Source organism: Dietzia maris (genome assembly GCF_036287335.1).
GTDB lineage: Bacteria > Actinomycetota > Actinomycetes > Mycobacteriales > Mycobacteriaceae > Dietzia > Dietzia cinnamea.
Genome location: NZ_CP143053.1, coordinates 3,541,094 through 3,596,531, shown reverse-complemented (window position 1 = coordinate 3,596,531; position 55,438 = coordinate 3,541,094). Strand labels below are relative to the sequence as shown.

Genomic DNA, 55,438 nt, shown 5'->3' with positions numbered 1-55,438 from the left:
ACCGCCCACACCCCCGCCAACGCGGAAACCACGGACGGCACGAGGGTCCACGAGACCGCGGAGTCGCCCGCGCCCAGGACGGCGAGCACCGCGAACGCCGCGACCGCGCCCACCGCGGTGATGACCGAACCGACCGTCACCAGCACCGAGTTGGTGGCGGCGAGGAGCCGGTCCGGCACCACCTTCGGCATCGCCGCGGTCATCCCGGTGTTGATGAGCCGGCCCAGACCGATCGCCACGAGGGACAGCGCGAACAACACCGCCAGACCCACGCCCGAGTGGACGGCACCGGCGGCGATGAGCGCGATGGTCGCCACGATCGCCAGGGTCCGCGCCAGGGCGGCGACGGCCACCACGACCCGGCGGTCCCACCGGTCCAGCGCGGCCGCGGCGAAGGGCCCGACGATCGAATAGGGCAGCAGCATCACCGCGAACCCGCCCACGATCGCCGCTGGAGTGGTACCGGACTCCGGGCTGAACAGCACGATCCCGCCGAGGGCGGCCTGATGGATCCCCTCGCTGAGCAACGCCGCCAACCGCGCCGTCGACAGCCGACCCAGACCATCGGACTCGCCCAGGGCGGCGGCCAGGCGGCCCCGTGTGGGTACGGCCGGATCGGTGGGCGGTGAGGTCACGAGAGTCACGGTAGTGCTCGCGGCCGGGCCACCGGCCACCGCGGCGGAACCCGATCGAGGGGACGCGCGTGTGGCCCGGCGACGGCGGGGGCATCATGGATACATGGACACGGGACCGGATGATCTGAGCGGCGGTGGACTGTTCGGCGACCGCCTCTACGACGCCATGGACAAGCGCGATCCCGTCGCCGGTTCACTGCTCATCGCCGCGCCCGACATGCCCGACCCGAACTTCCGGCGCGCGATCATCTACATGATCGAACACGACCATTCCGGATCGCTGGGCGTGGTGATCACCCGACGCAGCGAGACCGACGTCGAGGAGATCCTGCCCGCCTGGTCCGAGATGTGTGCTCCCCCGTCCGTGTTCCACATCGGAGGACCCGTCAAGCCCGACACCGGCATCGCCCTGGTCGTGTTGAGCGCCGGCGTCGACGGCCACCGGTTCAGCGGGCTCCAGCAGATCGAGGGCCGCGTGCACGTCGTGGACCTGGACAGCGACCCCGACCTCCTGCGGGAGCACATCGACGGCGTGCGGGTGTTCGTCGGGTACACCGGCTGGGCGCCGGGTCAGTTGCAGGACGAGCTCGACCGCGGCGACTGGTACGTCGCGCCCAGCCTGCCCAGCGACCTGCTCGCGCCCGCCCGCGTCGACGTGTGGGGTGCGGTGCTGCGCCGCCAGGAGATGCCCCTGCCCCTGTACGCCACATACCTGCAGGACGGCGACCTCAACTGACATAGAAGCCGTGCGCGATCTCACGATTCGGGACAGTGTTTCCGTATTGTGGGCAGTGGCATAAGCTCCTGCAGGTGGAGACGGTGGACGGTGAGTCGACGACGGTGACGGCCCGGCACTGGTTGGTGCTGGCCGTGGCCACGTTCGTCGCCGCGTCCGGATCGGCGTTCGTGATCGGCGTCGGCTTCCTGCTCCCCCACCTCACGAGCGTTATGGGACTGTCCCTCTCGCAGGGCGGGATCCTGGTCGCGATGCCGCTGGTCGGCATGGCCGCGGCGCTGATCGCGTGGGGCTGGCTCGTCGATCGTGCCGGGGAGAAGGTCGTCCTGGTCGCCGGGTCGGTCGGTGCCGCCGTCACCCTCGCCGCGGCTCTGTTCGTTGACTCGTTCGCATTTCTGGCGGCGCTGCTGCTGATCACGGGTGCCTTTACCGCCTCAGGTAACTCGGCGAGCGGGCGACTGGTCGTGAGCTGGTTCCCCGCGAACCGCCGCGGGCTCGCCATGGGCGTCCGCCAGATGTCGCAGCCGGCCGGATCCGCGGTCGCGGCCATGACCATGCCGCTGCTCGCGCAGTCGTACGGTCTGGGCGCGGCGTTCGCGCTCCCCCTGGCGATGGCAGCCGTTTCGGCGGTGGCGGCCCTCGTCGTCGTCACCGATCCGCCTCCACCCGAGGCCACGCGCGACGCGGGCGCCGAGGCGGTGAGTGGCGCGGCGACTGCCGCTGACGGTGAGGCGGTGAGTGGCGCGGCGACCGAAGGGTCGCCCTACCGCGGCTCCGGCTACCTGTACCGCGTCCACGGCGTGTCGGTACTGCTCGTGGTGCCACAGGGCATGCTGCAGGCGTTCCTGCTGACGTGGCTCGTGCTGGGGCACGGTTGGTCGGCGATGTCCGCGGGCGTCGTGGTGACGGTGAGTCAGGTGCTCGGTGCGGTCGCGCGGATCGTGGTGGGCGCGGTGTCGGACCGAGTGGGGTCCCGCACGACACCCATCCGCGGCGTGGCGATCTCGGTGACCGCCGGCCTGGCCGCGCTGGCGGCGGCGGAAGCACTGGGCGCGCCCGGGGTCATCGCGGTGACGCTCGGCGTGATCGCCACCGTGCTGTCGGTATCCGACAACGGCCTGGCGTTCACCGCTGTCGCCGAGTTCGCCGGGCCCCGCTGGAGCGGCCGAGCGCTCGGGGTGCAGAACACCACCCAGTTCGTGGCGATCTCGGCGTCCACACCCCTGGTCGCCGCCGTGATCGACGCCGTCGGCTACTGGCCGGTGTTCGCCGGCGCGGCCGTGATCGCGGCGCTGGCGATCCCGCTCGTGCCCGTCGCCGACCAGCGGCGGGCCTGACCGCCCCGCATCGCGTCATCGTCAGGGCGCAGGCGCGCCCCGGTACTGCCCCACCGACCACACGTTGCCCTCCGGGTCCCGCACGGAGAAGGTGCGATCCCCGTAGTCCGTGTCCTGCAGCGCCAGCACCACCTCCGCCCCGGCGCCCACGGCCCTGCGGTACACCTTCTCCGAGTCGGCGGTCACGACGTAGGCCAGACCGGTGCCGGGTGGCGAGGCGTGCGGATCGTCCGCGCCACGTCCCGCGTCACCCAGCATCACGCCTCCGCCCTCGGGCCACAGGAGCTCCGCGTGGGTCACCACGCCGTCCTCGGAGTAGCGCGCCGTCTCCACGAACCCCAGAGCCGCGACCAGCCAGGCGATCACCGTCCGGGAATCCGAGCACCGGAAACAGTGCCACACCGTCGGCGCGGGCGCGTCGCCCGACTGTTCGTCCATGGGTCGAGTCTGCGCCCGCCGGCCGGGCAGCGGAAGGCCTCTGTCGGGGGTGATGCGAAATCGTGGCTGGCTAGACTGCCCGGCGTGTCGACCAGCCTCTCCACCAGCGCAGGGATCCGCGGCGAGATCCGCAAGGGTCTGGCCGACTGCTCGACCGTCGGGCTCGGACTCGTGCCGCTCGGGCTGGCGTTCGGGGTGTTGATGACCCAGGCGGGGTTCGATTGGTGGTGGGCGCCCGTGTTCTCCCTGGTGATCTACGCCGGGTCGATGGAGTTCCTGGCGATCGGTCTGCTCACCGCCGTCACTCCCCTGTACTCGCTGGCCGCCGCCGCGTTCCTGGTGAATTTCCGGCACGTCTTCTACGGCCTGAGCTTCCCGCTCGAGGCCATCCGTTCACGGCTGGGTCGGCTGTACGCCGTGTACGCGCTCACCGACGAGGTCTACGCGATCACGTCGACCAAGCGGCGCGCGGAGATGAGCGGTCCGCGGACGCTGACCATCGCGATCACCTGCCAGTCCCTGTGGGTGATCCCGGGCGTGATCGGAGCGCTCGTCGGCACCGCCCTGCCCGAGGGGTTGGACGGGTTGCAGTTCGCGCTGACCGGGTTGTTCGCCGTGCTGGCCGTGGACGCGTGGCGGTCGTCCGGCGACCTGCCTGCACCGGTGATCGGCCTGGTGTGCGGTCTGGTCGCCGCCGTGGTGGCGCCCGACCAGATGCTCATCGTGGGCCTGTGCGCGTTCGTGGGCGTGCTGCTGGTGCGGTACGCGTGGCTGCAGCGGACCGGGCAGGCGGAGAACGCCGAACAGACGCAGCACACCGGGCGGACCGAGCGGCCCGGGAGTGATGTCGCGTGACCGCCGTCCCCGGGACCGCCTACCTCCTCGCCGGGTTGGGCGTTATGTTCCTCGTCACCGTGGCGCTGCGGGCCGCTCCGTTCGTCGCGCTCACCCGCCTCCGCGACTCGGGCGTCGTCCGCTATCTCGGCCGCACCATGCCGGCCGGCGTGATGGTGGTGCTGGTGGTCTACACCCTGCGCGACACCACCACGGCGCTCGGCTCGTGGGTGCCGGCGACCGTCGCGCTCGCGCTCACGTTGGGCGTGCACCTGGCGTTCCGGCGCGCCGCCGCGAGCATCGTGCTGGGCACGGCGACGTACATGGTGCTGCAGGCGTGGCTGGCCTGAGCGGGCTGGTCAGCTCGCCACGGGGCACACGCCCAGGTCGACCTTCCACTCGGTGAGGCCGTTGAGCCACCCGGAGCGCAGGCGCTTGGGATCGCCGAGCGCGGTGAGGTCCGGCAGGTGGTCGGCGACGGCGTTGAAGATCAGTTCGAGCTGCATCTTCGCGAGATTCGCGCCCAGGCAGTAGTGCGGGCCCTGGCCGCCGAAGGTCACGTGCGGGTTCGGGTCGCGGAGGATGGTGAACGTGAACGGGTCGTCGAAGACCTCCTCGTCGAAGTTCGCCGACCCGTAGCAGATCAGCACACGGTCGCCCTTGGCGATGGGCAACCCGCCGATCTCGGTGTCCTCCATGGCGGTGCGCTGGAACTGGGTGATCGGCGAGGCCCAGCGGAGGATCTCGTCGTAGGCGGTCTCGGGCCGCTCACGCTTGAACAGTTCCCACTGCTCGGGGTGTTCGAGCATCGCGACCATGCCGTGTGTGGTGGCGTTGCGGGTGGTCTCGTTCCCGGCCACGGCCAAGAGGGTGACGAACCAGCCGAACTCCTCGGCGGAGAGGTGTTCGCCGTCGACGTCGGCCTGGACGAGCTTGGTGACGATGTCGTCGCGCGGGTTGGCGGCACGGTCCTCGGCCATGGCGTTGGCGTACCCGATGAGCTCCATGGACGCGATGGCGGGTGCGTCGGGGTCACCGCCGGCGTCGTAGCTGGTCATGATGTTGGACCACTCGAAGATCTTGTGGCGGTCCTCCTGCGGCACACCCAGCAGGTCGGCGATCGCCTGGAGTGGCAGCTCGGAGGCGATGGAGGTGACGAAGTCGTCGGCGTTGCTCTCGGCGGCGGCGGTGACGATCTTGCGCGCCCGGTCGGCGAGTTCGTCGCGCATGCCGGCGACGCCGCGGGGGGTGAAGCCGCGGGAGATGATCCGGCGGTGCTTCTTGTGGATCTCGCCGTCCTCGTTGACGAGCATCGCGCGCTGGGCCTCGATGATCTCGCGCGGGGTGCCCTCGGCGAACCGCGGGATCATCGTGTTCTCCCCCGCGGAGAAGATCTCGCCGGTCAGCCGGGAGATCTCCTTGACGTCGGCGTGCCTGGTGACGAGCCAGTAGTGGTCGTCGTCGAACCCGTCGGAGCCGGGGCGCTTGTCCACGCGGTGGATGGGTTGTGTCCGCCGGAGCTGGCGCCACTCGTCGTGCGGGAGTCGCTTCTCGAACAGGTCCGGGTCGGTGAAGTCGAAGCCCGCCGGGATGGTCACGTCCATGGTGTCTCCTGGGACTGGTCGCCCACCGGCCCCCGGCGGGGATGAAACCGTGAATAGTGGTAACTATATACACGTGGCACTATCGTCGAGGGAAGTTCTCGATCGCGCGTTGATGCTCTCCGAGCAGATGGCCGGGCACATCGCGCGCGCGGCGGCGAACTACGGGTTGACGGTGCCGCGGCTGGAGTTGCTGTTCGTGCTGGGCCTGCAGGGTGAGTGCAAGCAGGTGGAGCTGGCGACGTACCTCGATTGCTCACCGCGCCAGGTGACGGCGCTGGTGGACGGCCTGGTGGCGAGTGGTCACGTGGAGCGAACGATGCCGCCGGATGACCGGCGGGTGCGGTTGGTGAGCCTGACGGAGAAGTCGCGACGGATCGTTGATGAGGTGGTGACGGCGCGCGTCGGCCTCGCCGACTGGTTGTTCGAGGGATTCGACGACGACGAGCTGCAGGCGTTCGGGGCGGTCGCGGAGAAGTTGATCTCGCGGATGAGTGGGCGGGCGCTGAGTCGGCTTCCGGAGCAGTGAGCCGGGCCCGCTCGTTGGATCACGCAGTGCAGGCGTAGCAGCCAGTGCCAGCTCGGGCGTATTCGACGAACCCGCGGGCGAGGTAGTTGGGGATGGCGGCGGGGGAGTCGTCGTCGCAGGTGTGAAGCCACACTCGACGGCAGCCCGGGACGTTCCAGGCGATGCGGCAGACCTCGGAGAGGAACCAGCCGCCCAGGCCGCCGCCGGCGAAAGCGGGCAGGATGCCGAAGTAGACGATCTCCACGTCGACTCCGTCACCGGCGGGTCCGATCCCGGCTGCGGTGGCAGCGTCGGCTGCGCTGTCGCAGGGGCTCATGCGCAGTTCTGCGTAGCCGACGACCTCGTCGCCCAGTCTTGCTCGAAGGGTGCTGACGCACGGGTCGGAGCAGTAGGAGTCCCAGCGACCCTGCGACCAGTCGAGGCGGTCGCCCCACTTCCAGTCGCTGCCGATCTCGCGGTACATCCGCTCATTGAAGGTGGGCTCGGCGGGAAAGACGCGCGTGATGGTGAGGTCGACGGGATCGGCCGGCCGTAGCTGATCCGCGGTGGTCTGCTGAAGGTAGGTCACGCTGGTCACCGCCCAATTGAAACACTGTGGCCCCGCTGGATCCGATCTGAGTCGGGATCCGGCGGGGCCGAGCGCTGATCGGCGGGTCAGTTCACTTGAATGTGCACGCCGGGGATGTTGAGGCCGTTGACGGCACCCGCGACCGACCCGACCGCATCGTTGTACATCTGGGCGCCGGCGTTCTGGAGGCCGCCGGCCACATGGGGATTGGTGCCGGCGGCGCCGGCACCGACGCCGAGCGCGCCGAGGCTGCCGGCACCGCCCAGCGCCGCCGCGGCAACGCCGGCGACCGCGGGCGGGCCGGCGGCGATGGCCGGCCCGGCCACGGACGCGGCAGCGGGTCCGAGACCGACGAGGGCGGCCGTGATCGTGGTCCCGATCGCGGCGATGGCGGCGAGGATTCCAGCGGGGATCATTGTGTTTTCTCCTTGATGTTCGGATTTTTCTCTGGCGAGATTCAGCCGAGGGTGACGTGCCGCGGCTGGATGGGTGGCTGAGGATTGACGGGTAGTAGTGGAATGTTGATCGGAGGCAGCTCAGGCGCTGCTGGCACTATCGGTGCGGGCGCCGGCGCCCGCGCTGGTGCGGGTGGCGGCACAGGCTGCGGCGCGGGAGCCGGCGTGTACCGAGGCCGCACGGGTGGTTGTACGGGCGCCACTGGCACGCGGACGGCGGGCGCGGGTGCGGAAGCAGGCGCCGGCCCGGGCGAGGGCCCCTCGGATCTCGAAGACTCCGGCGATTTGGCATCTACGCGTGCTGTCGACGTCGCCGGAGTCGATGTGGCCGCTGTGGACGTCGGGTCGGTTGTCGTCGGAGAGACCAAACCCGCTTGCGCGACGGAAGGATCCGCGCGGTGGTTCGTGGATGCTGAGGCGGTAGCCCCAGTCATCCATGCGATTCCCGCCCCTGCCGAGAACCCCAGCAGTGCCAGACCGGTCAGGACGGTGAGTGGAGCAGTGCGATGGAGCAAGACGGGCTTTGTGGCCAACGAGAACTCCTTCAATGCACCGGGAGGGGCCCGGGTCACCCCTCGACTCGCGTGAGCCGCTCAGCTCATGCCGCGTGAACGCTAAGGGTCGCCCCACCGCTCTTCAACGTTTTGCTCCCTAAGCAGCCTTCCGGACCGCACCCGTCCTGACCTGCTGATATGTCGCCAATCGCTCGCGCGGCAGAAAGGTGCTGGTAGCGGGATCGCGAATGTCATCCTCTGTCACATGTGGTTCAGGTGAAGATGTATATATCTGTGGGCGAGGTCACGCGCGAGGTGACTCGGTGAGACCACTTGCGAGGCCGTCTCGGATCAGTAGGGTCGCGCTCATGGTGAACGTACTGATGATCCTGTCCGCAGCCGACCACTGGACTCTCAAGGACGGTTCCCAGCACCCGACGGGCTTCTGGGCCGAGGAGTTCGTGGCCCCCTACGAGGTGTTCTCCGACGCCGGATGGTCCATCACCGTGGCCACGCCGGGCGGCCGCACCCCCTCCGTCGACCAGGCGAGCCTCGACGAGGGCGCGGGCGACCCCGAGACCCTGCAGCACGTCCGTGCCTCCCTCGACCGCCTCGCTCAGGTCCTCGAGGCGCCGACCGACCTGGCGAGCGTCGACCACAACGAGTTCGACGTGGTGTTCTACCCGGGCGGCCACGGCCCGCTGGAGGACCTCGCCGTCGACAAGACCTCCGGGGCGATCCTCCGGGAGCGCGTCAGCGGGGGCAAGCACGTCGCGCTCCTGTGCCACGCGCCGGCCGCGGTGCTCGCCGCGTCCGATGACCCGGCCTCCTCTCCGTTCGCCGGCTACACGATGACCGGGTTCTCCAACGACGAGGAGGAGCAGGTGGGCCTGGCCGCCAACGCGCCCTGGCTGCTCGAGGACAAGCTCGTCGAGCTGGGAGCGAACTACTCCAAGGCCGCCGAGCCGTGGAGCTCGCACGTGGTCGTGGACCGAAACGTCTACACCGGCCAGAACCCGCAGTCTTCCGAGGAACTGGCCAAGCGCATCGTGTCCGACCTCGGCTGACCCGGTGCCGGTGCAGCACACCGTCGACCGCGACGCCGTCATCGGCGGCCACCGGATCGAGTTCGGCGTCCACAGCGAGGGCGAACCCGTCGTCCTCAACCACAAAACGCCCTCGTCGTCGGACATCTAGCGGTCGTGGTGCCCGGTCGCACCGAGGCCGGGTACCGCACCCACGTCTTCGGGCTGCTGGGCTACGGACTGTCCGAGCACCGCGAGCACTTCCGCGACTGGCTACTGTCCACGCACGGCGACCCGGAGAACTTCGAACCCGACGCACTCCACGCCCACCGCGACTTCATCAGCGGACCGATCGGCCGGACGAGCTTTGTCCGGCACCGGGTCGCCCACTGCGACCCCCGGCACGCGCGCGAGATCACGATCGTTTAGTGGAGTTCCTCGCCGCCGGGCGCAGCTGGTCTGTCAGTGCTCCAGATCCGCGAGCATGGTGCCCTTCGGGGTCAGGGCGAACACCACGAACGCGAACGTCAGCAGGATCGCCCCGCCGATCAGTCCCGTCACCCCCAGTCCGGAGGTGAAGGCCTCGCCCGCGCGGACCGCAAGGTCCGGTAGTCGAGCGGCCTCGGCCACGGCCACGGCCCCGCCCAGCGAGTCGCGGGCAGCCTCCGTCGCCTCCTGGCCCAGGACCAGTGCTTCGGCCGGGGTCCCGAGCTCCCGACGGTAGAGGAACGAGGCCAGAGAGCCCAGGAGGGCGATGCCCAGGACGGCGCCGAACTCATACGCCGTGTCCTCCATGGCGGCGGCGTTTCCGGCCTTCGACCGCGGGACACCGCCCATGATCATGGAGGAGGCCAGCGCGAGCGCTCCGATCCCGGCCCCGATCAGGGCGAGGGCGATGAACACCGAGGTCAGGTCCAGGTCCTCGCCGCGGAGGCCGAGGAAGACCATGCCGGCGCCGGTGACGAACAGGGCGAGGAAGATCGTGGAGCGCATGCCGATCCGCTCCGAGGCCACCGGCGCCAGCAGCGAGGTGACGGCGGCGGCCAGCGCCAGCGGCATGAGCTGCAGGCCGGACTCGAACGCACTCGCGCCGTTGACCAGCTGCAACCACTGGGCCAGCAGCAACAGGCCGGCGGACATGGAGAAACTCGCGACGAGGGCAGCCAGGACGCCGGCCGAGAAGATGCGGTGGCGGAACATCGTCACGTCCAGCAGTGGCGAGTCCGAGCGCAGGCAGCGCCGGACGAACCAGGACAGCGCCCCCAGGCCCACGGCGAGGGCGATCCACGCCGGGACGTAGGTCATCGACGCCTCCTCACTGAACTTCTTGACGGCCCAGATAGTGGTCGACATCCCGATGAGGGTCAGCGCCGCGGCGAACGGGTCCCAGGGTCCGGGCTCGGGGACGCGGGATTCCGGGACGGTGACGACTGCGCTGACAAAGGCGATGACCATCATCGGCACGCTCACCAGGAACGCCGCCTGCCAGTGGAACGTCTCCAACAGGAACCCGCCGAGCAGCGGGCCCACGGCGGCGCCGATGCCGGCGACGGCAGCCCACACGGCTAACGCGGTGGCGCGTTCACGGGTGTCGGTGAAGGTCACTCGCAGCAGCGACAGCGTGGACGGCATGACCATGGCCGCGCCGACGCCCAGGAGAACGCGCAGCGCGATGACGTACCCGGGGGACTCGGCGAGCAGTACCAGGGCAGAGGCGAGTGCGATGAGCACGTACCCGGTCATGAGCATCCGCTTGCGGCCCCAGCGGTCGCCGATGGAGGACATGGAGATGAGCAGACCCGCCATGACCAGCGAGTAGGCGTCGATGATCCACAGCTGTTCCGAGGCGGTGGGTTGCAGGTCGGCCGACATCGCGGGGATCGCCACGTTGAGGATGGTCATGTCCGTGGTGATGGCCAGCAGGGAGAAGGCCAGCGTGGCCAGGCCGAGCCAGCGACGCGACGGGTCGTAGGAACCCACGATATGCGGGTCGGCGTGCATCGCGTCGCGCGTAGGGGCGGTGGTGCCGCTCATGCGGAGGGGTCCTCGTCGGGTGCGTCGGTGATGTCGGGCATGGTGGTCAGGGCACGGATCGTCGCCTCGAGGCGGACGGCATCGGGCGGGGTGACGGTGAGTGCGGTGTTGATGTAGACCCCGTCCAGGCACATGGCCAGCATCTCGGAGCGGGCGCGCCCGAAATAGGGGGCGAGGAGCTCGGTCAGGCCGGTGTACCAGCGCAGGGCGAGATCACGGAAGTCCTCCTCGAACAGGCCCGCGTACTCGAGCGAGCACTCCGCCAGCACCGTCTGATGATCGGAGAGGTCAGCGTTGGCGGCGGCGGCGAGGTAGGCGATGGGGTCGTCGGTGACGGCCAGCCCCTCGGCGAGCTCGGCGAGGTCGCGGTCGACCCGGTCGGCGAGGTACTCCAGAGCGTGGCGGCGCAGGTCGTCGATGGCCGCGAAGTAGCGGGTGGTGGTGCCCACGGCCACGCCGGCCCGGGCCGCCACCGCGCGGTGCGTGAGCGCCTCCACGCCGTTCTCGGCGATGAGGTCGGCGGCCGCGCGCCCGATGTCGCGGATGCGTTTTTCGGGGTCGCGGGTGCGTCCGGAGGCTGTCACGAGATCTCCCATCGTTGCCGTACAAAAGTACGCGTACGAATGTACAGCAGTCTCCCGCTGGCGTGAAGCCGGCAGAAGGGCCTGACTGACTGAATGGGCAGCGCGGCTCAGGCGGGCGTCGCCTCGGTCGCTCGCCCGTAGCGACCGGCCAGCCACGCACACACGATCAACTGGATCTGGTGGAAGAGCATGAGCGGCAGCACCATGAGGCCGATCGGCTGCCCGACGAACAGCACGGCGGCCATCGGCAGTCCGGTGGCCAGCGACTTCTTGGAACCGCAGAACTGCACGACGCGCTTGTCGCGGTCCTCGAAGCCCAGGGCGCGGGAGGCGAGCTCGGTCAGGCCCAGCACCACCGCGAGCAGGACGCAGCACGCGACGAGCAGCCACGCGAGCTCGGCGGCGCCGATGGTCGACCAGATACCGTCGGCCACCCCGTCGGAGAACGCCGCGTAGACCACCAGCACGATGACGGTCTTGTCGAACAGGGCGATCCGCGTGATCCTGCGGATGACCGGCAGAACCCACCGCCGCAGCAGCTGACCCACCACGAACGGCAGGAGCAGCTGCAGCGCGATCGACCCCACCGAGTCCCACGTGATGACCACCGACCCGTCCGTGGTCATGAGGGCGAACACCAGCAGGGGAGTGACGAATACGCCCAAGAGGTTGGACACGGACGCCGACACCACGGCGGCGCTGACGTGCCCGCGCGCGATCGCCACGAACGTGATGGAGGACTGCACGGTCGACGGGACCAGCGTGAGGAACAGGAACCCCGCTGCGAGCGCCGGGCCGAGTACGGGCGTCAGGATCCACTGCCCGAGAAGGCCGAGCAGGGGGAACAGCAAGAACGTCGACACGAGAACCACCGAGTGCAGCCGCCAATGCGTGAGGCCGACCAGCAGTTCGCGGGGCTCGAGTCGCGCGCCGTAGAGGAAGAACAGCACGGCGATGCCGATGGTCGTCACCCAGTCGAGGGCGTCGGCCGCGCCGCCGGTGGCGGGCAGGAACGCGGCGACGACCACCGCGGCGAGGATCGCCAGGATGAACGGCTCGACCCGGAGACGACGCAGAAGGCCCATCCCCCTATTGCATCACTCGCGCCGCGCGAGGCGCCCGATAGGCTCGGGTCATGACGGAGCACGCCGGATGACGGAGCAGGGGTGGCGGCCCAGGGCGCTGCGGGACGGCGAGGAACCGGATCCTCGCTTCACGCTCGCCAACGAGCGCACGTTCCTGGCGTGGATCCGCACGAGCCTCGGGCTGACGGCAGGGGCGGTGGCGCTGGAGGCGTTCGCGGGTGACGAGATCCCGGAGATCATCCGCACCCCGCTCGCGTGCATCCTGTTGGTGCTGGCCGGGCTGCTGGCGATCGTGGCGTTCCGGCGCTGGATCCGGATCGAGTCGGCCATGCGACACCAGCGGCCGCTGCCCATGCCGCAGGCGTCGATCCTGCTGGTGCTCGGGATCGCGGCGGGCGCGGTGGTGTTGATCGTCGCGATTCTCAGCGGGACCTTCGGGTGACCTCTCCGCGCCCGCGCCGCATCGGCGTGGAGCCCGCGGCGGTCCCGCCCGACGCCGGGCTCCAGTCCGAGCGCACCAGCCTGTCGTGGGCCCGCACCTGGGCCGTGGTGGCGGTGAACATCATCCTCGTCGCCAAACTGGTGGGGGAACTGTCGTGGGCATGGGCGGCCGCGTTCTCGGCGCTCGTGGTGGTCCCGCTGCTGGCCCTTCTGCGGGTGCAGCGTCGGCACGAGCAGCGGGTGGACCGGTTCGTCCGCGCGGGCGAGGTCGAGCAGACGCAGGCCCGCCACAACATCGGGCTGGTGGCCCTGGTGATCGTCATCGCCGCCTGCGGGTTGGCCGCGATCGTGGTGACGTCCCTCCAGTGACCCGGCCGGGCGTCGACCGCCGATCACCCTCGCCGGCGCCGTAGGGACAGACCTCCGCGGACGTGGACGCAGCCAGGCAGGGAATGGACGTAACCATGTAGGCGAAACGGCCGCCAGGCCGACATGGTTGCGTCCAAAACGCCCCTCGCTGCCCCGCGCCGCCTGCCGCCCCGCGCCGCCCCTCGCTGCCCGCGCCGGCGGCGCGGGCGTCAGGTGTTCTTCATGCGTCCGCTCAGCGCGTCACGCAGCCGGTCGACCATCCCGACGCCCGCGCCGATCGTCTTGTGGAACAGCTCGGAGTGGGGGGCGCTGGGGTGCGGCCGCGTGGGGGCGATCTGCTTGGCGGCCTCGACCTTGCGTCCCAGGTCGAGCAGCGTGTCCCTCGAGAGGTGCTCGCGCAGCTTGGGGAACTGGTCGGACTCCTCGTCGTCGGCGTGGTGGTCGAGCAGGCCCTTGAGCTCGCGGACGAGGCCCATGAACTCGGCCTCCTGCGCGTCGACGTTCTCGAGCTTCTTCATCACCACGACGATCTCGTCGTGCTCTTCCTTGTCGTGCTCGACCTCGTCCTTGCCGCCGGGGATCTCGCGTTCCATGACGGGGTAGACGAACATCTCCTCGGCCACGGAGTGGCGCATGACCTCGGCGGTGACGGCGTCGGCGAGGGCGCGACGCTCGGCGGGGTCGGTGGTGGCCTCGATCTGGTCGAGGAGCTCGATCATCTCGCGGTGATCGGCGGTGAGGATCTCGGTGACGTCCCGGGTCGTGTCTGTGGCGGCCATGTCGGTCTCCTTCCACGGTGGCGACTGATGTGTCCCACACCGTAGGGGCGACCGTGGGGCCGGGCCACCGGTCCGCTCAGCGGGTGGCGCTCTCCGTCTCGCACATGCCCTGGAGGGCGCACGAGCCGCATCCGCCGGTGACGCCGCAGTCGGCGGCGGGGTCGCCGGGGGCGCTGGGCCCCGCGTCGGTGGGGGAGCAGGCGCCGGCGGGGGAGTCGGCGGAGCCGTCCGCGCAGCCGGTGTCGGCGGCGTCCGTGCCGGAGTGACCGCCGCAACCGTCGGGGCCGCAGCCACATCCGGCCTGGTCACCGTCCTCGGCGGCGGCCCAGATCGCCGCCGCGCGTGCCCCGGCGAGGCCGGCGACGCTGAGCAGGGCGAGGGAACCGACGACGGAGACGACGACGACGAGGCCGCCCACCCATCCGCCGATCAGTCCCAGGGCGAGCGCACCGAGCAGGAGCACGAGACCGGAGCCGAGGAACGCGGGACCGGCGGCCCGGTTGGCGAGTTCCCACGCCTCGGGGGAGCGGCGGGTCTCCGGCGTGCGGACGCCCAGGACCCCGTTGCCGGGGAGCCTGCCGACCAGGGCAGCGACGCCGGTCCCGGCGATGACGAGGGCGAGCCCCGCGAGGAGCACCATGACCACCACGGACACTGCGTTCACGCCCCTGAGGGTACGCCCGCGCCGGCGGATCGCCGAGTCGCCTCAGCCCCGTCGGCGCCCCGCACCTTGGCGAGCAGCCGGGCGAGCTCCCGCTTGTCGTCTTCGCCGAGGCGGTCGAGGAATTCCCGACGCACGGTGGCGACGTGGTCCGGGGCGGCCTGCTCGATGGCCCGCATCCCCTCGCCGGTAGCGGAGACGAACGCGCCCCGGCCGTCCTCGGGGCAGGTGGTCCGCTGCACGAGGCCGCGCTTGATCATCCGGCTCACCTGGTGGGAGAGGCGGCTGCGCTCCCACATGAGGACGTCGGCGAGGGCGGTCATGCGCTGCGGGCCGTCCGCCTCGCTCAGGTAGACGAGCACTTCGAACTCGGGTTCGGTCAGGTCGGACGAGGCCTTGAGGTCTCGCTGGATCTCCAGGTGGAGGCGGCCCTGGACGGCGAGGTAGTCCCGCCACAGGGCCTTCTCCTCGTTGTCCAGCCATCGCACCTGGTGATTCCGAGCCTGATCTGCCATAGCCCCACTATAGCGGCATAGTTGACACGACACGTAATGAGTCGGCGCCCCCGGGGCCACGGCCGCCACCGCCGTCGTCGGCGTGATCGAGCTCGTGGGAGGCATCCTGCTCGTCCTGGGACTGCTCACCCCCCCTGGTCGCCGTCCTCGTCGTCGTCATGATTGGCGCGTTCTTCACCGTCCACCTCGGCTCCGGCGTCCACGTCTCCGACAACGGCCGGGAGCTCATCGCCGTGGTCGGACTCGCCGCCGCCGTCTTCGGGCTGGTCGGCCCCGGCCGCTACAGCGTCGACGCGGTCCTCGCCCGTGGGCGCGCGGACCGCGCCTGACCTGATCCGGCGCGGCACCCGACCCGATCCGGGGCGGCCACCACCTGATCCACGCCACCCGGCACGCGGCCGGACGCCGCCACGCGTCCGGCCGCGCGGGTCCGACGCTGACGCGGCCCCGCCCCGGCCAGGGTTTAGGCTGGACACGGCCTGCGTGCGGGCACCGGCGAGACCAGGGAGAGCAGACGACGTGAGCAGCAGCGACCAGAGCGCCACCGGCGCGCAGCCCGAGACCGCGGCGGCGTCCGGGAGCGGGACCCAGCCCGAGGGAGGGCCCGCCCACCGCTACGGCGCGGCGCTCGCCGGCGAGATCGAGTCCCGCTGGCAGCGCGAATGGTCCGAGCGCGGCACGTTCGAGGCCCCCAACCCCGTTGGTCCGCTGGCCGCGCCCGACGGCGAGCTGCCCGCGGACAAGCTCTTCGTCCAGGACATGTTCCCCTACCCGTCCGGCGCCGGGCTGCACGTCGGCCACCCGCTGGGTTACATCGCGACCGACGTGTTCGCCCGCTACAACCGGATGCTCGGCACCAACGTGCTGCACACCCTCGGCTACGACGCGTTCGGCCTGCCCGCCGAGCAGTACGCCGTCCAGACCGGACAGCACCCGCGCGTGACCACCGAGTCCAACATCGCCAACATGGAGCGCCAGCTCGGCCGCCTCGGCCTGGGCCACGACCGCCGCCGCGTCTTCGCCACCACCGACACCGACTTCTACCGCTGGACCCAGTGGATCTTCCTGCAGATCCACGGCTCCTGGTACGACCCCGACGCCCCCGCCCGGACGACCGACGGCGGCGACCACCCCACCCGCACCGGCCGCGCTCGGCCCATCGCCGAGCTCGTCGAGCAGTTCGCCTCCGGTGCCCGTCCGCTGGCCGCCGGGCTGCCCGCCGACCTCGCCGCCGATCTCGCCGGCCGCACCTGGGGCGAGCTGACCCGCGCCGAGCAGGAGAAGGTCCTCGACGCCCACCGGCTCGTCTACCTCTCCGACTCCACCGTCAACTGGTGCCCCGGGCTCGGCACCGTCCTGGCCAACGAGGAGGTCACCGCCGAGGGACGGTCGGAGCGCGGCAACTTCCCCGTCTTCCGCAAGAACCTCAGCCAGTGGATGATGCGGATCACCGCCTACGCCGACCGCCTCGTCGACGACCTCGACCGGCTCGACTGGACCGACAAGGTCAAGTCCATGCAGCGCAACTGGATCGGCCGCTCGCAGGGCGCCCGCGTCCGGTTCGCCGTGGCCGAGGCGTCCATCGAGGTGTTCACCACCCGCCCCGACACCCTCTTCGGCGCCACCTACATGGTCCTGTCGCCCGAGCACCCGCTGGTCGACGAGCTCGCCGGCCCGTTCTGGCCCGAGGTCCCGGCCGGCGCACCCGGCTCGGCCCCCGGCGAGTCGACCCACGGCGCCCTCGACCAGCGCTGGACCGGCGGACACTCCTCGCCCGCCGAGGCCGTGTTCGCCTACCGGCGCGCCGCGTCCATGAAGTCCGAGCTCGAGCGCCAGGAGAACAAGGACAAGACCGGCGTCTTCACCGGCGCCTACGCCGTCAACCCGGTCAACGGCGAGCAGGTCCCGGTGTTCGTCGCCGACTACGTCCTCATGGGCTACGGCACCGGCGCCATCATGGCCGTGCCCGGCCACGACGCGCGCGACCACGAGTTCGCCGTGGCGTTCGGGCTGCCCATCCGGCAGGTCGTGGCGCCCGCCGACGGGCGCGAGCTCGACGTGCAGGCCGAGGCCTACGCCGGCGACGGCGTGGCCGTGAACTCCACCAACGACGAGGGGCTGTCCCTGAACGGCCTGGGCGTGGACGAGGCCAAGGCCGCCACGATCGCCTGGCTCGAGGGGGAGGGCACCGGCGAGGGCACCGTCCAGTACAAGCTGCGCGACTGGCTGTTCGCCCGCCAGCGCTACTGGGGCGAGCCGTTCCCCGTGGTCTACGACTCCGACGGCGTGCCCCACGCGCTGCCCGAGGAGATGCTGCCCGTCGAGCTGCCCGAGGTCGAGGACTACAAGCCCGTCTCGTTCGACTCCGACGACGCCGACTCGGTGCCGTCCCCGCCGCTGGCCAAGGCCACCGAGTGGATGACGGTCGAGCTGGACCTCGGTGACGGGCTCAAGACCTACACCCGCGACGCCAACGTCATGCCCAACTGGGCCGGTTCCAGCTGGTACCAGCTGCGCTACATCGACCCCACCAACTCCGAGCAGCTCTGCGCGATCGAGAACGAGCGCTACTGGACCGGCCCGCGCCCCGAGATCCACGGTGCCGGCGACCCGGGCGGCGTGGACCTCTACGTGGGCGGCGTCGAGCACGCCGTGCTGCACCTGCTGTACTCGCGGTTCTGGCACAAGGTCCTGTTCGACCTCGGCCACGTCACCAGCGAGGAGCCCTACCGGCGCCTGTTCAACCAGGGGTACATCCAGGCCTTCGCCTACACCGACTCCCGCGGCGTCTACGTACCCGCGGCCGAGGTGACCGAGCGGGACGGGAAGTTCTACTGGACTGACGCCTCCGCCGGCGCGGACGCCACCGAGATCGAGGTGTTCCAGGAGTACGGGAAGATGGGCAAGTCGCTCAAGAACTCCGTCTCCCCGGACGAGATCTGCGACTCCTACGGCGCCGACACGCTGCGCGTGTACGAGATGTCCATGGGCCCGCTCGACACCTCGCGTCCCTGGGCCACCAAGGACGTCGTGGGCGCGCACCGGTTCCTGCAGCGGCTGTGGCGCGTGGTGATCGACGAGTCCACCGGCGAGGTCCGTGTGACCGACACGGATTCGACCGACAGCGCACCCGGCGAGGACGTGCTCAAGGCGCTGCACCGCACCATCGCCGGTGTCCGCGACGACTACGCCGGCCTGCGGGACAACACCGCGATCGCCAAGCTCATCGAGTACGTCAACACCCTGACCAAGGCGTACCCCACCGAGGGCCCGGGCGCCCCGCGCTCGGTCGTCGAGCCGCTGGTCCTCATGGTCGCGCCGGTCGCCCCGCACCTCGCCGAGGAGCTGTGGGCCCGGCTCGGGCACACCGGCTCGCTGGCCCACGGCCCGTTCCCCGAGTACGACGAGTCGTACCTGGTCGAGGACTCGGTCGAGTACCCGGTTCAGATCAAGGGCAAGGTGCGCTCGCGCATCACCGTGCCCGCCGACGCCTCGCCGGTCGACGTCGAGGCCGCCGCCCTGGCCGATGCCAAGGTGCAGGAGAACCTGGGCGGGGCCGCGCCCAAGAAGGTCATCGTGGTGCCGGGCAAGATGGTCAACATCGTGCCCTGACCTCGAATGCGAAGTCGGCGGTGACCGATGGGACGCTCTCCAGCGGCTAGTGTCGTGCGTGTGAAGTAGTTTTACAGTTGGGTTTGTGAAATCATGGGGCATGGCGAATCGACCTGCCCCGGCATTGATGTTGCGTCCCGGCGATCGCGAGAAGCTTGAGAGAATGACGCGCTCGCAGTCGATGTCGGCAGGCATGGTGCAGCGAGCTCGCATCGTGCTGCTGGCTTCGGAGGGCCGGCGTAATGCGGAGATCGCCGAGTTGGCCGGGGCGTCGCGGCCGAAGGTGAACCTCTGGCGGTCCAGGTACGAGGACAAGGGCATCGGGGGCCTGGCTGATGAGAAGCGTTCTGGTCGGCCGCGCACGATCGATCACGCGGAGATCGTGACGGCGACCTTGATGCCGCCGCCGAAGTCTCTGGGCGTGACCCACTGGTCGTCGCGGCTGCTGGCGTCCCGGTTGAAGGTCTCGGCCTCGACGGTGGTCACGGCGTGGCGTGCCTACGGGATCAAGCCGTGGCGCTCGGAGTCGTTCCGGTTCTCCACCGATCCTGAGCTGGTCGGCAAAGTCACCGACATCTGCGGCCTGTACCTGGCGCCGCCGGAGAACGCGATCGTGTTGTGCGTGGATGAGAAGTCCCAGATCCAGGCACTGGATCGTACTCAGCCGATCTTGCCGATGCAGCCCGGCCTGATCGAGCGGCGCAGCCACGACTACGTCCGGCACGGCACCAGCACCCTGTTCGCGGCGCTGGACATCGCCACCGGTCAGGTCACCGCCGCACTCAAACCGCGTCACCGGAACCAGGAGTTCCTGGCGTTTTTGAAGCAGATCGAGCGGGCGTACCGTCATGTCGTCGATGCCGACGGTCAGCCAGTTGAGCTGCACCTGGTGATGGACAACTACGCCGCCCACAAGCACGCAAACGTCAAGGCCTGGCTGGCCGAAAATCCCCGGTTCAAGGTCCACTTCACACCCACCCACGCGTCGTGGATGAACCTGGTCGAGGTGTGGTTCGGCATCGTCGAACGCCAGGCCATCCGCCGTGGGATCTTTACATCCGTCAAGGACCTCAACGCGAAGATCCGCGCCTTCATCGACGGCTGGAACCACCGATCCCACCCCTTCGTCTGGACGAAAACCGCCGACGAAGTCCTCAAGAAAGCCAACCGTAAGAAGACTTCAAATGCGGACCACTAGCTGGCGACTGTGAAGTTAGGCTGACACTCAGTAGCTAAGGGGATTCGGTACACCCGACGTCTCAAGCAGCGCGTCTATGGGGATGTAATCGCAGATCTGACGGTAGAGCTCGATCAGCGAACGCTCTTCCAGCTCTTTCTCCAACTTCGAGTGGAGGCGCTCTAAGTGCGCTACGTCGTCCAGAGCGTATCGAATCTGCGAATCGCTGAGTGACCTAGCCGACCAGTCACTCGTTCGGGCCTCGCCTTTTGTGATTTCGACCCCAAGCTTCCTGAGAAGCAACGCTCTCAGGCTATGTTGCTTTGGATCTAATTGCGGGTCTAACAGCTTAGAGGCCGTCTTGGTGCACCGGATGTTTTGGGCTTGCGCCACTCCTAGTTGGGTTATAAATCGAAGATCGAAAGGCGCGAAGTGGAAAATTTTGACTACATCTCGAGATTCGAGCAGGTCCTTTAGTAGGGGCGCTGCGCCGGCAGAAAGTCGGACAAGCGAGCCGCCGACTGACTGTGCCGACAGTTGTATGAGATTCAGTCGGTCGGCAGCCCACGAGAGTCCGCTCGTCTCTGTGTCGACCGCGATGCGCCCAGCGGATATATATGCCTCGAAGGTCGGTGCGTCTATATCGCCTTCGAGTATTTGGTGCGTGTGACTATCGCTCATCGGAATCCTCGCTACTACCAGCGGCGAAGTTCCAATCCGCCTCATCGAACACGTCGCGTTGGTCGGAATGGGCAATCATGCGCACAAGGAGTCTAAGGTGGGGCGGTGCGTCTGGTCCGTTTACTCTGAGAGCGCGGAACTCAATGCTCTCGCCCCGGTCGATTACTGATCGAACACCTCTTACGAGCACATCGGGGACATATCCGAGCGGTACATCATCGGATGAAGTCAAGATGGTCGCCTGAGGATTGCTCTTGTTTCCCGACTCAATGCGATGACCGAGTCTATCCCCTCCTTGAATGTTCCTAAGCGCTCTCTCGTGCTCTATGCCAGAGACACTGCGCGAGCCATCTTCAAAATTGAGAGGGCGCGTGGGGATGTGACGAACTCCGTGCGCCAAGAACGTTGACTCAATTGCGCCGTTCAATGCTCGCGGAACCTCGAGGAGTTGAATCGTGTCGGCGGCTCTTCTCCCACCTGAGTGCACGATTTGCTCAAGCGGTGTCGAAGCCTCGTCGAGACCGAGCTGTTCCAAGTGGCGAGTAAAGTCCGATCGCGCAGGATCAAGAGTCCGCTGCGAGAACACCTTGAAAAGACTCTCGGACCTATAAATCCGGCCCCGTGCGCGGAGCCCTGGCAGGCCGCGGAATCCGTTATCGAATGACTCCTCGGCGCTGTTGGTATATCCAAAGGTGTACGTCCGTCCATCGAATTGGAGGCGTCCAACGACTTTGATTGCGCGCGTCACTGGGTGCTGCCAGAGTACGAGGAGGTCCCGACCAGTAACCTTGTTTCCGCGGACGACAGTGCGCTCACAGGTTGGCGATGGCATCGCAGAACCTCCTCTGGTTGATCTCTAGCAGTCTGGTGATCATGGTAGGTACGAGGTCTGACACTTGCGGGCAGGCAGCCCCGTCAGCCTGGGGTATCGCGGGAGGAAGCTGCTGCGAGAAATCGGCGACGTCGAAGCTAGCCACGGCTTCTGACCAGTGGGTTCTGGCAGCCGGGGTCGCTAGTCTCAACGCCGTGACTGCTGCCTCTAAGAGGGTGAGAGGTCCAGGCGGTTTCCGGTGCTCTAGGCGGTACGCTGTGCCCCTCTCCACCCATCGCATCAGGCGGTCAGTGTCAGCAAGGAGACGCTGGCGCTGCTCGGACGTTAGGTTGTAGCCCAAAGCGCTTCCGTGGTCGAAAGACGGCGCAAGTTCTAAGTCTCCTCCAGTCAAGCGCGGCTCGAGGACCGCCCAGTTTTGCTCGTGCCGGTCTCTGTTGGCGACCAGTGCGTCGAGGCATATGTACCCGGCAAACACGTCGAAGGCCGAGAAGTCAGCTGGGCCTACGAAGGTGCTGGGCGGCCGAACACCGTTCAAGGCTGCTTTGATGTTCTCGAGTGAGTGCCCGGTTCGAACGAACGTCGAGCCGCCCGACTTGCGTGATTTCTGTACGTCTATGTTGAGAACATCGAGGAGCAAAAGAGTCCCCTCGATAAAGTCGTGAGTTTCTGGGTTGTTGACCTGCAATGAAATTGACCCGTTGACGCCCCTGCGGGAGCTAAGTCGTGTGCGGGCTGCGGGAACCGTAAGCCGATCCGCGACAGCTGTGGTCGCGACCTCTGCCCAGTCTTCGCCGTCTACATGGGTAGCGTGCGTACGAACCCTCTTGTGCAGCCACCGTCTGCCCGAGGGATCCACGAGCCATTCCCCAGCATCGCTGCCGAGGGTCTCCCGTGCGGAAATGCTCCAGTCGCTTACATCAATTCGGTCCCGAAGTGAATCGCTCAATTGGCTGGGCTTTCGGACACTCATCTACTGAGATTACTACCAGACGAATCGCGTGTTTTCGGTGCCGCCCTCAGCCCCGCTGGACGAACACCGCCGAGGACGAGATGAGCAGGTACGCGGTGGTGACCATCCACATCGCGTAGGTCGCGTACAGCCACGGCCGCCAGCGAATCCGCGCCTGCCACCGCCGGTACGTCTTCACTGCGGACGTGATGGCCAGCGCGATCGAGAGCAGCAGCGGGATGATGACCACCTCGACGCGGTCGGAGGTCAGGCACAGGGCACCCTCGTCAGCGCACTCGTCCCCGACGCCGCCGCGTATCAGCACGATCGCGACGACCAGCGCCACGATCGCCAGTACCGACAGCAGCACGAACCGGAACGCCTGGCTCCCCTGACGCTCGTTCCGCTCCAGTCGCTCGAGCGGGTCGTTGAGCTCCCCGAACTCGGCGGATGTCATTCATCCCTCCTTGGTGAACCCGTTGTGTCCGCCCGCCGCGGCCACCTCGTCCACTGTCTCGATCCCGAGTTGCTCATCGGTCACGGGCGGGAAGAGCGGGCCCCCGCCGAAGGCACCCCGGTGCGACAGCGGCACCTCGCCGTCGTCGTTCCTTATCCCCTTCTCGCGACCGTACTCGGCCGTGATGACGGTCGAGCCGCTCATACCCGCGAGATCGGGGTCGTCGGCGAGGGCGGCGATGACGCGACCGACGAACGTCGGGTCCTCGGCGCGGGCCAGCGGGAAGCCGTTGAAATCCTCCATGCCGGTGGACAGCAGCAGCTCGGTGCGGATGAGGCCCAGCCACAGGGACAGGGTGGACACGCCGGTGCCGGCGAGCTCATGCGCCATGTCGGAGGCCATCTTGTCCAGGGCGGTCTTGCTCATGCCGTAGAGGACGGTGTGGAACGGCGCGCGCGAACCGAACGACGAGATGTTGACCATCAGCCCCGACCCCTGCGGCACCATGACCTTGGCGGCCTCGCAGCTCGCGACGTAGTGCGCGCGCAGGCCGACACCCATGAGCGCGTCCCAGTCGGTGGCGGGCCGCTCCCAGAACCGGCCGTTGAACCCCATGAAGCCCTTGGGGTTGGTCCACACGTTGTTGACCAGGAGGTCCAGGCGGCCGGTCTCGTCGGCGATCCGGGCGACGACGGCGAGGATCTCCTCGTCCCGGGAGTGCTCGCACTCGAGTGGACGGATCCGGCCCGGGGCGCCGTCGGCTGCGTCGACCGTGCTCTGCAGTCGCTCGGCGGACCGTCCGGTGACGTAGACATCCCACCCCGCGTCGGCGAGCGCGGTGGCCACCCCGCGGCCGACCCCACGGCTGCCACCTGTCACCAGTGCGACCCGGGCGCTCACGAGTCGGCTCCCTCGGTGGCCGCACCCGGGACGACGCTGACCTCCGGGTAGGTCACGGTGGCCTCGTCGAGGGTGCGGGTGATGGACCAGCCGGGCGTGAACAGGCACTCGGCCATGACCCAGCGCTCGTCCTCGCCGTCACCCTCCAGGACGTAAACGTCCGAGTACTCGCCGGTGGAGAGGGTCTCCGTGCCCTTGTCCCGGTCGATCTGACGGAACTGCAGGGTCCACGTGCCGGTGGCGCGGTTCGGCGGGCTGCTCGGTCCGCCGGATTCGATGGTGATGGAGGGCATGAAGCCGTGGTGCATGTCGAGGATGCGGGGCCCGCCGTCGGCGGCGGTGGCCAGGGCGATCTGCCGGAAGATGCCGACCATGGTGTCGGGGTCGGTCCGGCCGAGGGGGCCGAAGTCGAGTACTCCGCCGGTCGCCACGAAGCACGAGCGGAAGCCGTCGGGGTCCTTGGCGTCGCATGCCCGCCAGTAGCGGTACTTCAGCTGCTCGATAGCCTCGCGGGCGCGCCTTTCCTCCTCGTACTGCATACGGCCACGTTAGCGTAGGGATCATGAGCCGAACACTGGTCGAGTTATCCGACCGCTGGGACCTGCAGGACCTCGTGACCAGGTACGCAACCTGCATCGACGCCCGCGACTTCGAGGGCCTGGACCGGGTCTTCACGCCGGACGCGCGGGTGAGCTACGAGGCCTCCGGTGGGCCCGACGACGCCTACCCGGCGATCCGTGCGTGGCTGGCCGAGATGCTGCCGGTCTTCACGGCCACGCAGCACCTCATGGCCAACCTCGAGGTGAGTCTGGACGGGGACTCGGCGACGGGCCGGTGCATGTGCTTCAACCCCATGGCGCTGCGGCCCGTGGAGGAGAAGGACCAGCAGGTGTTCTTCTACGGGCTCTGGTACGTCCTCGAGTTCGTCCGCGCGGACGCCGGCTGGCGGATCTCGCGGCTGACGCAGCAGCAGGCGTACCACCACAATCTGCCCTGAGACCGCCGCGGCGCGCGGTCGGTCAGACGGTCCCGCAGGAGTTCGGCGCGGGACGGTCGTGCACCCGGTCCATGAGGTAGCGGGCGTTGGTCGCGCGCTCGGACAGCATCGGGATCGCGTGGTCGATCACCAGGCCTGGGGCCAGGGCGGGCGCCTCGGCGGTCCGCAGCTCGACGGTGGTGCCCTGTGCGCACCAGTCCCGGACGAGGTCGACGGCGGTGTCGTGCGGGACCACGTCGTCGTTCCGCCCGATCAGCACGAGCGACGGGACCGCCGGCGCCTCGTCGCCCAGGTTGTAGCCCTCGAGGACACGCATGATCTCCGGCTCGGACCGGGCCGCGTCGGCGAGGGAGCGGCCGTCCCGGGTGAACTCGGTGGTCCGGCGCAGGCCGTAGGCGAAGCCGGTCTCGGCGACGCACTGCCCGGCGGTCACCTCGAGCATCCGACGGCCCTCGTCGTTGAGCTGGCGGTCGAACGCCTCTCGCAGCTCGGGGTGGACTTGCAGGATCCCGTTGATCGCGTAGCCCACGGCGCCCGTGAGCAGGCCGCCGTCAACGCGCTCGAGCGTGCCGATCATGTCCGACGGCGGTGCGCCCGCGGCGATGCCCACGAGGGTGACGTCCGGCGCGTAGGTCGGCTGCATCTCACCGGCCGCCGCGGCGGCGCCACCGCCCTGGGAGTAGCCGCTGATCACGGTCTTGGAGTCGGGAGCGAGATCCGTGCCCGGGAGGCGCAGCGCGGCGCGTGCGGCGTCCAACGCGGAGCGGCCCTGCGAGTCGCGGTTGACGTACGGGTGGTGGCCGGGAGTGCCGAGGCCCTCGTAGTCGGTGACGACCACGGCGAAGCCCTCTTGGACCATCGTCAGGGCGTCGATCACCGCGTAGCCGGCGGCCGCCGACAGCGGTGCGGTCTGCACGCCGAGCCCGACCTCCATGGACTTGGACGGCGCGCACTGGTCGCCCTGGCCCTGGGTACCGGGCGTGACCACGGCGAGCGGCCGCGGGCCCGGCCCGGTCCACGGGGCCTTGGGCTGGAGATACGTGCCGGTGACGGCGATCGGCCCGCCCGCCGCACCGGTGGAGCGGTACATGATCCGCTGCGCGTCGGCGGGCAGTGCGCCGCCGTTCGCCAGATCGGGGAAGCTGGGCGTGATGGTCATGGGCTCGGTGCGGATGACCGTGCCCGGCTCGGCGGGCAGGTCGGCCGGCGGCGTGTAGAACGCGCTGCGGTCGGGCGTGTTGGACGAGCCCTGCGCGGCGGCCTCCGGGGCGGCGGGCGAGACGGCGGGGGCCAGCGCCATCGCGACGCCCAGGGCGAGCGCACCCGCGGCGGCGGACAGTCCGGGCGTTCTCCTGCGGCGGCTGGTCGGTGATCTCACAAGTGCTCCCCGGGGGTCGAGACGGTAGGTGGTCCGCGAGGACCGTGAACTGGACAAAACCCTAGCGTGTGTCATGTTCGGCCGGTGGTGCACCTCAGGAGTCGATTCTGATCACCGTGAACTTCACGGTGGCCACTGTCGTACGCCGCTGTTACGGTGAGTCCGTGCCGAAAGATGTGCTGATGTGCTGGCGACGCGTACCGGAGAGGTCCCGCGTCGCCCACGCCGTCATGGCGTAGCACGGACGACGCGCGGGCCCACCGGAGAAGGGCGGGCCGCGGTCGGTATCAGCGGCGGTCCGCGCCGGAACCCGGGTCCATGCTCATGACCCCACGGCGGCGGAAATCAGATCCGCGCCGGCTCACTTCAGGAGAGTTTCCAGGTGACCGTAAGTCCCGACACCACGTTCCACGCGCTGGAGGACACCGATGTCCTCGTGAGCGCGCGATCGTTGGCCGAGTACACGGACATGTTCGGTTTGAACGGGGCTGACCTGGAGGGCCGGATCGTGGACTGCCCGGGCGGCGCGGCCAGCGCGGTGGCGGAGATCTGCGCGGCCGGCGGGGACGCGATCGCGGTGGACCCCCAGTACGCCCGGGGTGCGGACGACCTCCGCGGCCGGATCCTCGCGGACGTCGACCGCTCGGTGGCGCAGAAGCAGGCGCGCGAGGTGGACTTCGACTGGGACGTCCGCGGCGGCGTCGTGGGACACGAGGCGATCCGGCGCACGGCGGCGGACCGCATGCTCACGGACCTGGAGGCCTCGCCCGAGCGGTACATCGCCGGTGCGCTGCCGTCGCTGCCGTTGGCCAGCGACTCGTCCGACCTCGTGCTGTGCTCGCACCTGTTGTTCACGTACGCCGACCGGATGGATCTGTCCGACCACGTCGACGCGATCGTCGAGATGGCGCGGATCGCGCCGGAGGTGCGGATCTACCCACTGGTCGACCACCTCGGCAACCCGCTGCCGGAGCTGGTCCGCAGCGTGATCGCCCGGCTCAAGAAGGAGCGGCTGGCCAGCCGGATCGAGCCGGTCATCCGGCCGTTCCAGCTGGCGGCCACGACGCGGCTGGTGGTGGAGCGGATGAACCGCCAGCGGCCCTGACCGTCAGCCCCTCGGGCCGGGTCCGCGCCGCGGCGCCCGGGCCCGGCGCGTGCCGGTCAGCCCCTCGGGCCGGGCGCGAGCCGGAGGATCTCCTGGCCGGTGAAGGGGGAGACCTCGGCGCTGGCGACCAGCGGTTGCGGCCCGCCCACCTCGATCGTCTGGCCGGGCACGAGCACGGTGTCGGTGGCCAGCGAGTAGGCGACGAGATTGCACATCTCGGAGTACACGGCCGCCGGCGGCGCGTCCACGTCCAGGCGCTCGAGGTCCATCCGGCCGAACCGGCCCATCCCCGTGGTGTAGACGCACGACGTGGACTCGGACTGCATCCCCGCCCGCACCCCGACGAGCGCCGGCGCCGGCACCGGGTTGCCCGTGACGAGATCGCGGTACGGGCCGGCCGGCAGGGTCATCGCGGCGCCGCCCACGGTGACGGCCACCGCGCCGGGTAGCGCGGTCAGTGCTGCCGTGACGTTCGCGACCGCCAACTCGCAACGGAGCGTATCGAGCCGCGGGTCCAGGTACTCGGGATCGGTGGGCTCGCCGTCGTCGCCGACCGGTCCCCACCGGAACGCCGCCACCACGACCTGGGACCGGTGCGTCTCCACCACGGCCTCGCCGCCGTTCCACGCGGCCAGGTCGCGCGTGTACTGGGCGGCCTCCGCCACGGGGGCGTCGATCGAGGAGACGATGACCGTCGCGTCCTCGATGTACACCGCCGTGGCGGGGTCGTCCTCGGTGCCGCGCTCGACCTCGTAGGAGCCCTCGAAGATCTCGGCGAGCAGTTCACCGATCTCGTCGTAGCCGGGGGCGGGCCGGTCGAGCAGCACGATCGCCACGGGCGTCTGCTTCCACGACAGGTCCTCGCCGGTCCGCGGGTCGACGGCGGGCGGCTGGTCCTGCGGCTGCTCGGGCTGGCCGGGCTGCGGGGAGTCGGTCATGCACGACAGGCTAACCCGCGTCCCGGCGGCCGCGACACGTCCGGCCCACGACGCGACCGGACGCCACGCGCCCGGCCGCCACATGCCCGGCCGCCCGGCGGGCGCTCAGTTGAGCAGGAAGTCGATCACCAGGCGCTCGAACTTGTCCTTCTGCTCGATCATGGCCCAGTGCCCGCAGCGGGAGAAGGCGTGCAGCTCGGCCTTGGGGAGCTGGCGGAACGCGAAGTGCGCCTGCTCGTAGGGGAGCATGCGGTCGTCGCGGCCCCAGATGAGGAGCGTCTCGTGGCGGATCTGGGAGGCGCGGGTGTACAGCGGGGTGTAGGCGTTCTCGGGCTTGAGGATCGAGCCGAAGATCGAGTACATGCGCTCGACGGCGCCCGGCGCGGTCGCGGCCTCGGTGCGGGCGCGGATCAGCTCGGGGGAGACGACCTTCTTGTTGCCCACCATCGTGTCGACCCAGGCGCTCATCTTCTCGTCGGTCGGATCGGCGAGGAACTCGAACAGGCGGCGCGAGCCCTCGCTGGGGTCGGGCGCGAACAGCGGCGCGGCGAGGCCGCCGGGGCCCATGAGGGCCATCTTGCGGACGCGGTCCGGGTAGGCGAGGGCGGTCTCGCACGCGACGTTGCCGCCCATGGAGTTGCCGATGATGTCGACCTTCTCGATGCCCTTGGCCTCGCAGAACGCGTCGATCGCCTCGGCGGCGATCATCGGGTAGGCCTTCTCCCACTCGAGGTCGGAGCTCTTCCCGAAGCCCGGCATGTCGAGCAGGATGGTGTGGAACCGCTCGGCGAAGACCGGGAAGTTGCCCGAGAAGTTGGACCAGGCGGTGACGCCCGGACCGGATCCGTGGAGGAACAGGACGGGCACCGCGCTCTCGGGCTCGGCCGTGCCCGCTGCGCTCGTGGCCCGCCCTGCCTCGTGGTAGTGCAGCTCGAAACGGCCGGCGGTGATGGTCTTGCTGGTGGACTCGAAGTCGAGGGCGCTCATGGCCTCAACGGTACTAGAACGCGTTCTAGGAATCGCGCTGTCCCGGCAATCTAGCGGCCCGGCGAACCCGGCGTCGCCTCGAAATGATGTCAGCCGCGCGGGGAGTCCCTGAAACATCCCCGCGCGGCGATGGCGAGACTCTAACCCGTGACAGCGCGATGTGACAAGTCTGTAACGATTATTGTGCAGGTCACACTGTGAGCACTCGAGCGCGCGCCCTGACGTGCAGGAATGCGCGGTGCTAAGTGGACGACCGCACCGAACGGGGTGTTCGGGGTGATCTGAACCACCCCATCACCCGGTCATCCCATCACCCGCGCCAGGAACGCGGTCGCATCCGGGGTCGCGGCGTACACGGTCCCGCTGTGGTCCCTGTCCGGGTAGACGCGCAGCTCGAGCGGCTGCCGGTTGAGCGTCATCTCCGCGGCGAGCGACAGGGCCGACGGCGCGGGCACGTCCAGGTCGAGCAACCCCTGGCCGAGGAACACGGGTCGGTCGTACCCGGTGGCCGGCGTGCCCATGTAGCGGCGCAGGTGGCCGAACACGTCGGGGATCTCCTGGAGGGGCCGCGAGAGCGCCTGCGAGATCTGGAATCCGCCCACCTTCTCGCGCATCGCCGCGTAGCAGAGGGTCTCGGCGGCGTCGACCATCTCGCGCCCGGCCGGCGTGAGGTAGCCGTTGATGTCGAGCTCGGGGTGCTGGTCGCGGAACCCGGCGAGGATGTACATCGCGTAGACGTTGAGTCCGGTCGGTAGCTGTACGGGCGGGAAGCCGGGCGCGCCCCACTGGAAGATGTGCTCGATGTTCGCCGGGGCCCCGGTGGCCACGACGCCGCGGTAGTCGAGCCCGGCGGGCGCGCCGAGTTCGGTGGCGCGGACCGCGGTGTTGAGCGCGGCCCCGGCGCCCTGCGACTGGCCGACCAGTGCCCAGGTGGGGGAGAGGGGCAGGCCGGCGGAGCGTGCGGCGATGACCGAGTCGACGATCGCCTGGCCGGTGGCGGGCCCGTTGAGGTAGCTGAGCAGCCCGGGCGTGCCCAGGCCCACGTAGTCGGAGGCGACCACGGCGTAGCCCCGGTCGAGCCAGTGGCCGAGGTACTCGGCGTCACGCTCGGAGCGGGGTTGGGTGGACGGTGCGCAGTCGTCGCCCAGGCCGGTGGTGCCGTGCGCCCACGCGATGACCGGCCAGCCGCCCTCCGGCGCGGCGCCGTGGGGCAGGAAGACCGCGGACCCGGAGATCGCGGGCCGGCCGTGCTGGTCGAGGGTGCCGTAGACCTGCCGCACCGCCCGCCCGGCCTGCGGCAGGGAGAGTGACGGGTCGAGCGGGACGGTCTCCGCCGCGGCCCCCGGCGCGGGGACCGGCCGAGCCCATTCGCGGGTGTCGAGTCCGGACCAGGTGGGTGCCGGGTTGGTCGCCGCGGCGGGCGCCGCGCCGGCGGTGGGGACGGTGAGAGGGGCGACGACGAGGGCCGCAGCCGCCGCGCAGAGCGTCCGCGAGAGTCTCGGGGAGATGAGGGAGTTCATACCCGGAGGGTAGTCCGCCGCCCGCGCTTCTCCAGGCGGGTTCGCCCGGTCCCGCGATCGGCGGGCCGCGTTCGTCCCGGCTTCACCCAGCCCCGCAAGCGGCGAGCCGGTTTTCTTCCCGAGCCCAATGGGGTGCCCGTCCCCGTCGTCGCTAGGTCGACTGGCCTTCAACTGGCCCGCCGTTTCGACACGTGACCGGTCAAGCGCGGGCTCATCGCGCATCCGGTCGTCATCATCGATTTCTTGGACGTCACCATCGTGGCCCCGGCGGCGTTTTGCCCACATGACTACGACCTTCTCCGCGGTGGTTACGACCGGATCGCCGCCGCAGCCCCAGGCGCGGCGTCTCACGGGGCTGGTTCGAGCTGCCGGCACCGATGCGAAGTGGCGCGGGCGCGCAGCTCGGGGTCGTACGCTTCGGCCGTGGCGCGAAAGCAGATCGATATTCCCGACCTCACCGGCCAGACGTGGCTCGTCACCGGGGCGACGAGCGGGGTCGGCCTCGAGACCGTGCGGGCGGCGTCCGGGCACGGGGCGCGGGTGATCCTCGCGGTCCGCGACACCGCCCGCGGTCGTCAGGTGGCGTCCGAACTGCCCGGCGACGCGCGGGTCGTGGAGACGGATCTGGCCTCCCTCGCGAGCGTGCGACGCGCGGCCGGCGAACTCACCGGGGAGGGCGGCCGGGGCGGCGAGGAGATCGACGTGCTGGTCAACAACGCGGGAGCCATCACGCCTCGTCGGCGGGAGACCGTGGACGGGTTCGAGATGCTGCTCGGCGTCAACGTGCTGGGCCCGTTCCTGCTCACGAACCTGCTGCTGCCCGTGGTGCGCAGGCGAGTGGTGATCGTCGCGTCCAACGCCCACCACGCGGGCACCTTCGACGGCGACGACCCGCATTTCCGGCGTCGGCGGTGGACGTCCGCGGCGGCGTACGCGCAGTCCAAACTCGGGGACATGCTGTGGGGGCTCGAGCTCGAGAGGCGGCTGCGCGACGGACGTGCCGAGGCCGGCAGGGTCGGGGTCGACGTCCAGCTCACGCACCCCGGGTGGGCGGCCACCGGGATCTCCAATGCGACGGGAAACGCGACGCTGGACAAGATCGTCACCGGCGTCTGCTCCCTGTTCGCCCAGCCCGCGGCGCAGGCGGCCCTGACGACGATGAGCGCCGCGACCCGGCCGCTGCCGCCGTGTAGCTACACCGGTCCCGACGCGATGAGGCACCTGCGCGGCATGCCCACGGTCATCGGTCGGAGCGCCGAGGCCTCCGACCCCGCGGCGGCAGCGCGGTTCTGGGAGTTCGCCGCGTCCGAGACGGCTTAACTGCAACTGAGTGGTTGCACTCGGGCGCGCGGCGTGTCATCGTGGGAGGGCAGGTGCAACCGCGACACCACCTCACTGAGCGGGAGGCACCTCGGGGGAGAGGAGAGCCCGATGAGCGAGAACACCGTGCCCGTGGACGGCGGTAGCGCGCCCGGAGTGGGTGCGACCAGCGATGACGTACCCGACGAGATCGCCCGCAGCATCCACATCGAGGCCGAGGCGAGGACGGTCTGGGCGATCGTGTCGGAGCCGGGATGGTTCATCAACGACGGCACGTGGACCGATCACGAGATCACCACAGAAGGCGACGTGTCCCGCGTCGTCGACCCGGTGCACGGCGAGTTCACGATCGGCACCGTCGAGCTCGACCCGCCGCGTCGCGCGGTGTTCCGGTGGCTCGGCGGCATGGCCGGAGAGGTCGACGAGGCGCAGGCCAACCTGGTCGAGTTCACGATCGAGGACCACGGATCGGGCGTCGTCCTGACGGTCCGCGAGACCGGGTTCGCTGGTCTGCACGACGACGCGGCCGTGCGGCGCCGGCGATTCGAGGAGAACTCCGAGGGCTGGGTGTCCGAGCTGGAGCTCGCGCGGGCGCGTGCCGAGGGCGGCGGATGAGCAGCCCGAGGGGAGAGGACCCGCACGACCGGCTGCTCAGCGAAGAGGCGGACGGTGTGTTCGGCGCCCTCGCGGACCGGACGCGTCGCCGGGTCCTCGTCCGACTCGCCGATCGGCCCGACGACGCCGGCGCCGTGGCCCGCGATCTCGGCGTGAGCCGCCAGGCGGTCGCCAAGCACCTGCGCATCCTCACCGACTCAGGGCTCGTGCACGCGCGACCGCATCACCGTCGGCAGGTACACGCCGTGCGGCCGGACCGCATCCGGGAGATCTCCGACCTCCTCGGCGCGGTGTCGCGGGGATGGGATCGTCGGCTCGAGCAGGTCAGAGAGCGCGCCGAGCACCTGGAGCGGGCCGAGGCGGCCGAGCGCGGGGAGAGTGCCGCGTCCGACGAGCGCGACGAGACGGCCGGGTCGGTCGAGGGCGGGTCGGGCCGGGGCGCGCCTAGGTGAGGTGGTCGTACTCGCCGTCGACCCACGCCGCGTAGCGCTCGGCCGACCGCTGCACCGCGGCCCGCGCGTCCCGGGGGACGACTCCGCCGAAGTTGCTGTAGAGCCTGTCGAAGTCGTACCGCGAGACGTGGTCGGCGATCCGGCGCACCACCGCGCCGGACAGCGGCATCCAGTTGGGGAACGACCGCATGAACGTCACCCACTCCCGGTCGGCGACCGTGCCGATCGTGTCGCCGCTGAACAGGACGCCGCGGCCGTCCGGAGCGGTCCAGTGCACGACCACGCTGCCGGGGAAGTGACCGCCCGGCTGCGACGCCCGCACGCCGGGCAGGATCTCGATCTCGCCGCCGTCGGCCGGGTCCGCCGCGTGGCCCCCGCCCCACACGATCGTGGCGCGCGGTCGCAGGCCCAGCCACTGCTCATCCGGAGCGGAGACGTACACCGGGCAGTCGTCGAACGCGGCCGACCACAGCGACTGCACGCCGTACATGTGCGGATGCGAGGCGACGATCGCCGACAACCCGCCCCACCCGCGGATCGCCGCGACCGCCTCGTCGCTGATGTAGTTCGGGACCTCGACCAGCACGTTCCCGTGGTCGGTCCGGATAAGCGACGGTCGCTGGCCGATCCCGGGACAGTTCTTCTGCTCGAGGCCGATCACGTCGGTCTCGCGCTCGGTGAACTCGATGGACGCGCCCGCCGCCCGCGACTGCTCGGGCGTCGTCCAGCGCTGCCCGGAGACGGGCACGTACTGGCGTTCGTCCGCGCAGATCGGACACACCTCGGGCAGGGGCTCCGCCCGCTCGACCCCGCACGTCGCGCACTGGGTCACCGCGCTCACGGCATGTCCCCCTCGATGTCGACGGGGTGCCACGCCTCGCCCACCTGCACCTCGAGGGACCCGTCGGCGGACCGGGTCTCACGATGACCGGACACAGCGGACTCGAGGGCCTGCTGGGCGGTCTCGTGCTCGCCGAGATCGATCGTCTGGTCGGGGGTGCGGAGACGGTAACGGGGCATGCCCCCAGTGTCCCCCCGCCGGACGCGGGCCGCATCCCTCGCCCGTGCCGGGGGACCCACCCCGCTGCTCGGCGGGTCTTCCCCTCGCCCCGACCGCAGCGCACACTGGGAGCAGGCACCTCGTCGTCGGAAGGGCACACCATGTCGTCGTCATCCTCGTCGCCACACGATCAGGCACCCACGGCGTCGCCACACGATCAGGTACCCACGGCGCCGACCGACCCCCCGTCCGGTTACCCCGACCTGGGCGCGGACCCGATCGACGGGGTCCGGCTGCTGCGCGCGCCGGCCGTGCCCACCGCCGTGGTCCGTGTGGCGGGCGTGCCGATGTCGGAGCTGACCGGGGTGTTCGACTCCGTCTTCGGGACCGTCCTGCCGCGTGCGTTCGAGGCCGGCCTGGCTCCCGCGGGCCCGCCCATCGCGCTCTACACCGCCGCGGTCGAGGGCCCCGACTCGGTGGTGGACCTGGAGATCGGCTTCCCGCTCCGCGCCCCGCTGGCCGAGCAGGTGGGCACGGACCCGATCGAGGTCGACGGTCGACGGATCGTCGCCTCCGAGCTGCCGGCCGGCGAGATCGCCGTGATCAGCCACGTGGGCTCGTACGACGACCTCGGGCGGGCGTGGGGCGATTTCATGGGCGAGATCGCGGGGATGGGCCGCGCGTCCGGGCTGCCGTTCTGGGAGTCGTACGTCACCGAGCCGTCGCCCGACATGGACCCGGCCACGCTGCGCACCGACCTGTTCTGTGCGGTGCGCACGCCCGACGACGCGGCCTGACCCAGGGTGCGGCCTGGCCCCGGGCGCGGGCGGCGTGCGCGGCCTGACCCCTGGGCGCGGGCGGCGTGCGGGGCGGCTACTCCATCTCCTCCAGCGAGCGGCCGGTCGTCTCGGGGATGAAGCGCGCCACGAACAGCAGCGACAGCAGCGCCGCGACCGCGTAGAAGCCGTAGGTGAACGGCAGGCTGAACTCGGCCATCGGCGGGAAGGCGGTCGACACGGCGAAGTTCGCCAGCCACTGCGCGGCCGCCGCCAAACCCAGCGCGGTGGAGCGGATCCGGTTGTTGAACATCTCGCCGAGCAGCACCCACACCGCCGGGCCCCACGACATGCCGAAGAACACGACGAAGCCGTTGGCGGCGATGAGTGCGACGAGCCCGGAGGTGTCGCCGAGCTGCGGGGCGAGTTCGCCGTCCGGCCCGGCGACCATGGTGGCCTGGCTGAACATCGCCGCCATCACCGCCAGGCAGACCGTCATGCCGACGGAGCCGATCATGAGCAACTTGCGACGCCCGATCTTGTCGATGAGCGCGATCGCCATGATCGTGACCACGATGTTCGTCACCGACGTGATGACCGACTGGGTGAACGCGTCCTCCTCGGCGAAGCCGACCGACTGCCACAGCGTCGTGGAGTAGTAGAAGATCACGTTGATGCCCACGGCCTGCTGGAAGACCGACAGGATGATGCCGATCCACACGATGGGCAGGAAGTTCCACCCGCCCGGGCGGATCAGGTCCCGCCACGACTGGCGGCGGTCCTCGCGGACGGTCGCGCGGATCTCGCGGATGCGCGAGTCGATGCCGCCCTCCTGGATCGACCGCAGCACGCGTTTGGCCTCGTCGACCATCCCGCGGCCCACCAGGTAGCGCGGCGATTCGGGGATCATCAGCGCCAGCACACCGTAGGCCACCGCGGGGATCACCTCCGCCCAGAACATCCACCGCCAGGCCGCCGCCCCGAACCACAACTCCTCGATCGCGCCGCCGGCCACTCCCGCCAGCCACGCGTCCGAGAGCAGTGCCACGAAGATGCCCGAGACGATCGCCAGCTGCTGTAGCGAACCGAGGCGACCTCGGACGGCCGGCGGCGCGACCTCCGCGATGTACGCCGGCGCGATGACCGACGCGGCGCCCACCCCGAGCCCGCCGAGGACACGCCAGGCGATGAGGTCCCACGGGCCGAACGCGAAACCCGATCCCAGGGCGCTCGCGAGGAACAACACGGCCGCCAGGACCATGACGCGGGTGCGGCCCCACCGGTCGGCCAGTCGCCCGGCCAGGTACGCACCGAGGATGCATCCGAGCAACGCCGAGGACACCGTGAACCCGATCAGCCCGGCACCGATCCCGAAGTCCTGCTGCACCGCGTCGACCGCGCCGTTGATGACCGCGGTGTCGAAGCCGAACAGGAACCCGCCGAGCGCGGCGACCAGGGAGATGATCACCACCCGGCCCGTGTGGAACGACTCCTCGTCGGACGGCTGTCGGGACGTCTGCTGTGTGGACATGCGTACCCCGCTCCCCGGGCCCGCCGGCCCTGTGACAGTGGTGAGAGGAGGGTAGGGCTGGGGCGGGAGAGGCGCAACCGACGGAGAGGCCGACCGGGAAATACCCCGGTGCGCGCCCGCGGCGTGAGAACACGTTCTAGGCTCGGGTCACCTCGTCGTCGTCACCGAAAGGCCACCCACCATGAGCGCCGCAGCCACCGCACCCGAGCAGATCCGCGCCACCGCGCAGTCCTACGTCGACGCGCTCGTCGCCGGCGACCTCGAGGCCGTCATGGCCCTCTACGCCGACGACGCCACCGTCGAGGACCCCGTCGGCGGCGGCACCGTGCACGAGGGCGCGGAGGCGATCCGCGCCTTCTACTCCACCGTCACCGCGCTGAAGATCGAGGCGAAGGTCCTCGAGACCCGCGTGTGCGGCAACGACCTGCTGTTCAACTTCGAGATCACCACCCACTTCGACGGCGGCTCCAAGGCGACCATCAACGTGTGGGACCTTATGGTGCACAACGACCAGGGCAAGGTCGCCTCGATGCGCGCCTACTGGACCCCGGAGAACATGAGCTGATCGCGGCCGCTCGCATACCAACATGGTGCGCGTCGACAAGTGGGTACTGACCTGAATGTTCGTAGTGCACCCGCACACCGCCCCTCGATAAGACGGATGAGGAGTCAGTTCTGCCCGCGGGTGAGACCGACGACTTCATCGCTAGTTCTGCTCCCCCGTTCGGGCACCCGTTTCGCACCAAGCGAAACCACCGGAGGCCAACGCAACAACGGCGCGATGCTCGCCGAAGCCTGGCCACGCAATGGCGAGCCCTCGCTACCCGCCATGACGAGCTCCGTCCACCTGCCGTCCCGGCGTCACCTCCGCTCCATGCCGACCTGGCTACGCGATGCAGTAGACAAGCCCTAGGGTTTCACCATTGTCGCTCCCGGATAAGCGGCCGCTAGCATGACCGGTATGTCCAGCGACCGCGATAACAGCACGGCGGCCCCCGACCTCGTCGATGCTGCACGGCTGGGTGCCCAGCCGCAGCCGCAGACGGAGCGTGGCCGGCGCACCCGTGACGCTCTGATCGCGGCCGCGCGCACGGTGTTCGAGCGCGATGGTTACGTTGATTCCCGGCTCGTAGACATTGCCGCCGAGGCCAAATGTTCGATTGGCAGCTTCTACACGTGGTTCGACAGCAAGGACGAGGTTCTTGCTGCTGTCCTGTACCAAGCGCAAAGCGACATGCTCCATCCGGGGACGGGCCGTATCGAGGCGAGCGATGACCCGGTCGCGATCATCGCCGCCAGCAACCGCGCCTACTTCGAAGCCTATCGGCGTAACGCCCAGCTGAACGTGCTCCTGCAGCAGGTGGCGGCGCTCAATCCCCGATTCCGCGAGCTGCGCAACGCCCGCACGATGGCCTTCGTCACGCGTAACGCGCGTGCCATAGCGGATCTGCAGGAACGGGGCCTGGCAGATCGCGGTGTCGACGCCTCGATGGCGGCGATGGCGCTGTCCGGCATGGTGGCCCGATTGGCCTTCGAATCCTTTTCCGGGGGCGCGGTGGTCGAGTCCATCGACGAACTCGTCGAGACAGCGACCCGGTTGTGGACCAATGCCCTGGGCCTGACGACGCCGGAGTTGCGCGCGGACTGAGGCGTCCAGCGCGCAACTCCGCACGGTCAGCGGGCGATGTTGACCCCGCCGTCGACGGCGAGAGTGCTGCCGACGACATAGTCGCCGGCGTCCGAGGCCAGGTAGATCGCCGCGGCCGCCATGTCTTCGGGACGGCCGATACGGCCGGAGGGGATCTCGCCGGCGATCTCCTCGGCGTGGTCGCGGGCCTCCTTGTTCATCGCGGACGCGAATGCGCCAGGGGCGATCGCGCTGACGATGATGCCCTCGGGAGCCAGGCGCACCGCCATGCGCTTGGTCAGGTGGACGATGCCGGCCTTGCTCGCGTGGTAGGAGTACGTCTCCATCGGGTTGAGGGAGAGCCCGTCGATCGAAGCGATGTTGATGACCTTGGCGAGGTGGCCCGTGCTCTCGCGTCCTGCCAGCAGCAGTTGCTTGGCGGCCTGGGTGAGGAAGAAGGGCGCCTTGACGTTGAGGTCCATCACCTTGTCCCAACCGCTTTCGGGGAAGTCGTCGAAGGCCTCTCCCCACGCTGCACCGGCGTTGTTGACGAGGATGTTGAGGTGGTCCTCGTTCTCGCGGAATGTTTCGAGTAGGGCGGCGATGCCAGCGGTCGTGGAGATGTCGTGCGGCAGGGCGACGCACCGCCCTTCGCCGTAGGTCGCGGACAACTCGTCGGCGGTGATCAGGCAGGCCTCTGACTTGCGGGCGGTGATGTAGACGGTCGCGCCCTGGGCGAGCAGGCCTTCGGCGATCATGCGGCCGATGCCGCGGGAGCCGCCGGTGACCAGGGCGACGCGTCCATCGAGAGAGAAGAGGGCAGGGATGTCCATTGTTGTCCTTCATTCCGGGTGCGGTGGGTTGACTCGAGATTTAGTTGAGTCCCGATTCATACTAGTTGAATCAAGATTCAGATTGTGGGAGGGTGGCGAACAAACCCCAATCGAACACAGGAGTCGACCTATGTCCCGGACCTCGCAGGAGATCCGTCTCGCCGCCCGCCCGCAAGGCCGCCCAGACTCCAGTACCTGGGATCTCACCAGTACCGAGGTCCCGGACCCGGGTCCCGGTCAGATCCTCGTACGCGTCGATCTGGTCTCCCTCGACCCGGCGATGCGCGGATGGCTGAACGACGTGCGGTCCTACATTCCCCCGGTCGGGATCGGAGACGTCATGCGGGCACTGGGCGCCGGCGAGGTGATCGCCTCGGAGCACCCGGACTTCGCCGTCGGCGACCGGGTCACCGGCAGTTTCGGCGTGTGCGAGTACGCGCTGTCAGACGGCAAGGGGGTGGACCGTATCGACACCGACATCGCCCCGATGGGCACCTGGCTAGGCGCGCTCGGCATGCCCGGCATGACCGCGTACTTCGGCCTCCACGACGTCGGCCGACTCCGGGCCGGTGACACAGTCCTGGTCTCCGCGGCGGCCGGGGCGGTCGGGAGCACCGTCGCGCAGCTGGCCAAGGCGAAAGGGGCCCGCGTCATCGGCGTCGCCGGTGGTCCGGACAAGGTGTCCTGGCTCCGCGAGCTCGGACTCGACGAGGTCATCGACCGGCGGGAGGGCGACCTCCTGCGCCAGGTCCGCAACGCCGCCCCCGACGGAATCGACATCTACTTCGATAACGTCGGGGGCGAGCTCCTCGACGCGGCACTGGCCAACCTGCGCCGCGGCGCCCGGGTCGTGCTGTGCGGGGCTGTGTCGACGTACAACGACGAGACCCTCGCCGACGGCCCGCGGCGGTACATGTCCCTTCTGGTCTTCCGCGCCACGATGCAGGGGTTCGTCGTGTTCGACTACGCGGACCGCTACGCCGAGGCCGTCGCCGAGATCTCGGAACTCATCGCCGAGGGGCGCCTCGTCGCGACCGAAACGATCCTCGAGGGCGGGGTGCCTGCTTTCCCGGACGCCCTGCTCGGCCTCTTCGACGGGGTCAACACCGGCAAGCTTCTGCTGAGAATCCGAAAGGGCTGACCATGCGCGCCATCCACATCTCCTCTCTCGATGGCCCGGACGCCGTCGAGGTCGTCGAGCTCCCCGACCTCCGCGACAACGAGCTCGTGACCATAGAGGTCAAAGCGGCCGGGGTCGCCTTCCCCGAGTTGCTCCAGACCCGAGGCCTGTACCAGCTCAAGCCCGAGCTCCCCTTCGTCCCGGGGGCGGAGGTCGCCGGTGTCGTCACCGCTGCGCCCGAGGGCAGCGGCCTGGCTGTCGGTGACCGCGTGGCGGCCCTGACGCTGCTCGGTGGCTTCGCGGAGCAGGCCCTGGCGCGCCCCGACCTCACCTTCGCACTGCCGGACGAGGTCGGCTTCGAGGAGGCGGCATCCTTCACCTTCAACTACGCGACGGTCTACTTCGCCCTCGTCGAGCGCGGTCACCTCGCCGAGGGTGAGACCGTCCTCGTCCACGGCGCCGCGGGCGGCATCGGGACCGCGGCCATCCAGATGGCGAAGGCGTTCGGGGCGGGCAAGGTCATCGGAGTGGTCTCCACGCCGGAGAAGGGCGAGATCGCCCGGGCTGCCGGCGCGGACGAGGTGGTCCCGGCCGACGACTTCCTCGAGGCGGTCGGCAAGGCGAGCGTCGACATCATCGTCGATCCCGTCGGTGGTGACCGGTTCACCGACTCGCTGCGCTCCCTGCGGGAGCACGGCCGCCTTCTCGTCATCGGCTTCACCGCAGGATCCATCCCCGAGGTGAAGGTCAACCGGCTCCTGCTGAACAACGTCTCCGTCGTGGGAGTCGGATGGGGTGCCTACGCGTTATCCCGCCCCGGCCATGTCGGCAGGGAGTGGGAGGCGATGCTGCCGCACCTACGAAGCGGGGCTCTGCGGCCCGTCGTCGGCGCCACCCATCCACTCGAGGACGCCTCCGTTGCACTGCGCTCCCTCGAGGGGCGTTCGGTCACCGGCAAGGTCGTGCTGGTGCCGTGAAACAGAACCTGCCCTCCGTGGAGGAGGTCGACCAGATCCCGGCGGCGTGCAGTACGGTCGCCGGAGGCGAGTGGGAGGACGGCAACGGCCACGTCAACGTCGCTCACTTCTACGGCTTCCACATCCGAGGGGCTGAGGAGGAGTTACGTCGAGTGGGAATCGACGAGGCCTACCGTGCCAGCCGGCGGATGGGGGTCTTCAGTATGGAGCAGCACCTCAAGTTCTTCGACGAAGTGCGGATCGGTGAGGAGATCTCGGTCCACGTCCGGTGGCTCGACCGCGGGGACAAGGTGTTTCACGGCATCTCGGTGATCGTCAACCGTACTACCGGGCGGATCGCCAACACGCTCGAGATGATCGAGGGCCACGTCGACCTCACCGCGCGACGGACGGCGCCCTTCCCCGCCGGCGTCGCGCAGCGGATCGATGAGCAGGTAGCCGCCCACCGAGGTCTCGGGTGGCAGCTCCCCCTCTCGGGGGCTATGGCCGTGCGCCACTAGGTCGAATCCGGACCGGGAACCAGAAAGGGACCGCACCTGCACTGCAGATGCGGTCCCTTTTCGCGCGAGTAACGGGTCAGACCGTGAAGCGGCCGATCGACTCGGCGACCAGGATCGGCTTGTCGATGCCGTCGGCCTCGACGGTGAGTGTGGTGACGACTTTCACCGCGCCCGGGGCTGTCTCTTCGACCGAGGTCAGCGTGGCGCGCATCCGGATCCGAGAGTCCACCGGCAGCGGGTGGATGAAGCGGACCTTGTCGTAGCCGTAGTTGAGGCTGTGGGCGAACCCGTCGAAGGCCATCAGCTCTTCGAGAAAGGCGGGTGTGCGCGACAGGCTGTAGAGACCGTGCGCGATGGTCGAGCCGAACGGCGAGTCCGCCGCTCGCGCGGGGTCGACGTGGATCCACTGATGGTCGCCGGTGAGCTCGGCGAATTTGTCGATGCGCGACTGGTCAACGGTGTGCCACTCGGTGGGGCCGAGCTCTCGGCCCGAGAGGTCTTTGAGGTCCTGCACGGAAGTCGGGCGGTGTCGGGCGGTCTGGGTCACGGGGAACTCCTCGGGTCACTGGGCGGTGTGACTGCGATCATAGTTGAACCTGAAACCGCATTCAACTAACGTGTGAGCTAGGTCGCAAACAAGGACACAGGAGAGCTCACATGACCACTGATCAGCAGCGTGTCGCCGTCGTGACCGGCGCAGCGCGAGGCATCGGCGCGGACGTCGCGCGGCGACTGGCCGGCGACGGAATGGCGGTCGCAGTACTGGACCTGGATGAATCCACCTGTGCGGACGTCGTCGAGGACATCGTCGCCAGCGGGGGTCGGGCGCTCGCGGTCGGCGCCGATGTGTCGGATCCCGACCAGGTCGAGGCCGCCGTCGCTCGAATCGCCGACCGACTCGGTGCGCCCACGGTGCTGGTCAACAATGCCGGCATCATCCGGGACAACCTGATCTTCAGGATGTCGGTCGAGGACTGGGACTCCGTCATGGCGGTCCACCTGCGCGGTGCTTTTCTCATGACCAAGGCCTGCCAGGCGTACATGACGCAGGAGCGCTTCGGTCGCATCGTCAACCTCTCCTCGACATCGGCGCAGGGCAACCGGGGCCAGGTCAACTACTCGGCCGCCAAGGCCGGCATGCAGGGTCTCACCAAGACCCTGGCCATCGAGCTCGGCAAGTTCGGCGTCACCGCCAACGCGATCGCCCCCGGCTTCATCGAGACCGAGATGACCGCCGAGACCGCGGCCCGGATCGGCATCGCCTTCGATGATCTGAAGAAGATGGCGAGTGAGCGGGCCGCGGTCGCCCGCACCGGCAAGCCCGAGGACATCGCGCACGCCGTCTCCTTCTTCGCGAGCGAGGGCGCCGGCTTCACCACCGGCCAGGTCCTCTACGTCGCCGGCGGGCCGTGCGACTGATGGGCGCCGCGATGCAGGTGCAGGACAAGGTGGCCGTGGTCACCGGCGCTGCCGGTGGCATCGGTGCCGCCCTCGCGGAAGCGCTCCTCGAGGCCGGCGCGCGGGTGGTCGTCTCCGACCTCGACGAGAACCGGCTGACCGCTACCGCTGAGCGTCTCGGCGCGATCGCGGTCGCGGGGGACGCCTCCCGCGAGGAGACGATCAGCGAGATGATCACCGCAGCGCAGGATCACTACGGTCCGGTCGATCTCTTCTTCGCCAACGCCGGGGTCGGCGACGGCTCCGGCCTGGCTGCCACGGACGAACAATGGCAGCTCGCACTGGACGTCAACCTGCTCGCACACGTGCGTGCCGCGCGACAGCTCGTACCGGGGTGGGTCGAGCGGGGGAGCGGGTACTTCGTCTCTACCGCCTCGGCAGCGGGATTGCTCACACAGGTCGGTTCGGCCACGTATTCCGTGTCCAAGCACGGCGCTGTCGGCCTTGCGGAATGGCTCGCCGTCACCTACGGCGCCGACGGTATCGGCGTCAGTTGTCTGTGCCCGATGGGTGTCGACACCGACATGCTCCGCTCCGGGATGAGTTCGACGGGCAGCGACGGAGGCAAGGTGGCCGCGGCCGCCGTGACCAACGCCGGCGACGTCCTCGCTCCCCGCGATGTCGCCGATCAGGTCCTTGCGGCGATCGCCGAGGGAACCTTTCTCATCACGCCCCACGCGAACGTGCGGGAGTTCCTGAAACGCAAGGTGGACGACCCCGATCGTTGGATTCACGGCATGCAGCGATACCAGCAACAACTTCGAGGAGGGACCCGATGAGCAACGCCGCCGGACTGGTGTGGAAGTGGGCAGACGAGACACCCGACGCCGTGGCGCTGCGAGAAGGGGAGAGGTCCCGGACGTTCTCGCAGCTGCGGTTCGAGATCGGCGGGGCGATGGCGAAGCTCGTCCACCTCGGCGTCGAGCCGGGCGACCGCGTCCTCATCGTACTGCCGACGAGTGAGGAGTTCGTCGTGGCGTATCACGCGGTCCTCGGACTCGGCGCGACCGCCGTGACCGTTAATCCCCTGTGCACGCAGCGTGAGTTGTCCCACTTCGTCGAGGACGCCGGATGTACCACCGTGCTCGGGTGGCACGAGAGTCGCGGGCCAGTGGAGGCAATCGCGGACACGTGCGGCCTCCCACTGTGGCTGCTCGAGCCCGGTTGCGTCACCGCTGCCCGGGAGCGGCCTGCCCTCGCCGACGTCTCGACCGAGGACGCCGCAGTGCTGCTCTACACCTCAGGGACCACCGGTTCGCCCAAGGGCGCTGTCCTGACCCACGGCAACCTGCTCGCCTGTGGCGCCGCCTACGCCGACGCGCTCGAAGTGACGAACGCGGACCGGATGGGCACCGCCCTCCCGCTGTTCCACGTCTTCGGCCAGGCCGCGGTGATGTTCACCGTCTACACGCCCGGCGGCAGTCTGTCGCTGCTGCGGCCGTTCGACGCGGCCTCGCTGCTGCGCATGGCAGCCGACCAGAAGCTCACCGCTCTCGCCGGAGTGCCGACGATGTGGAACGCCATGCTCCACGCCGACACCGACGTCACCGCCGAGGACCTGAGCAACCTGCGGTTGGCCTGCTCCGGCGGCGCCGCTCTGCCTTTCAAGGTCGCCCGGGCCTTCCGCGACCGCTTCGGCGCGATGGTCCTCGACGGCTACGGGTTGAGTGAGACCACCGGGGCGGCGACCTGCAACCGTGCCGTCCATCCCCGCAAGGAGATGAGTGTCGGTCGGGCCCTCGCCGGGTGCCGCCTGTCGATCGTCGACGATGACCGCAACCACCTGCCTCCCGGTGAGGTCGGCGAAGTGGCAATCGCAGGCCCGGTGGTCATGCGCGAGTACTGGGGCAGGCCCGAGGCCACGGCCGCCGTGCGTGACGGCGAGTGGTTCTTCACCGGGGACATCGGTCGGATGGACGAGGACGGTGACCTGTGGATTCTCGACCGGATGAAGGACCTCGTCATCCGTGGTGGCTACAACGTCTATCCCCGCGAAGTCGAGGAGGTCCTCTACAACCACCCCGATGTCCTCGAAGCGGCGGTCATCGGAGTCCCCGACGAGCAACTGGGCGAGGAGATAGCGGCCGTGGTCACCCCGCAGCCCGGCTCGACGATTGTCCCCGCCGACCTGCGTGCGTGGCTCTCCGAGCAGCTCGCCGCCTACAAGGTCCCGCGGATCTACCGGGTAGTCGAAGCTCTCCCCAAGGGGGCGACCGGAAAGATCCTCAAGCGTCAGATCGACCGCGGCGACATCGCGACAACCGGTGAACGGCCCGCCCGGACCGCCACCCCCACCACCTGAACGAAGGGAGCGACCCGTGGATTTCACGACGGACGCCAGGACCGCCGAGCTGCAGGAGCAGCTCAACGCCTTCATGGACGAGCACGTGTACCCGATCGAGGCGACCTACCAGGAGCAGCTCGACGCGGCCCCCGACCGCTGGTCGCCGCCGCCGATCATCGAGCAGGCGAAGGAAGAAGCCCGCCGGCAGGGATTGTGGAACCTCTTCCTTCCGGGGCAGGACGGCGTTGGATTGACCAACCTCCAGTACGCGCCGTTGTGCGAGACGCTCGGGCGCAGCCTGCACATCGCCCCGGTTGCGACCAACTGCGCGGCTCCCGACACCGGGAACATGGAGGTGCTGCACATGTTCGGGACCCCGGAGCAGAAGGAACAGTGGCTACAGCCGCTTCTCGCCGGGGAGATCCGATCGGCCTTCGCCATGACCGAGCCACGCGTGGCCAGTTCCGACGCGACCAACATCGAGAGTTCGATCGTCCGTGACGGCGATGAATACATCATCAACGGTCGAAAGTGGTACATCTCCGGTGCGATGAACCCCGATGCCAAGGTCTTCATCGTCATGGGTAAGACCGATCCCTCGGCCGCACGTAACAAGCAGCAGTCGATGGTCCTCGTTCCACGCGACACCCCGGGGGTCGACGTCCGCCGCGGGATGAAGGTGTTCGGTTATGACGACCGCGACCACGGTGGACATGCGGAGATCGACTTCACCGATGTACGGGTTCCGGTGAGCAACCTCATCGGCGAGGAGGGGGCGGGATTCGCGATAGCCCAGGCCCGGCTCGGGCCCGGCCGCATCCACCACTGCATGCGCCTCATCGGAATCGCCGAGCGCTCGCTCGAGCTCATGGTCGCCCGGGCTGCGAGCCGCGTCAGCTTCGGCAAGCCGTTGTCGGAGCAGGGAGTCGTCCGTGACTGGATCGCGGAGTCACGGGTGCGAATCGAGCAGCTCCGTCTACTCACCCTCAAGACCGCCTGGTTGATGGATACCGTGGGGAACAAGGGGGCTCACACGGAGATCCAGGCGATCAAAATCGCCGCGCCCGCCACGGTCGAATGGATCCTCGACAAGGCGGTTCAAGTGCACGGCGCCGGCGGTCTGAGTCAGGACTTCCCGGTGGCGGAGTGGTATGCCCAGGTCCGCACCCTCCGCTTCGCCGACGGTCCCGACGAGGTGCACAAGAATGCGCTCGCCCGCAACGAGATCCGCAGGATGACGGCCGATGTCTGATCTGCACGAGCGGGTCGAACAACTCCTCGCGAGCTACGACCCCCAGACCACGACGAGTGCAGAGTTCCTCGCCGCACAGTTCGACCAAGGGCTGGCCTGGGTTCACTTCCCCGAGGGGAAGGGCGGGTTGGGCCTGGCCCGGGGACGACAGCTGGAGGTCGACGCACTGCTCGACGCGGCGGGAGCGCCGCGACCGGACCTCGGACGCAACAGCATCGGCCTGGGTATGGCCGCACCGACGATTCTCGCGTTCGGTAGCGAAGAGATGCAGCAGCGCTATTTGCGGCCGTTATTCGCGGGCACCGAAGTCTGGTGTCAGCTGTTCAGCGAGCCCGGCGCCGGATCGGACCTCGCGGCCGTCGCCACCCGCGCGGTCCGCGACGGCGACGACTGGGTCGTGGACGGGCAGAAGGTGTGGACCTCCGGGGCCCATAACGCCGATCTGGCGATCCTCCTCGCCCGCACCGACACCTCCGTTCCCAAGCATGCAGGGATGACCTACTTCATTCTCGACATGACGGAGCCCGGCGTCGACGTACGGCCGCTGCGCCAGATCACCGGCGAGGCCGAGTTCAACGAGGTGTTCCTCTCCGGCGTCCGGGTGCCCGACAGCAACAGGGTCGGCGACGTCGGTCAGGGGTGGGAGGTGGCCACGACGACGCTCAACAACGAGCGTGTCGCCATCGGCGCCGGCAACGTCCGCGAGGCGGGCCAGATCGGTCTCGTGGCCCGGCGCTGGCGCGAGGACGTGTCCGTGCGCACGCCGGGCCACCACGCCGAGCTCATGCAGTGGTGGGTCGACACCGAGGTGACCCGGCTGGCCGGAGAGCGTCTGAGTCAGTCCCTCGAGGCGGGCCAGCCGGGCCCGGAGACCTCCGCGATGAAGCTCGCCTTCGCCCACCAGGCGCAGCAGGTGAGCGGATTCGCTCTCGAGGTAGCGCCAGAGGACGGTCTGACGTACCACGACTGGACGATGGTGCGGCCCGAGGGGGGTTCTTTCCTCGGGCACGGCCCCGGCTACCGGTACCTCCGCGCCAAGGGCAACTCGATAGAGGGAGGCACCAGCGAGATCATGCGCAACGTCATCGCCGAGCGAGTGCTCGGCCTGCCCGCCGACCACCGCCCTGACAAGGGGATCGCCTTCAAGGACGTGCCGCGATGATCGACCTACTTAATTCTGATGTCGAAGAGTCCCTGCGCCTGAGCGTCCGTTCCGCTCTCCGGCGCACTCACGATGACGCGCTTCTCACCCGTCTGGCCGACGAGCCGGATACCGACGTCACCACCATGTGGCGGGTACTCGCCGAGCAGCTCGGCCTCGCCGGCCTGCTCGTTCCCGAGAGCCTCGGGGGGTCTGATGCGAGCGCCCGCGAAGCCGCAGTCGTCTTGGAGGAGCTGGGGGCTTCCGTCGCGCCCGTGCCCTTCCTCACCAGCGCGGTCATCGCCACCACCGCCCTCGTTCACGCTGGCGACGAGGGTCTCCTCCCGGCGCTCGCAGCGGGTGAGCGCACAGCTGCGCTCGTTCTGCCGTGGACCGCCCGGCGGGGGTCGTGGTCGCCGGTAGACCACGACGCTGCTCCGGTCGCCGGGGCGCTCGGGGCCGACCTGTTCCTCGTCCCGGTCCGGGACGCCGAGGGCGGCACCTCCCTACGCGCCTACGACCGGGACGAAGTGGATCTCACGCCGATTGTCTCGCTGGACGTGACCCGGCCGCTGGCCCGGGTCGTCGTTGCGGGCGCCGGCACCGAGGTCGCTTCCGGACGCACGGCCACCGAGTCCGTCGACGCCGCCCTCGCGGCAGGAGCCGCGCTCCTTGCCTCGGAGCAGCTCGGACTGACCCGGTGGAGCCTGGAGGCCACCGTGGACTACACGAAGAACCGTGTGCAGTTCGCCCGGCCGATCGGTTCCTTCCAGGCGATCAAGCACCGGCTGGCCGATCTCTATCTGCTCCTCGTCAACGCCCAGGCGGCCGCCCGATATGCCGCCGCCACGCTCGCCGAAGACGACCCCGACCAGTACGTGGCCCAGGCCCTCGCCCAGTCTTTCTGCTCCGATGCGGCCGTTCGGGCCACGGAGGAGGCCCTGCAACTGCACGGCGGCATCGGCATGACGTGGGAGGCGCCGGTCCACACCAGGCTGAAACGAGCGAAATCTGATCAACTCGCCCTCGGCACGCCGGACCGTCACCGCACCGACCTCGCTGAACTCGTGGATCTCCCAGTGAGCTGACAACCCGTTCCGAGACCACTACACACCACAGAGGACCCACCATGCGTGAAGCAGTCATCGTCTCCACGGCCCGAACCCCGATCGGCCGCGCCTACCGCGGCGCCTTCAACGACACCCAGGCCCAGGAGCTCATCGGCCATGCCGTGCGGCACGCCGTCGACCGCGCCGGCGTCGACGACGCGCGCGTCGAGGACGTCGTGATCGGCGCGGCCCTGCAGCAGGGTTCGACCGCGATGAACATCGGTAGGCAGGCCGCGATGCGTGCCGGGCTGCCGGTATCCGTCGCCGGGATGGCCGTCGACCGGCAGTGCGCCAGCGGCCTCATGGCCATAGCGACCGCGTCGAAGCAGGTAGCCATGGACGGAATGGACATCGTCGTCGGAGGAGGCGTCGACTCGATCTCGCTCGTACAGAACGAACACATCAACGACTACCGCGCGCAGGACCCGTGGCTCGTCGGACATGTGCCCGCGCTGTACATGTCGATGCTCGAAACGGCGGAGGTGGTCGCGCAGCGCTACGGCGTCAGCCGGGAAGCCCAGGACGAGTACGCGCTGCAGTCCCAGCAACGGACCGCATCGGCCCAGGCGGCCGGGGCCTTCGACGACGAGATCGTCCCGCTGCCGTCGACGATGCTCACGAAGGACCGCACGACGGGTGAGGTCGGGTCGCGGAAGGTGACACTCGCCAAGGACGAGGGTAACCGCCCGGGAACAGCCATCGAGGACCTGCGCAAGCTCGATCCGGTCCTCGCCGGGGCAGGCTCGGAGGGAATGTCGATCACCGCGGGTAACGCATCGCAGCTCTCCGACGGAGCCTCCGCCGCGGTCGTCATGGAAGCCGCGGAGGCCTCACGTCTGGGACTGAGCCCGCTCGGTGCCCTGCGCGGGATCGCCGTCGCCGGATGCGAGCCCGACGAGATGGGCATCGGTCCGGTCTATGCGGTGCCGAAGCTGCTCAAGCAACACGGCTTGACCGTCGACGACATTGACCTCTGGGAGCTGAACGAAGCCTTCGCCGTACAGGCCCTCTACTGCCGCGACATCCTCGGCATCGACCCGGAGAAATACAACGTCAACGGCGGAGCCATCTCCATCGGCCACCCCTACGGCATGAGCGGTGCCCGTATGGCCGGGCACATCCTGATCGAGGGCCGTCGCCGTGGCGCCAAGTACGGCATTGTGACGATGTGTGTCGGAGGCGGCATGGGTGCAGCCGGCTTGTTCGAGATCTTCTGAGACGTCCAACCCTACTGAGGAGCCCGAGTGCCCGAGTCCGTCTTCGTTGCCAACCGTGGAGAAGTGGCCCTGCGCATCGTGCGGGCCGCCCGTGAGCTCGGTCTCGACGTCGTCGTCGCCGTCACCCGCGCCGAGGTCGACTCCCTCGCCGCTCGGCTCGCCACGGCGGTCCACGTCCTCCCGGGTGAGGGCGCGGCGGCCTACCTCGACGCCGACGCCCTCGTCGCCGGGGCGACGGAACACGGGTGCACCCTGCTGCACCCCGGCTACGGCTTCCTCAGCGAGAGTCCTGCACTCGCCCGGGCGTGTGCTGACGCGGGCGTCACCTTCGTCGGTCCGGATGCGTCGCTCCTCGAACTGTTCGGCGACAAGGGCAGCGCCCGGTCGGCGGCTCAGGAGGCCGGGGTGCCGGTTCTGCCCGCCACCGATGTCGGTGTCACACGCGAGCAGGCGGAGGCCTTCGCCCGCGAGCAGGAGCCCGCCGGCGTCATGATCAAGGCGGCGGCCGGAGGGGGCGGTCGTGGCATGCGCGCAGTCCCCTCCGGGGAGCAACTGGGTGAGGCATGGGAGCGGGCCCGGTCGGAAGCCGAGCGTGGTTTCGGCTCCGGGGCCCTCTTCGCCGAGCTCTACGTCGAGAGGGCGCGCCATATCGAAGTGCAGGTCATCGGGGACGGCGACAAGATCACCCATCTCGGCGAGCGGGACTGCACCGTGCAGAGACGTTTCCAGAAGATTGTGGAGGTCGCGCCCGCCCCCGGCCTGCCCGACGCGGTACGGGCCGATCTCCACGCGGCGGCCCGCCGGCTCCTGTCCGGCCGTGGCTACCGCGGTCTCGCGACGGTCGAGTTCCTCGTCGACGCCGACGATCCGACCCGTTGGTGGTTCATCGAGGTCAACCCGCGACTGCAGGTCGAGCACCCGGTGACCGAGTTCGTCACCGGTGTCGACCTCGTTCTCACCCAACTGCGTCTCGCGTTGGGCGGGACCCTGACCGATCTCGGTCTGGCATCGCCTCCCCGCGTCGTCGGTGCGGCTGTGGAACTGCGGGTGGCGGCCGAGCGCACGGGCAGCAACGGCGAGGTCCTCCCGGCGAGCGGCGTCGTCTCCGCCCTCGCCCTGCCGGCCGGGCCGGGGGTGCGCGTCGACACTCACCTCGTAGAGGGCACGCGCGTGGACGGCTCCTTCGATTCCCTCGTCGCGAAGGTCATCACCCACAGCCAGGAAGGGCAGGCCGGGGCGCTTTCCAAGGCGCGCTGGGCTCTCGATGAGTGCACGGTCGGGGGCCTGGACACCAACTTGGCCACGTTGCGCGAACTGCTCGCGCATGCCGACCTGCCCACGTGGTCGGTTACGACGACGTGGTTCGACTCCGCCGGCCTGACGCGGGCAGCGGGGCCGTCGGACCTGACGGACGGAGAGATTCTCGCCGAGATGAGCGGGACAGTCATCGCTGTGCTCGTCGAGGAGGGACAAGACGTCGCCGCAGGCACACCGCTCGTGATCATCGAAGCGATGAAGATGGAGCACCTCGTACCGGCGCCGGCTTCCGGGGAGGTGACGGCGGTCCAGGCCTCCGCAGGCGCGAGCGTAACCGCCGGCGACCTGATCGCGAGGCTCAGGCCGTCGGCGGACCAGTCCGCGGCCGGTGTCGCCGAGGACGGCCCCGACCTCGACTCGGAGCGGCCCGACCTCACGCGGCTGCTCGAGCGACGCGCCCGGCTCATGGACGAGGCCCGGACCGGGGCGGTCGCCAAGCGCCACGCCCGCGGCCAGCGGACCGCTCGGGAGAACATCGCCGACCTCGTCGACGAGGGCAGTTTCGTCGAGTACGGCGGATTCGCCGTGGCGGCCCAACGCGCCCGCCGAACCGAGGAAGACCTCATCGCGAACACACCGGCCGACGGCATCATCACCGGGATCGGCCGGGTCACGGCGGCCCCGGCGGAGGACACCCGCTGCGCCGTCCTCGCCTACGACTACACCGTCCTCGCCGGTACCCAGGGATACCTCAACCACAAGAAAACAGACCGCATGCTCGAGCTGGCAGAGCAGCAGCGGCTGCCCGTGGTCCTCTTCGCCGAAGGTGGCGGTGGTCGTCCCGGCGATACCGACACGACCGTGGTCAGTGGCCTCGACGTGCCGACCTTCGCGACGATGGGGCGCCTCAGCGGGCAGGTGCCCACGATCGGCATCGCCGCCGGCCGCTGCTTCGCGGGCAACGCCGCCCTCCTCGGGTGTTGCGATGTCGTCATCGCCACCCGCGACTCGACCATCGGGATGGGCGGCCCGGCGATGATCGAAGGCGGTGGCCTCGGGCTCTACTCTCCGGACGAGGTCGGCCCCATCGACGTCCAGAGCGGCAACGGCGTCGTCGACGTCGTCGTGGCCGACGAGGCGGAGGCGGTCGCGGTGGCCCGGCGCTACCTCGGCTACTTCCAGGGTGTGCAGCCGGAGTGGGCCGCAGTCGATCAGCGTGCACTGCGCCACGTCGTCCCTGAGAACCGGGTCCGGGCCTACGACATCCACGCCGCGATAGAGGCGCTGTCCGACGAGGGCTCGGTGCTGGAGCTGCGAGCAGGCTTCGCGCGTGGGGTGGTCACCTGCCTGGTGCGCATCGAGGGACGCCCGATGGGTCTTGTCGCCAACAACCCGCGCCACCTCGGTGGGGCGATCGACGCACCGGCCGCCGACAAGCTCGCTCGCTTTCTGCAACTCTGTGACGCCCACGGGCTACCCGTCGTCTCGCTGTGCGACACCCCGGGATTCATGGTGGGGCCCGATCACGAGCGCACCGCCACCGTGCGGCACTTCGCCCGTCTCTTCGTCATCGGGGCCCACCTGCGGGTCCCGATCGTCACCGTCGTCCTGCGCAAGGCCTACGGGCTGGGGGCGCAGGCGATGGCTGCCGGCGGATTCCACCGACCGGCCGCGACGCTCGCCTGGCCCACCGGCGAGGTCGGAGGGATGGGGCTCGAGGGGGCCGTGCGGCTCGGTTTCCGCCGCGAACTCGAGGCTATCGCCGATCCGGTCGAACGACGCGAGCTCGAAGAGAAATTGTTGGCCGACATGTACGAGCGCGGGCGGGCCGTCAACGCCGCTGCCGCTGTCGAACTCGATGACGTCATCGACCCGGCCGACACCCGCCGGTGGATTCTCACGGCGGCAGCGGCGACCCCGGCCGCGGTCGACACGTCTACCCGCTACATCGACACCTGGTGAACCGGAGGAGCGCAGGAGTGAACCACACCCGACACGTAGAGGACGTCCGACGGCGCCAGGAGAGAGTGCGTCCCGCGGACACACCGCGCGATGTCGTCCACCCCCTGGGCGATCTCACCGTGCCCGAGTATGTCGACGCGTGGGCCCGGGAGCGCCCCGATCGGCCAGCCGTCATTCACGGTGATGTCAGGATCGACTACCGTTCTCTCGCCGACCGTCATGCCCGGTGGGCCGGTTGGCTGCGGGCGCACGGGGTGCTACCCGGGGAGCGCGTGGGCGTTCACCTCGGTAACGTGCCCGAGTTCATCGTGGCTTTCCTCGGGACCCTGCGGGCGGGATGCGTGCACGTCCCTGTCAATCCGATGTTCCAACACGCCGAGCTCCGCCATGAGCTCGGTGATTCCGGTGCCCAGGTGGTCGTGACCAGCGCCGCCCTGGCGGACAGACTCTGCAGCATCGCCGCCGAGACCGAGGTGCGCACTGTGGTGGTTCTCGGGGGAGAGGGGGACCCACTGCCCTCCGTCGACGGGGTCGAGGTGGTCCGTTGGTCCGAGACGGTCGACGCGGAGCCGTTGTCCGAGCCCGCACGAGACCTCGACGCTCTCGCCGCGCTCAACTACACCGGCGGCACGACCGGGCTGCCCAAGGGATGCGAGCACACCCAACGGCACATGGTCTACACCGCGGTCAGCGGGGCGGGGGCCAACGGTCTCGTCGACGACGACATCGTGTCACTGTGTTTCATCCCGGTCTTTTGGATCGCGGGGGAGGATCTGGGCATCCTCATCCCGCTCGTGCTGGGGGGCACGACGGTCCTGCTCGAACGGTGGGACGCGGCCGCGGTCGTCGACCTCGTCGAACGGCACCGGGTGACCATGACGGCGGCGACCGTCGAGAACTTCCTCGACATCCTGCGCGTGCCCGGAGTTGAGGAACGTGACCTGACCTCTTTCGTCGCGCCCATGGCGATGTCCTTCATCCAAAAACTGACTCCCGAGATCCGTAGGCGATGGTCTGATGTCATCGGTGAAGGGTCGGTCTTGCGGGAGGGGTCCTACGGCATGACAGAGAGCCACACAGTCGACGTCGTGCCCTACGGCTTCCATCTGAACGACCACGACTTGCTGACAGAACCCGTCTTCTGCGGGTTGCCGGTTCCGGGGACCGATGTGATCGTCGTGGACCCGGTGACCGCCGACCCGATGCCCTTCGGTGAGGCGGGGGAGATCCTCCTCCGGAGCCCTTCGATCATGAACGGCTACTGGCGTAATCCGGAAGCCAGCGCCGCGCAGCTGCGCGATGGCTGGCTTCACACAGGTGACACCGGTTATCTCGACGACGACGGTTGCCTGCATTACCTGGCGCGAAGCAAGGACCTGATCAAGGTCAGGGGCATGAGCGTATTCCCCGCCGAGGTGGAGATGATTCTCGCTGACCATCCCGACATCGGCTCGGTGGCGGTCGTCCCGGCCGAGGACTCGGTGACGGGACAGCGGCCGGTCGCCTTCGTCAGTGCCCGAGCCGGCGGATCACTGTCCGCGGAAGCGGTGGAGGAGTGGGCTCGCAGCCGGATGGCGAGTTACAAGGTGCCGCTCGTCGAAGTGGTCGAGTCCTTTCCGCTCACCGATACGGGCAAAATCCGCAAACTCACGCTGCTGACCCGTGCGCAGGAGCTCGCCGACACTCTGGACTGAGGGTTTCCTGTCGCGAATTCTCATGCCCATCCGAGGGCGAGACCCCACGCATGCCCTGGGAGTACGAGGGCAGACAGTCCTTCCCCATCCTCATCAGAACTGGTCAGGATGGTTCCGCCGTGTCCCCGGCACGTCCCGGGCAGCCGTGTGGGGGAGCTGGTCCGGGCGCCGGGCGAAGTCGACTGATGTGACCCTTGACACAAACTGAATCTGAGTTCAATATTGGGACTTGAATCAGAGTTCGAGTACAGGAGTCCAGATGACAGCACCAACAGCGGCGTCAGACATTGTGCACGCGAGGGCGACCAGGAAAGTTTTCCTGCGACTGGTGCCCCTGCTCATGGCGGCCTACTTCATGGCCTTCGTCGACCGGACCAACGTCGGTCTCGCCAAGAACGCGCTGGAAATCGACGCAGGGATCAACGCAGCGGCCTACGGTCTCGGAGCGGGCCTGTTCTTCATCACGTACGCGTTCCTCGAGGTGCCGAGCAACCTGATCCTGCACAGGATCGGGGCCAAGGTGTGGATCAGCCGCATCGCTCTCACCTGGGGCCTCATCACCATCGCGATGATGTTCATTTCGAGCCCCATGACCTTCTACATCCTGCGTCTACTGTTGGGCGCGGCCGAGGCTGGTCTCTACCCCGGAATCATGTACCT

Annotated in this window: 59 protein-coding genes (2 of these 59 cut by a window edge); 34 read left to right on the top strand and 25 right to left on the bottom strand. The window is 69.2% G+C overall.

Going from position 1 to position 55,438, the window contains the following annotated elements:
• A protein-coding gene (locus VYL96_RS16750; RefSeq protein WP_131885635.1) for an MFS transporter crosses the window boundary here: on the bottom strand, positions 1–635 show its start. Its footprint begins 751 nt before the window's first position; the window shows 635 of its 1,386 coding nt (coding positions 1–635); it begins with the start codon at positions 633–635; the stop codon falls past the left edge of the window.
• A 103-nt stretch (positions 636–738) separates the two neighbouring features.
• Between VYL96_RS16750 and VYL96_RS16745 the strand changes: the two genes are divergently transcribed.
• Entirely contained in the window at positions 739–1,371 is a 633-nt protein-coding gene (locus VYL96_RS16745; protein ID WP_063935467.1) for a YqgE/AlgH family protein, read from the top strand.
• 74 nt (positions 1,372–1,445) lie between these two features.
• On the top strand, positions 1,446–2,708 hold the full coding sequence (locus tag VYL96_RS16740; protein WP_243699657.1) for an MFS transporter: 1,263 nt from the start codon (positions 1,446–1,448) through the stop codon (positions 2,706–2,708).
• A 21-nt stretch (positions 2,709–2,729) separates the two neighbouring features.
• On the opposite strand, the gene VYL96_RS16735 is transcribed toward VYL96_RS16740, so the two are convergent.
• A complete protein-coding gene (locus VYL96_RS16735) occupies positions 2,730–3,146 on the bottom strand; it encodes a VOC family protein (RefSeq protein WP_063935468.1) in 417 nt (138 codons plus the stop codon).
• Positions 3,147–3,230: 84 nt separating this feature from the next.
• Between VYL96_RS16735 and VYL96_RS16730 the strand changes: the two genes are divergently transcribed.
• Positions 3,231–4,001, top strand: a complete 771-nt coding sequence (locus tag VYL96_RS16730) for an AzlC family ABC transporter permease (protein WP_063935469.1) — start codon at positions 3,231–3,233, stop codon at positions 3,999–4,001.
• A gap of 44 nt (positions 4,002–4,045) precedes the next feature.
• Complete coding sequence (locus VYL96_RS16725; RefSeq protein WP_061913514.1) at positions 4,046–4,330, top strand: branched-chain amino acid transport AzlD family protein; 285 nt, start codon at positions 4,046–4,048, stop codon at positions 4,328–4,330.
• A gap of 9 nt (positions 4,331–4,339) precedes the next feature.
• On the opposite strand, the gene VYL96_RS16720 is transcribed toward VYL96_RS16725, so the two are convergent.
• A complete protein-coding gene (locus tag VYL96_RS16720) occupies positions 4,340–5,584 on the bottom strand; it encodes a cytochrome P450 (protein WP_131885636.1) in 1,245 nt (414 codons plus the stop codon).
• 73 nt (positions 5,585–5,657) lie between these two features.
• Here VYL96_RS16720 and VYL96_RS16715 point away from each other — a divergent pair, with 73 nt between their 5' ends.
• A complete protein-coding gene (locus VYL96_RS16715) occupies positions 5,658–6,110 on the top strand; it encodes a MarR family winged helix-turn-helix transcriptional regulator (protein ID WP_243699658.1) in 453 nt (150 codons plus the stop codon).
• Between the two features lie 19 nt (positions 6,111–6,129).
• Here VYL96_RS16715 and VYL96_RS16710 read toward each other — a convergent pair whose 3' ends face one another.
• Entirely contained in the window at positions 6,130–6,687 is a 558-nt protein-coding gene (locus VYL96_RS16710; RefSeq protein ID WP_063935471.1) for a GNAT family N-acetyltransferase, read from the bottom strand.
• A gap of 77 nt (positions 6,688–6,764) precedes the next feature.
• Positions 6,765–7,094 carry a hypothetical protein gene (locus VYL96_RS16705; protein ID WP_061228383.1) on the bottom strand — a complete coding sequence of 110 codons (330 nt, stop codon included), beginning with the start codon at positions 7,092–7,094 and terminating at the stop codon, positions 6,765–6,767.
• Between the two features lie 901 nt (positions 7,095–7,995).
• Between VYL96_RS16705 and VYL96_RS16700 the strand changes: the two genes are divergently transcribed.
• From VYL96_RS16700 to VYL96_RS16690, 3 genes are read left to right on the top strand one after another with little or no spacing between them, the layout of a single operon-like run.
• Positions 7,996–8,694 carry a type 1 glutamine amidotransferase domain-containing protein gene (locus VYL96_RS16700; RefSeq protein ID WP_131885637.1) on the top strand — a complete coding sequence of 233 codons (699 nt, stop codon included), beginning with the start codon at positions 7,996–7,998 and terminating at the stop codon, positions 8,692–8,694.
• Positions 8,695–8,698: 4 nt separating this feature from the next.
• Positions 8,699–8,824, top strand: a complete 126-nt coding sequence (locus tag VYL96_RS16695; protein WP_259842282.1) for a hypothetical protein — start codon at positions 8,699–8,701, stop codon at positions 8,822–8,824.
• A 5-nt stretch (positions 8,825–8,829) separates the two neighbouring features.
• Positions 8,830–9,081 carry a hypothetical protein gene (locus tag VYL96_RS16690; protein WP_329438347.1) on the top strand — a complete coding sequence of 84 codons (252 nt, stop codon included), beginning with the start codon at positions 8,830–8,832 and terminating at the stop codon, positions 9,079–9,081.
• A 33-nt stretch (positions 9,082–9,114) separates the two neighbouring features.
• Here the strand turns inward: VYL96_RS16690 and VYL96_RS16685 are convergent, their stop codons facing one another.
• From VYL96_RS16685 to VYL96_RS16675, 3 genes are all read right to left on the bottom strand, one after another.
• Positions 9,115–10,686 (bottom strand): MFS transporter, encoded by a 1,572-nt coding sequence (locus VYL96_RS16685; RefSeq protein WP_243699659.1) that lies wholly within the window; start codon positions 10,684–10,686, stop codon positions 9,115–9,117.
• Positions 10,683–11,270 (bottom strand): TetR/AcrR family transcriptional regulator, encoded by a 588-nt coding sequence (locus tag VYL96_RS16680; RefSeq protein ID WP_165928466.1) that lies wholly within the window; start codon positions 11,268–11,270, stop codon positions 10,683–10,685. Before VYL96_RS16680 ends, VYL96_RS16685 begins: the two co-directional genes overlap by 4 nt.
• 107 nt (positions 11,271–11,377) lie before the next feature.
• Positions 11,378–12,355 (bottom strand): bile acid:sodium symporter family protein, encoded by a 978-nt coding sequence (locus VYL96_RS16675; RefSeq protein WP_063935474.1) that lies wholly within the window; start codon positions 12,353–12,355, stop codon positions 11,378–11,380.
• A gap of 67 nt (positions 12,356–12,422) precedes the next feature.
• On the opposite strand from VYL96_RS16675, the gene VYL96_RS16670 reads away from it, so the two are divergent.
• Both VYL96_RS16670 and VYL96_RS16665 read left to right on the top strand, forming a co-directional pair.
• Positions 12,423–12,797, top strand: a complete 375-nt coding sequence (locus VYL96_RS16670) for a YidH family protein (RefSeq protein ID WP_007632656.1) — start codon at positions 12,423–12,425, stop codon at positions 12,795–12,797.
• A complete protein-coding gene (locus VYL96_RS16665; RefSeq protein ID WP_131885640.1) occupies positions 12,794–13,165 on the top strand; it encodes a DUF202 domain-containing protein in 372 nt (123 codons plus the stop codon). Before VYL96_RS16670 ends, VYL96_RS16665 begins: the two co-directional genes overlap by 4 nt.
• Positions 13,166–13,374: 209 nt before the next feature.
• Here VYL96_RS16665 and VYL96_RS16660 read toward each other — a convergent pair whose 3' ends face one another.
• From VYL96_RS16660 to VYL96_RS16650, 3 genes are all read right to left on the bottom strand, one after another.
• A complete protein-coding gene (locus VYL96_RS16660) occupies positions 13,375–13,944 on the bottom strand; it encodes a hemerythrin domain-containing protein (protein WP_061228377.1) in 570 nt (189 codons plus the stop codon).
• Positions 13,945–14,020: 76 nt separating this feature from the next.
• Positions 14,021–14,608, bottom strand: a complete 588-nt coding sequence (locus VYL96_RS16655) for an SdpI family protein (protein ID WP_131885641.1) — start codon at positions 14,606–14,608, stop codon at positions 14,021–14,023.
• Positions 14,605–15,120 (bottom strand): MarR family winged helix-turn-helix transcriptional regulator, encoded by a 516-nt coding sequence (locus VYL96_RS16650; RefSeq protein WP_061228375.1) that lies wholly within the window; start codon positions 15,118–15,120, stop codon positions 14,605–14,607. The genes VYL96_RS16655 and VYL96_RS16650 overlap by 4 nt, the downstream gene beginning before the upstream one ends.
• Before the next feature lie 158 nt (positions 15,121–15,278).
• Between VYL96_RS16650 and VYL96_RS16645 the strand changes: the two genes are divergently transcribed.
• From VYL96_RS16645 to VYL96_RS16635, 3 genes are all read left to right on the top strand, one after another.
• Entirely contained in the window at positions 15,279–15,449 is a 171-nt protein-coding gene (locus tag VYL96_RS16645; RefSeq protein WP_165928467.1) for a DoxX family protein, read from the top strand.
• Between the two features lie 190 nt (positions 15,450–15,639).
• Positions 15,640–18,732: a leucine--tRNA ligase gene (locus tag VYL96_RS16640; RefSeq protein WP_131885642.1), complete on the top strand. Its 3,093-nt coding sequence runs from the start codon at positions 15,640–15,642 to the stop codon at positions 18,730–18,732.
• Positions 18,733–18,832: 100 nt separating this feature from the next.
• Positions 18,833–19,930: an IS630 family transposase gene (locus tag VYL96_RS16635; protein ID WP_081470573.1), complete on the top strand. Its 1,098-nt coding sequence runs from the start codon at positions 18,833–18,835 to the stop codon at positions 19,928–19,930.
• Positions 19,931–19,957: 27 nt separating this feature from the next.
• On the opposite strand, the gene VYL96_RS16630 is transcribed toward VYL96_RS16635, so the two are convergent.
• The 5 genes from VYL96_RS16630 to VYL96_RS16610 form a co-directional block, all read right to left on the bottom strand.
• The gene (locus tag VYL96_RS16630; protein ID WP_007631577.1) at positions 19,958–20,590 is read right to left on the bottom strand and encodes a ribonuclease D; all 633 of its coding nucleotides are present in this window, start codon (positions 20,588–20,590) and stop codon (positions 19,958–19,960) included.
• Between the two features lie 812 nt (positions 20,591–21,402).
• The gene (locus tag VYL96_RS16625) at positions 21,403–22,107 is read right to left on the bottom strand and encodes a HipA domain-containing protein (RefSeq protein ID WP_131885644.1); all 705 of its coding nucleotides are present in this window, start codon (positions 22,105–22,107) and stop codon (positions 21,403–21,405) included.
• Positions 22,108–22,438: 331 nt separating this feature from the next.
• Positions 22,439–22,828 carry a hypothetical protein gene (locus VYL96_RS16620; protein WP_007631580.1) on the bottom strand — a complete coding sequence of 130 codons (390 nt, stop codon included), beginning with the start codon at positions 22,826–22,828 and terminating at the stop codon, positions 22,439–22,441.
• Positions 22,829–23,728 carry an SDR family NAD(P)-dependent oxidoreductase gene (locus tag VYL96_RS16615; protein ID WP_043568076.1) on the bottom strand — a complete coding sequence of 300 codons (900 nt, stop codon included), beginning with the start codon at positions 23,726–23,728 and terminating at the stop codon, positions 22,829–22,831. It abuts the gene before it with no gap.
• Positions 23,725–24,267 carry a nuclear transport factor 2 family protein gene (locus VYL96_RS16610; protein ID WP_007631584.1) on the bottom strand — a complete coding sequence of 181 codons (543 nt, stop codon included), beginning with the start codon at positions 24,265–24,267 and terminating at the stop codon, positions 23,725–23,727. Before VYL96_RS16610 ends, VYL96_RS16615 begins: the two co-directional genes overlap by 4 nt.
• 23 nt (positions 24,268–24,290) lie before the next feature.
• Here VYL96_RS16610 and VYL96_RS16605 point away from each other — a divergent pair, with 23 nt between their 5' ends.
• Positions 24,291–24,725 (top strand): nuclear transport factor 2 family protein, encoded by a 435-nt coding sequence (locus VYL96_RS16605; protein WP_007631585.1) that lies wholly within the window; start codon positions 24,291–24,293, stop codon positions 24,723–24,725.
• Between the two features lie 22 nt (positions 24,726–24,747).
• Here VYL96_RS16605 and VYL96_RS16600 read toward each other — a convergent pair whose 3' ends face one another.
• Positions 24,748–26,103 carry a lipase family protein gene (locus tag VYL96_RS16600; protein WP_100086323.1) on the bottom strand — a complete coding sequence of 452 codons (1,356 nt, stop codon included), beginning with the start codon at positions 26,101–26,103 and terminating at the stop codon, positions 24,748–24,750.
• A gap of 382 nt (positions 26,104–26,485) precedes the next feature.
• Here VYL96_RS16600 and VYL96_RS16595 point away from each other — a divergent pair, with 382 nt between their 5' ends.
• Positions 26,486–27,208 (top strand): hypothetical protein, encoded by a 723-nt coding sequence (locus tag VYL96_RS16595; protein WP_007631588.1) that lies wholly within the window; start codon positions 26,486–26,488, stop codon positions 27,206–27,208.
• Positions 27,209–27,264: 56 nt separating this feature from the next.
• Here VYL96_RS16595 and VYL96_RS16590 read toward each other — a convergent pair whose 3' ends face one another.
• The 3 genes from VYL96_RS16590 to VYL96_RS16580 form a co-directional block, all read right to left on the bottom strand.
• Complete coding sequence (locus VYL96_RS16590; RefSeq protein WP_007631589.1) at positions 27,265–28,146, bottom strand: DUF4261 domain-containing protein; 882 nt, start codon at positions 28,144–28,146, stop codon at positions 27,265–27,267.
• A gap of 105 nt (positions 28,147–28,251) precedes the next feature.
• Entirely contained in the window at positions 28,252–29,133 is an 882-nt protein-coding gene (locus tag VYL96_RS16585) for an alpha/beta fold hydrolase (RefSeq protein ID WP_061228369.1), read from the bottom strand.
• 302 nt (positions 29,134–29,435) lie between these two features.
• Positions 29,436–30,653, bottom strand: coding sequence for a lipase family protein (locus tag VYL96_RS16580; protein WP_131885645.1), 1,218 nt, complete (start codon positions 30,651–30,653; stop codon positions 29,436–29,438).
• A gap of 423 nt (positions 30,654–31,076) precedes the next feature.
• On the opposite strand from VYL96_RS16580, the gene VYL96_RS16575 reads away from it, so the two are divergent.
• The 3 genes from VYL96_RS16575 (at position 31,077) to VYL96_RS16565 (ending at position 33,040) form a co-directional block, all read left to right on the top strand.
• Positions 31,077–31,973 carry an SDR family NAD(P)-dependent oxidoreductase gene (locus VYL96_RS16575; RefSeq protein WP_131885646.1) on the top strand — a complete coding sequence of 299 codons (897 nt, stop codon included), beginning with the start codon at positions 31,077–31,079 and terminating at the stop codon, positions 31,971–31,973.
• A gap of 111 nt (positions 31,974–32,084) precedes the next feature.
• A complete protein-coding gene (locus VYL96_RS16570) occupies positions 32,085–32,588 on the top strand; it encodes an SRPBCC domain-containing protein (RefSeq protein WP_131885647.1) in 504 nt (167 codons plus the stop codon).
• A complete protein-coding gene (locus VYL96_RS16565; protein WP_131885648.1) occupies positions 32,585–33,040 on the top strand; it encodes an ArsR/SmtB family transcription factor in 456 nt (151 codons plus the stop codon). The genes VYL96_RS16570 and VYL96_RS16565 overlap by 4 nt, the downstream gene beginning before the upstream one ends.
• On the opposite strand, the gene VYL96_RS16560 is transcribed toward VYL96_RS16565, so the two are convergent.
• Together VYL96_RS16560 and VYL96_RS16555 are read right to left on the bottom strand one after the other, a co-directional pair.
• Positions 33,033–33,881 carry an MBL fold metallo-hydrolase gene (locus tag VYL96_RS16560; protein WP_243699660.1) on the bottom strand — a complete coding sequence of 283 codons (849 nt, stop codon included), beginning with the start codon at positions 33,879–33,881 and terminating at the stop codon, positions 33,033–33,035. The two genes, VYL96_RS16565 and VYL96_RS16560, sit on opposite strands and share 8 nt — an antisense overlap.
• Positions 33,878–34,060 carry a hypothetical protein gene (locus tag VYL96_RS16555; RefSeq protein ID WP_131885650.1) on the bottom strand — a complete coding sequence of 61 codons (183 nt, stop codon included), beginning with the start codon at positions 34,058–34,060 and terminating at the stop codon, positions 33,878–33,880. Before VYL96_RS16555 ends, VYL96_RS16560 begins: the two co-directional genes overlap by 4 nt.
• Before the next feature lie 141 nt (positions 34,061–34,201).
• On the opposite strand from VYL96_RS16555, the gene VYL96_RS16550 reads away from it, so the two are divergent.
• A complete protein-coding gene (locus VYL96_RS16550) occupies positions 34,202–34,837 on the top strand; it encodes a GyrI-like domain-containing protein (RefSeq protein ID WP_131885651.1) in 636 nt (211 codons plus the stop codon).
• A gap of 76 nt (positions 34,838–34,913) precedes the next feature.
• On the opposite strand, the gene VYL96_RS16545 is transcribed toward VYL96_RS16550, so the two are convergent.
• Positions 34,914–36,347 (bottom strand): sugar porter family MFS transporter, encoded by a 1,434-nt coding sequence (locus VYL96_RS16545; RefSeq protein ID WP_131885652.1) that lies wholly within the window; start codon positions 36,345–36,347, stop codon positions 34,914–34,916.
• A gap of 181 nt (positions 36,348–36,528) precedes the next feature.
• On the opposite strand from VYL96_RS16545, the gene VYL96_RS16540 reads away from it, so the two are divergent.
• Both VYL96_RS16540 and VYL96_RS16535 read left to right on the top strand, forming a co-directional pair.
• Complete coding sequence (locus tag VYL96_RS16540) at positions 36,529–36,912, top strand: SgcJ/EcaC family oxidoreductase (RefSeq protein ID WP_131885653.1); 384 nt, start codon at positions 36,529–36,531, stop codon at positions 36,910–36,912.
• Positions 36,913–37,308: 396 nt separating this feature from the next.
• Positions 37,309–37,995 (top strand): TetR/AcrR family transcriptional regulator, encoded by a 687-nt coding sequence (locus VYL96_RS16535; RefSeq protein ID WP_207913559.1) that lies wholly within the window; start codon positions 37,309–37,311, stop codon positions 37,993–37,995.
• 26 nt (positions 37,996–38,021) lie between these two features.
• On the opposite strand, the gene VYL96_RS16530 is transcribed toward VYL96_RS16535, so the two are convergent.
• Positions 38,022–38,807, bottom strand: coding sequence for an SDR family oxidoreductase (locus VYL96_RS16530; RefSeq protein WP_131885655.1), 786 nt, complete (start codon positions 38,805–38,807; stop codon positions 38,022–38,024).
• Positions 38,808–38,937: 130 nt separating this feature from the next.
• Between VYL96_RS16530 and VYL96_RS16525 the strand changes: the two genes are divergently transcribed.
• Genes VYL96_RS16525 through VYL96_RS16515 form a run of 3 tightly spaced genes read left to right on the top strand, consistent with a single transcriptional unit; the run spans position 38,938 to position 41,404 of the window.
• Positions 38,938–39,948: an NADP-dependent oxidoreductase gene (locus VYL96_RS16525; protein WP_131885656.1), complete on the top strand. Its 1,011-nt coding sequence runs from the start codon at positions 38,938–38,940 to the stop codon at positions 39,946–39,948.
• Between the two features lie 2 nt (positions 39,949–39,950).
• The gene (locus tag VYL96_RS16520) at positions 39,951–40,904 is read left to right on the top strand and encodes an NADPH:quinone oxidoreductase family protein (protein WP_131885657.1); all 954 of its coding nucleotides are present in this window, start codon (positions 39,951–39,953) and stop codon (positions 40,902–40,904) included.
• Positions 40,901–41,404 carry a thioesterase family protein gene (locus tag VYL96_RS16515; protein ID WP_061228363.1) on the top strand — a complete coding sequence of 168 codons (504 nt, stop codon included), beginning with the start codon at positions 40,901–40,903 and terminating at the stop codon, positions 41,402–41,404. Before VYL96_RS16520 ends, VYL96_RS16515 begins: the two co-directional genes overlap by 4 nt.
• A gap of 76 nt (positions 41,405–41,480) precedes the next feature.
• Here VYL96_RS16515 and VYL96_RS16510 read toward each other — a convergent pair whose 3' ends face one another.
• A complete protein-coding gene (locus VYL96_RS16510; RefSeq protein WP_131885658.1) occupies positions 41,481–41,951 on the bottom strand; it encodes a MaoC family dehydratase in 471 nt (156 codons plus the stop codon).
• A 110-nt stretch (positions 41,952–42,061) separates the two neighbouring features.
• On the opposite strand from VYL96_RS16510, the gene VYL96_RS16505 reads away from it, so the two are divergent.
• From VYL96_RS16505 to VYL96_RS16460, 10 genes are all read left to right on the top strand, one after another.
• Complete coding sequence (locus tag VYL96_RS16505; protein ID WP_131885659.1) at positions 42,062–42,823, top strand: SDR family oxidoreductase; 762 nt, start codon at positions 42,062–42,064, stop codon at positions 42,821–42,823.
• A gap of 11 nt (positions 42,824–42,834) precedes the next feature.
• Positions 42,835–43,641 (top strand): SDR family oxidoreductase, encoded by an 807-nt coding sequence (locus tag VYL96_RS16500; RefSeq protein WP_131885684.1) that lies wholly within the window; start codon positions 42,835–42,837, stop codon positions 43,639–43,641.
• Positions 43,638–45,164, top strand: coding sequence for a class I adenylate-forming enzyme family protein (locus VYL96_RS16495; RefSeq protein ID WP_131885660.1), 1,527 nt, complete (start codon positions 43,638–43,640; stop codon positions 45,162–45,164). Before VYL96_RS16500 ends, VYL96_RS16495 begins: the two co-directional genes overlap by 4 nt.
• A gap of 16 nt (positions 45,165–45,180) precedes the next feature.
• Positions 45,181–46,398, top strand: coding sequence for an acyl-CoA dehydrogenase family protein (locus VYL96_RS16490; RefSeq protein WP_131885661.1), 1,218 nt, complete (start codon positions 45,181–45,183; stop codon positions 46,396–46,398).
• A complete protein-coding gene (locus tag VYL96_RS16485) occupies positions 46,391–47,560 on the top strand; it encodes an acyl-CoA dehydrogenase family protein (RefSeq protein WP_131885662.1) in 1,170 nt (389 codons plus the stop codon). Before VYL96_RS16490 ends, VYL96_RS16485 begins: the two co-directional genes overlap by 8 nt.
• Complete coding sequence (locus tag VYL96_RS16480; protein ID WP_131885663.1) at positions 47,557–48,627, top strand: acyl-CoA dehydrogenase family protein; 1,071 nt, start codon at positions 47,557–47,559, stop codon at positions 48,625–48,627. Before VYL96_RS16485 ends, VYL96_RS16480 begins: the two co-directional genes overlap by 4 nt.
• Positions 48,628–48,668: 41 nt before the next feature.
• Positions 48,669–49,865 (top strand): acetyl-CoA C-acyltransferase, encoded by a 1,197-nt coding sequence (locus VYL96_RS16475; RefSeq protein ID WP_131885664.1) that lies wholly within the window; start codon positions 48,669–48,671, stop codon positions 49,863–49,865.
• Between the two features lie 27 nt (positions 49,866–49,892).
• On the top strand, positions 49,893–53,084 hold the full coding sequence (locus VYL96_RS16470; RefSeq protein ID WP_131885665.1) for a carboxyl transferase domain-containing protein: 3,192 nt from the start codon (positions 49,893–49,895) through the stop codon (positions 53,082–53,084).
• 65 nt (positions 53,085–53,149) lie between these two features.
• The gene (locus VYL96_RS16465; protein ID WP_329438317.1) at positions 53,150–54,778 is read left to right on the top strand and encodes an AMP-binding protein; all 1,629 of its coding nucleotides are present in this window, start codon (positions 53,150–53,152) and stop codon (positions 54,776–54,778) included.
• A 259-nt stretch (positions 54,779–55,037) separates the two neighbouring features.
• Positions 55,038–55,438: the beginning of an MFS transporter gene (locus tag VYL96_RS16460; protein ID WP_165928468.1), read on the top strand. 970 nt of this gene lie beyond the right edge of the window; the window shows 401 of its 1,371 coding nt (coding positions 1–401); its start codon is at positions 55,038–55,040; its stop codon lies beyond the right edge, outside the window.

Bases quoted from the DNA above. Each gene is read 5' to 3' on its own strand.
- VYL96_RS16745 (WP_063935467.1), top strand. From the start codon at position 739: ATGGACACGGGACCGGATGATCTGAGCGGCGGTGGACTGTTCGGCGAC.
- VYL96_RS16735 (WP_063935468.1), bottom strand. From the start codon at position 3,146: ATGGACGAACAGTCGGGCGACGCGCCCGCGCCGACGGTGTGGCACTGT.
- VYL96_RS16725 (WP_061913514.1), top strand. From the start codon at position 4,046: ATGTTCCTCGTCACCGTGGCGCTGCGGGCCGCTCCGTTCGTCGCGCTC.
- VYL96_RS16720 (WP_131885636.1), bottom strand. From the start codon at position 5,584: ATGGACGTGACCATCCCGGCGGGCTTCGACTTCACCGACCCGGACCTG.
- VYL96_RS16705 (WP_061228383.1), bottom strand. From the start codon at position 7,094: ATGATCCCCGCTGGAATCCTCGCCGCCATCGCCGCGATCGGGACCACG.
- VYL96_RS16700 (WP_131885637.1), top strand. From the start codon at position 7,996: ATGGTGAACGTACTGATGATCCTGTCCGCAGCCGACCACTGGACTCTC.
- VYL96_RS16685 (WP_243699659.1), bottom strand. From the start codon at position 10,686: ATGAGCGGCACCACCGCCCCTACGCGCGACGCGATGCACGCCGACCCG.
- VYL96_RS16675 (WP_063935474.1), bottom strand. From the start codon at position 12,355: ATGGGCCTTCTGCGTCGTCTCCGGGTCGAGCCGTTCATCCTGGCGATC.
- VYL96_RS16670 (WP_007632656.1), top strand. From the start codon at position 12,423: ATGACGGAGCAGGGGTGGCGGCCCAGGGCGCTGCGGGACGGCGAGGAA.
- VYL96_RS16660 (WP_061228377.1), bottom strand. From the start codon at position 13,944: ATGGCCGCCACAGACACGACCCGGGACGTCACCGAGATCCTCACCGCC.
- VYL96_RS16650 (WP_061228375.1), bottom strand. From the start codon at position 15,120: ATGGCAGATCAGGCTCGGAATCACCAGGTGCGATGGCTGGACAACGAG.
- VYL96_RS16645 (WP_165928467.1), top strand. From the start codon at position 15,279: ATGATTGGCGCGTTCTTCACCGTCCACCTCGGCTCCGGCGTCCACGTC.
- VYL96_RS16635 (WP_081470573.1), top strand. From the start codon at position 18,833: ATGGCGAATCGACCTGCCCCGGCATTGATGTTGCGTCCCGGCGATCGC.
- VYL96_RS16630 (WP_007631577.1), bottom strand. From the start codon at position 20,590: ATGAGCGATAGTCACACGCACCAAATACTCGAAGGCGATATAGACGCA.
- VYL96_RS16620 (WP_007631580.1), bottom strand. From the start codon at position 22,828: ATGACATCCGCCGAGTTCGGGGAGCTCAACGACCCGCTCGAGCGACTG.
- VYL96_RS16610 (WP_007631584.1), bottom strand. From the start codon at position 24,267: ATGCAGTACGAGGAGGAAAGGCGCGCCCGCGAGGCTATCGAGCAGCTG.
- VYL96_RS16605 (WP_007631585.1), top strand. From the start codon at position 24,291: ATGAGCCGAACACTGGTCGAGTTATCCGACCGCTGGGACCTGCAGGAC.
- VYL96_RS16590 (WP_007631589.1), bottom strand. From the start codon at position 28,146: ATGACCGACTCCCCGCAGCCCGGCCAGCCCGAGCAGCCGCAGGACCAG.
- VYL96_RS16585 (WP_061228369.1), bottom strand. From the start codon at position 29,133: ATGAGCGCCCTCGACTTCGAGTCCACCAGCAAGACCATCACCGCCGGC.
- VYL96_RS16580 (WP_131885645.1), bottom strand. From the start codon at position 30,653: ATGAACTCCCTCATCTCCCCGAGACTCTCGCGGACGCTCTGCGCGGCG.
- VYL96_RS16570 (WP_131885647.1), top strand. From the start codon at position 32,085: ATGAGCGAGAACACCGTGCCCGTGGACGGCGGTAGCGCGCCCGGAGTG.
- VYL96_RS16565 (WP_131885648.1), top strand. From the start codon at position 32,585: ATGAGCAGCCCGAGGGGAGAGGACCCGCACGACCGGCTGCTCAGCGAA.
- VYL96_RS16555 (WP_131885650.1), bottom strand. From the start codon at position 34,060: ATGCCCCGTTACCGTCTCCGCACCCCCGACCAGACGATCGATCTCGGC.
- VYL96_RS16550 (WP_131885651.1), top strand. From the start codon at position 34,202: ATGTCGTCGTCATCCTCGTCGCCACACGATCAGGCACCCACGGCGTCG.
- VYL96_RS16545 (WP_131885652.1), bottom strand. From the start codon at position 36,347: ATGTCCACACAGCAGACGTCCCGACAGCCGTCCGACGAGGAGTCGTTC.
- VYL96_RS16540 (WP_131885653.1), top strand. From the start codon at position 36,529: ATGAGCGCCGCAGCCACCGCACCCGAGCAGATCCGCGCCACCGCGCAG.
- VYL96_RS16535 (WP_207913559.1), top strand. From the start codon at position 37,309: ATGTCCAGCGACCGCGATAACAGCACGGCGGCCCCCGACCTCGTCGAT.
- VYL96_RS16530 (WP_131885655.1), bottom strand. From the start codon at position 38,807: ATGGACATCCCTGCCCTCTTCTCTCTCGATGGACGCGTCGCCCTGGTC.
- VYL96_RS16525 (WP_131885656.1), top strand. From the start codon at position 38,938: ATGTCCCGGACCTCGCAGGAGATCCGTCTCGCCGCCCGCCCGCAAGGC.
- VYL96_RS16520 (WP_131885657.1), top strand. From the start codon at position 39,951: ATGCGCGCCATCCACATCTCCTCTCTCGATGGCCCGGACGCCGTCGAG.
- VYL96_RS16505 (WP_131885659.1), top strand. From the start codon at position 42,062: ATGACCACTGATCAGCAGCGTGTCGCCGTCGTGACCGGCGCAGCGCGA.
- VYL96_RS16500 (WP_131885684.1), top strand. From the start codon at position 42,835: ATGCAGGTGCAGGACAAGGTGGCCGTGGTCACCGGCGCTGCCGGTGGC.
- VYL96_RS16495 (WP_131885660.1), top strand. From the start codon at position 43,638: ATGAGCAACGCCGCCGGACTGGTGTGGAAGTGGGCAGACGAGACACCC.
- VYL96_RS16485 (WP_131885662.1), top strand. From the start codon at position 46,391: ATGTCTGATCTGCACGAGCGGGTCGAACAACTCCTCGCGAGCTACGAC.
- VYL96_RS16480 (WP_131885663.1), top strand. From the start codon at position 47,557: ATGATCGACCTACTTAATTCTGATGTCGAAGAGTCCCTGCGCCTGAGC.
- VYL96_RS16475 (WP_131885664.1), top strand. From the start codon at position 48,669: ATGCGTGAAGCAGTCATCGTCTCCACGGCCCGAACCCCGATCGGCCGC.